The following is a 57,470-nucleotide window of genomic DNA, read 5'->3' on the forward strand; positions in this document are numbered from 1 at the left end:
GGCGCGGTGAAGCATCGGTTTGCTGGCCACCTGCGCGTAGGTCACCGCCACCCCGATGAAGCCCTGGCCGTGGCGGCCGTCGGCATTCCGGAAGTTGGGATCAATGGCCAGGCCGATCCTCGCGGCGGCATCAGCCCACTGCCGCTTCAGGTGGTCCGTCGGCGCGACGATGGTGATCCGGTTGATAGTGCCGCGCTCCACCAGCTCGGTGGCGACCCGCAGTGCGAAGGTGGTTTTACCTGCGCCCGGGGTGGCTACAGCGAGAAAGTCCTGGGGGCCGGTACTGAAGTATTTAGCGAGTGCCTGTTCTTGCCACTGGCGCAGCTTGGGGGCGGTGCCCCACGCTGCCCGTTCCGGGTAGGCCGGCGGCAGCGACGCACCTGTGGCAGGGGCAACGCCAAAGAGCATGTTATTACTCACGCTTAAGAAGAGACCTTTCCATGCCTACGGGTGTCTGGGTGCGGGTGCGCTTGGTTCATCGGTGGACCCCAGTGCCCCCCTCAAACCGGCAACTATACCGGCAACCGCGAAGAGGCACAGAGCCAGCCAAATCGCAACAAACACGCCCACCTGTCCTGGGTCGGACGGGTCACGCAGTAGGGCGAAAAGCCCGCCGGCGATAGTGGTTCCCACCACCCCGCCAAGCTGGTCGCTGAGCTGCAGCGACGACGAGTTCTTCCCCCGCTCCTGCGCGGGTGAGAGCTTCAGCACCAGCACCGAGGTGCTCGACAGGGTCATTCCCATCGCAAAGCCAGCCAGCGTCCAGACCAGCACCAGGACCCAGAAAGGCACTACCGGGTCCGAGGTGAGCGCCAGCAGGCCGATGCTCATCGAAAGCACCGACGCCCCGATCACCAGCAACCATTGCCTGCGGAACGTGACCCGTGCCTGCACAAAAGCCCCGGCGCTCCAGCCCAGCGCACCGGCGCTAAGGCTCAGCCCGGCGGTCGCCTCATCCATCCCCCGGGAGGTGACCAGCATCAGCGGCAGGAATGCCTCAGCACCGAAGAACGCGGCCGTCACCAGTCCGCGGGTTGCAATAATGCTGGGCAGCCCGGGAGCCAGGCGCACTGTCCCTTTCGGCAGGAGCCGGGGTAAGGTCACCGCAGCAACGATCACGCCAGCGACGGCGAGCGCCACCAGGAGAGCTGCCCCAGCGGCATCGGCCATTTCCTGCGCCGCGAGACGGTTGACAGCAAACTGGGCTGCCAGGACTCCCCCGGCAAGCCCCAACCCGGTAAGGGCGCGTCGTCGTCCGTCGTGCCGGTTCCCGGCGCCGGGCTCGGGTGGTGCGAGGGCAGCGGTTTTCGGCCAGACCAGGGCGAAGGCGGCGAGGACGATCGGTGCCACCCCGAGAAAGACCAGGCGCCAGCTGGCTTCTGCCGCCAGGTAACCGGCCACCGCCGGCCCGATCAGCGAGGGCAGCACCCAGGCTGCGGACAGCCAACCGAAGATCACCGGTTGGCGGTGCTGGGGATAGGCTCCCCCGATAATCACGTAGACAGCCACCACCATAAAGCCACCGCCCAGGCCCGAGACGGCCCGACCAGCGGTGACCATCCAGAACTCACCCGCAGCACCCGAGACCAGCAGCCCTGCGATCATGCCGAACATGCCCACGGCGAGTGCTGGACGTGCACCCACCCGGTCACACCAGGTACCGGCAATCACCGTGCCCAGCAGCGACGCCGTGAGGTACATCGAAAAGGCCAGGCCGTACCCGGAGACTCCATCGAGGTCCGCGACCACCGCAGGCATCGCCGTCGTCACCGCCATCGCCTCGAAGGCGGCACAGGTGATGATGGCGATGATCCCGATGGTCAGCGGGCGAAGGTTCGCTGCCTCGCCGTCGGCTTCAGAGCCCGTGACGGGGCGGGCGGGGTGATCTGTCATGAATCCTTAGTGAACCTACGACGACGGCGGGCAGGCGCGCACGCGGACCACCGCGGTCCCGGGACGAGTTCAAATCCGGGGACCGCTCCCATGAGGTGGTGCTATTTGTCCTTGTCGTCCTTGCCAGGGCGCATTCCGTTGTAGATGTCCTTGCACTCCGGGCAGACCGGGAACTTCTGCGGGTCGCGGCCCGGCGTCCACACCTTGCCGCACAGGGCGATCACTGGTTCGCCCGACAGAGCGGACTCCATGATCTTCTCTTTGCGGACGTAGTGGGCGAGGCGTTCGCGATCGCCTGGCTCCAGCTCTTCGCGGAGCTCCTCGCGCTCCAGCGTGGCGGTGGAGCCTGAACGCTGGGGATCAGTGCGGGGGTCGTTGCCGGGATCATTGTCAAAAGGGTCTGCAGGCGTACTCATGCGTCCATCCTATCCTTGCTTCCTGACCATCCTGCCGGGCGTATACCGGCCTAGATTCCCTGCCAGGGGGGTTTGTTGGCGTAAGTATGGCGATAATAATCGCCCAGTTTCAAGCCCGAGGCCGCCGCATCATCAATCAGGATGGTGGCGTGTGGGTGCATCTGCAGAATGGACGCCGCGCACACCGCCGCCACTGGGCCCTCGACGAAATCGTGGACGGCACGGGCCTTCTGGGCACCGGTCGCGATCAGTACCACATGCCGGGCGTCCATGATGGTCCCGAGGCCCTGGGTCACCACGTGATGGGGCACTTCGTCGATGCTGCCGAAGAACCTGGCGTTGTCCTTTCGGGTCTGCATGATCAGCGACTTGATCCGGGTCCGTGACACGAGAGAGCTGCCCGGTTCGTTGAAGCCAATGTGTCCATCGGTCCCCACCCCCAACAGCTGCAGGTCGACGCCGCCCGCCAGCCGGATGGCCTCCTCGTAAGCCGCGCAGGCTGCCGGTATGTCAGTCGCGGCACCGTCGGGGCTGTGGACGTTCCCCGGGCGGATGTCGATCCGGTCGGTAAACTCCCTGCGGATCACTTCCCGGTAGGACTCGGGATGCCCGGCGGGAAGCCCCACATACTCATCCAGCGCAAAGCCGTGGGCTGCCGCGAAGCTCAGGCCGTCCCGCTGGTGCCGGGTCGCCAGTTCGTCATACACACCGAGCGGAGATGACCCGGTGGCCAGCCCCAGGACAGCGTCAGGTTTGCGCCGCACCAGCGCCTCGATCGCATCCGCTGCGAGCGTGGCGATGGCCGCCTGGTCGGGCAGGATAACAACTTCCATCCACTGTCCTCTTGTTGTGGCCGGGTTCTTCAGGACCTGCCTACTTGTTGACCGAAACCGCCTGCAGCAGTTCCGGCGCCCTGCGGTCGTACCATTGTCCGCCCACCTTCAACCCGACGAGGAGCAGGACGGTTCCCAGCACGCATCCCACCAGCAGGGTGAGCCAGCCGAAGGCACTGTTTCCGGTGACCAGGTAGGCAATAGCGAGCCCCAGTTCCGGGATGACCAGCACCAGTAGGACCAGCCAGCCAATCATCTGGACGGCAAACATCGAGAACCCGGTACCAGGTGGAGTCTTCAGCGGGCTCTCCCCCGGCAACGGCACGTTGTAGGTATACCGAGCCGAGACCACGCTGGAGAACCCGATGCCGGTCAACAGGACGCCGATGGACAGTCCAAGCATCATGGGGAGGTCTTCGAGGCTACCGGAGATCCACAGCGGTGCGATGGTGAACACCAGCACCGCTGGCGCCGAAATCACCGCGACGGCCAAGGCGCGTCCGGCCCGGTCGGCCCGGCCGCTGACCCCCGTGGACAGGTGCAGCCAGAACGCAGTGTTGTCGTAGGAGATGTCGGCTGAAATGGACCAGGCGAGCAGGAAGGCGATGATCGGCCCCACGAAGTTCAGCAGCGTGTAGTCGCCCGACTGCGCCGCGAAGAACAACATCAGCAGCGGGACCAGCGGAACGATCACGATCGACCCTAGATAGCGCGGATCCCGTGCCCAGTAGGTCAACGCACGGGCCGCCACCGCCCCGGTGGGGGTGGCTGGGAAGCGGCCGAAGAACCCCAGGTTGCCGGCTCCCTTCCGGGTGACCGCATTGTAGGCGGGGGTGACCAGGGCCCTCGCCAGGTTCAGCTGCCAGAGCCAGGCCAGCAGGGCAAGCACGCCGACGCCGAGGACGAACCGCAGCGCAGCGGTGAGGTAGGCGCCGTCGGCAACGTCGGCGGGCACCGCCCAGAAAACCCCCAGCGGGGTCCACCCGAGGATCGCCGCGAGCTCGTTGGCAAAGCCCGGGGACTGCTCAAAACCTGTCGCGACACCGGCGATGATCGGCCCCACCAGAATCAGCGGCACCAGGATCACCATCGAGCTGACGTCCTTGAACCGGCGGGAGGAGGTGAGGGAAATGACGGCTGTGGTGGCCAGCCGGGAGGCGACCACGCAGAGCAGCACGGCGAACACCGCGCAGATCAGGGCTGCCACGGCGGCGGCCGGGTAGCGGATCCAGGTTCCCACCTGGGCCAGGGAGGCCAGCAGGGTGACGATCCCCGGAATTCCGATCACCGCCCCTAGCGCCAACCCGATAATCAGTTGCCTCATCGGCACCGCGAAGGTGACAAACCGGGCCGGGTCGAGGGTCATATCGATGCCGGAGGAGACCATCGGCACCACGATCCACCCGAGGACGACCACTGACCCGCCAATGACCAGCACGTTGCGGATCACCGTGGGGTCGGCGCTGCCGAGGAACACCAGACCAACAATGAGGAGGCCCAGCATCCCCAGACCGTACAGGCCGCCCAGGATGACACCGATCAGCGCCCAGGTGCTGCGTTTGAGGGAGTTCCGGAGGAGGGTGAGTTTGAGCCTTAGGAGGTGCGCAACCATGTGAGCCCCTCAGCAGTGTTCCGGCCACCCACCAGTTCCACGAACCGGTCCTCAAGACTCGATTCCCCGCGCACCTCGTCCACGGTGCCGGCCGCGAGCACGGTTCCCGCGGCGATGACAGCCACGTGGTCGCACATCCGCTGCACCAGGTCCATCACGTGACTGGAGACGATGACCGTCCCGCCGGAACCGACGTAACTGGCGAGGATGTCCCGGATGTTCGCGGCCGACACCGGATCCACCGACTCAAAGGGCTCATCGAGAACCAGGAGCGACGGCGCATGGATCAGCGAGGAGGCCAGCGCGATCTTCTTGGTCATACCTGCCGAATAGTCGACCACCAGGGTGCCGGCGTCATTGGTGAGGTCCAGGGCCCGGAGCAGGTCGGCAACCCGCTCGGCGACAGTGTCCCGGTCCATGCCGCGCAGCAGCCCCGCATAGGTGACCAGCTGCTCGCCGGTCAGCCGGTCGAAGAGCCGGACACCGTCGGGAAGGATTCCCATCAGCTTCTTGGCTTCGAGGGGATGCTCCCAGACGTCGACTCCGTGCACCCAGGCCTGACCGTGGTCCGGTCTGAGCAGTCCCGTCGCCATCGATAGCGTGGTGGTTTTGCCCGCGCCGTTGGGGCCCACCAGTCCGTAGAAGGACCCGGCCGGGACATCGAGGTCGACACCGTTGACGGCAATCTTCTCGCCGAAGCGCTTGGCGAGCCCGCGGATGACGAGCGCAGGGCTGTCCGGAACTGAAGATCCGCCGGCGGCATCGGGAGACAGGGGAAGGGTGGGTGAACTCATCCCCCAACGCTAACAACGCTGACGTCTTCTCCTCGTCATCCAAAGGGACGAATTACCGCCCTGGATTTTCCGCCCCCCGGATGACCTGTGTCCCTGAAGCGGGAACCGGATCTAGAACAGGGCGCGCGCGAGTGCACCGCGGGCTTTGGAGACCCGTGGATCAGCGATGCCGACGACGTCGAATAGTTCCAGCAGCCGCACACGTGCTGCTTCGCGCGGCTCCCCTGCGGTGCGGCCAATGAAGGCCACGATGCGGGAGAACGCGTCCTCGACGTGTCCCCCTGAGACATCCAGGTCCGCCACGGCCAGCTGGCTCTCAAGGGTGTCTGGTTCGTCGGCTGCGCGCTGGCGGACAGCTGCCGCATCAACGTCCTTGAGCCGCTGCATCAGCTCCACCTGGGCGAGTCCGGCCTTGGCTTCGGCGTCTGCGGGTTGTTCGGCCAAAGCCTGGCGGTAGGAAGCCGCCGCGGCGAGATAGTCCCCGGCCTCGATGGCGTCAAAGGCGGCCTGGTGGAGTGGTGGCAGCGGTGGCTCCTCGGCAACGGCCTCGGTACCCTCCGCGTCAGCACCCTCCCGGAGCGACCCGGCAACCCCATTGGCGCCCGCCACTTTCAGCAGTTCGTCGATGAAGGAACGGATCTGCTGTTCGGGGAGGGCACCCTCGAACAGGGGCACCGGCTGCCCCTTAAGAACGGCGACTACTGTCGGTACGGTCTGGGCCTGGAATGCCTGGGCGATCTGCGGCTGCGTCTCGACATCCACCTTCGCCAGCAGGACCTTGCCATCGTGTTCGACGACAATGGTTTCCAGCGCGGCGGTGACACGGGAGGATTCCTCGCTCCAGCCAGCCCGCAGGTCAACGATCACTGGGACCTGCGAGGACAGCTGCACCAGCTGGGGGAAGCTCTGCTCGGTGACCTCGACCACATAGGGGCTGCCGGCAGCCCCGGCACCGCCGGCGGGCGGGGCTGACGCCGGCTGGCCGTTGCCCGCCGCCGGTGCGCCGGCCTGGGGCGCCGTTCGCGCAGCTTCGGCGCGCGCCTTGAGCGCCGAAAGGTCAACGGCTCCGTGCAGGTTCATTGACGACGGCGGGAGAGGCCCGCGGTTGTTCGGAATGCTCATGGTTCCACCTTTATTCGTTGGAAGTCATTTACTCGTGGGTAGGAATGCGTGGGGCTCGCCCTGGACTAGCGCAGCTCGGCCGACAGCAGTTGCTGGGCAGCGCCGATGACCCGGACGCGTTCGCCGCTCTCTTCGGTGGGCACATACATCATGACCGCTTCGCCGTAGCGCACGTCAATGCCCTCGTCGGTGGAGGTCTCGCCGGTGAGCGACTCGTAGACAGTGCCATCAAGATCGATTGAATCACCGGATCCCCGGGGAACGCTGGAGTAGGTGTGGTTGAGGTATCCGAAGACCATCGCACCGCCGTCGCTGGTGGCGAGGGCATGCGTGTAATCGGGTTCCGACGCGTGGACAAAGGTGATCCTCGCCGAGTCGTTGTCTGGATCCGCCACAACCTCCGACTGGAAGGACGTGATGGCATCGGCGAAGGAGTTCTCGTCGAAGGTGTCGGCGTTGTCGCCGTCGGGCTCGGAGAGGAAATCCGCAATGGCGTTCATGGCCGTCTGCGGTGCGTAGGCAAGACCCGGTGCGTTATCGAGCGGGACCTGAGCCACGCCGCCCGCGCCCTCGGAGCTGGGGAAGGTTGTTCCGGGCAGCATCTGGATAGCCGCGCTGAGGTTGTAGTTGGACCGTGGGTCCTGCTGCACCAGCACCAGCGCCTGAGGCACTGGATTGTCCTCGGACTGCGTGAGGGCCACTACCGTGCGGGGCCAGCTGGGATCGGAGGAGATCATGGTGGTCAGGATCGGCTCGGCGGCGACCGGCGTGGGCTCCGGGATGTCGGAAGCCTCGGCGCGGACAGCATAGTTGGCGGTCCGCAGCGCCAGCGCTGCCTCGGCGGCGCGCGGTGCAAGCAGCTCGGCGTCGGCGGCCGCGTCACCCTCGGCGACGACGGTGGCGACCGACGCGAGGATTCGCTCCAGCTGGCTTTCGAGCAGGACCGGCGGCTGTTCCTCGGTCTCCTCCGCCGCGGGTGAGGGACTTGGCTCTGAGGAGGTGGCGTGGGCCGCGCCCAGTCCGGAGGCAGTGAGCCCCATGACGACAACTGCCACGCTGAAGGGCGCCGTGCCCTTCCGGCCCTGCTTGTTGCGGGCCTCGAGGGTGCGTGCGTGGGCCCGCGAACCCTCCACGGTGGGACGGCGGTCGCGCTTGGGCCTGACGAAGAACAGTGCGATCCCGAGGATGACGACGAGGGCACCGATGACGATGAGGGGAACCGCCCAGGAGGTGGTCTCCTCGTTGGGCCAGGTAATCGAGACGTCGGTCGGGGCGGCGTTTTCGCCGTCGGACGCGAGCAGGATGGACCACTCCCCGTCGGCCGGGTCGAGCCAGCGGTGCGTGACACTGCCGTCGGCGCTTTCCTCGCTGGTCCAGAGGTCGGATCCGCTGGGGTCCGGGACCGTCTGCTCGCCGTCGGTGAACGTGGTCTGGAGGCCGTCCTCGTCAATTCCAGTCACCCGAAGGTGGGCTGCGTCGCCCACCCAGGCGTCGACGTCGCTGGCCCGGCCCACCGCGAGGGTGAAGGTTCCCTCCGAGCGGACAGTGATGTCGACGTCGTCAGCTCCGGGATCCTTGGCGCCCGCGTCGATCACAGTCACCGGACCGCTCTCGGCCCCGGCCGGCACCGAAGCTGTCACTGTCTCGGAAGGGGACCAGAAGGTAAGCTGTGCGATGCCCACGAGCATCAACAGCACTCCGATCACCAGGGCTGGAACTGCAATCTTGAAACGCACTCAAATACCTATCGTTGCTCGCGCGCAGCACGGCCACGCTTCATGCGCCGACGGGTCTCCGGCGGCGCCATTGTCTGTGCAAAAGCTTGATCTCACCTTCCATCGTAACTAACTTCACCTGTACGGCAGGATTTTTGTGGAGGGCGTCACTATCGGTTGGAATCACCCTGGTCCCGTGCACGACGGCGGGCCGGTCACCGTGCAGGGCCCGTCCGGCTCGCCTGTTAGTGTTTCGCTAACGTGCAATGGCTCTGGACGACAGCCACCCCTCGCAGGCACTACTGGGAAAGCAGAACAAAAGCGTGAGCGATAATCAGGAAGTTCCGGTAGGCGAGCCGCTCCCCCGGCCCACTGCCCCACCCCGCGTGCCGAACGGGCACACGGCGGGCTCGCCCGACGAAGCCTCCCAGCCGGGCCTGCTCGCCGCGATCCTGCACCGGTTGCGCAGGCCCATTCCCGGGGCCCAGCCCCGGCTGAGGTTTGAGTTCCCTCCGGAGCGCACGCCCGATCCTGTGCCCTTCGACGATGACGTGACCCTCGCCGACGAGCGGTTGAAGTTCGGCAACTCCCAGCCCCGATCGATGCGCCACCACCCCATCCACTTCGGATTCATGGGCACCGTGGGTGTAGGCCTGGCTCTCCTCGCCTACTTCATGATCACCAACGTGGGCCAGTTGCTGCTCTGGATCGGCGCAGCCCTGTTCATTGCGCTCGGACTGGATCCCATCGTCCGCTGGCTGGAAAAGAAGCGGGTGCCGCGCCCGGCCGGTATCGCCGTCTCACTGTTGCTCCTTGCCAGTCTCATCGCCGGATTCTTCGCAACCCTGATCCCCACCATCGTGAACCAGACGAGCCAGTTTGTGGAGCGGGCCCCCGGGTTTGTCGATGACTTCCTGAACTCGGATTTCTTCCAGACGGTCGACGAGCAGTTCCAGGTGAGGGAACGGGTCACCGATGAGGTCAACAACTTCTTCGACAATTCGGAGGCCGTAGGCGGAATCTTCGGCGGCGTTCTCGGAGTGGGAACGGTCATCCTCAACAGCCTGTTCGGCACGCTGATCGTGTTGGTGCTGACCCTGTACTTCCTGGCCTCACTGCCCGCGATGAAGAAGTGGGCCTACCGCCTGGCCCCGCGCTCACGCCGCCCACGGGTCGAGTCGCTGGCCGAGGAGATCACCAGCAGCGTCGGCAACTATGTGATTGGCCAGGCGTGCGTCGCCCTGCTGAACGCCACCTTTGCCTTCATTTTCATGACCATCGCCCAGGTTCCGTTCTCGGTTCTGCTGGCCTTCGTCGTCGTTCTGCTGGCCTTCATTCCGCTGGTGGGGGCGCTGATCGCCGCTGTCATCGTCACGCTCGTTGCGTTGACCGCAGGGTGGCAGACCGCCTTGCTCTTCGCTGTGCTCTACATCGCCTACCTGCAGGTCGAGGCGTACTTCATCTCTCCCCGCATCATGCAGCGGGCGGTAGCGGTCCCCGGCTCGGTGGCGGTGATCGCCGTGATTGCCGGCGGCAGCCTGCTGGGCGTGCTCGGCGCACTCATCGCCATTCCGACCGCCGCCGCCGTGATGTTGCTGCTCAAGGAAGTGTTCATCGCCCGCCAGGACGGGCAGTAGCCCGGCCGACGATGCGGCCAGGCTACAGAATACGGCCAGCCTAGGAAGCGGTGGCGGCCGACCCGGTCCAGGTGGTCGGCAACGAATCAGAGCTGCCGGGCAGCACGGTATCGGCTATCTCGTCCAGAACCCGTGCAGCGTACTTCTCTCCCACCCACAGGTGCTTGGCTCCGTCCACACCGATGACCTCGGCCTGGGGCACCCGGGCAAACCGGGTCGCGGCTGCGGCTGGCTGAAGATAATCGTCGTGCTCGGGCACCAGAACCTTCAGGGGAAGACCGGACGCGGCCCACGCATCAAGATCCTCGTCCCCAGCCCGATGCAGCGGCGGGGACAACAGGATTGCCCCCTGAATTGCCGAGGCGATCGGCTCAGTGGCACCGTACTTCAGGCACAGCTCGGTGCCGAAGGACCAGCCAACCAGCCAGATGTTCTCCGGGTGGCGCTCGGCTGCCCAGGCGACTGCCGCCTCAATGTCCGCCTGCTCCGCGGCGCCGCCATCGAATTCGCCCTCGCTGCGGCCACGCGGCGAACTGGTGCCACGGGTGTTGAAGCGCAGCACTGCGATGTCGGCCAGCGCCGGCAGCCTGAAAGATGCCTTGCGGAACACGTGCGAGTCCATGAATCCGCCAGCGGTGGGCAGCGGATGCATGGTTACCAGGGTGGCCAGGGGCGGCCTGTCCACCGGTTCGGCGAACTCACCCACCAGCGTCAACCCGTCGGATGTCCGCAACTCGATGTCAGTGCGGGTCGCGGGGAGGACCGTTGATGCCCTGATGTCCATTGGGCCGTCGGAATCGGTGAAGTCATAGCTGGAAGGCGTCGAAGTCATCGTTTCAGTCTAGGGGAATCCGGGATGGCCACCCGGTGCGCGGTGCGACCCTGCACCGTCGTCGGCTCAGTACTTGTAACTACGGGTCCGCCAGCAGTTCACGTGCCAGTGGCGTCGTCCGGCCAAGCCGGCGGCAGCACCGAACAGTGAATCTTCCTGCCAGACGACAAGGTGGGCGAGGCCCGAGGGAATCACCCGGTGGCAGCCCGGACAGATGTAGTCCTTGGCAGCGTTGCGCTCGGTGATCCGACGTACTGACCACTCGCCGTCGGGCGCGCTTTCGTGGCTGGGAATGCCGGCACGCGCCCGCTCAAGATCGATCTCGGGCACCGGCCCGGCCTTGCGCCCGGGTTGAGCTGTTGGTCTCCCTGGGCGACGGGGACGATTGGAACGCGGCATGGATCAAGTCTGCCCGATGAATTAGATCGACGGAGACGCCCAAAAACATTGCACCATGTGGTTCAGTAAAATATACTGAACCACATGGTTCACTCTGAATTGCTCGACAGCACCTTTGCGGCCCTTGCCGACAGCACCCGCCGGGATGTCCTGGCCCGCCTTGGCGCTGGCCCCGCGACAGTCTCCGAACTCGCCGAACCCGCCGGAATCACAGTGACCGGCATGGCCAAGCATGTGAGGGTGCTGGAGGAGGTCGGGCTTGTGACCACGGAGAAAGTCGGCCGCACCCGGCAATGCCGTCTCGGCACTGAACGACTGGATGACGCAATGCTGTGGCTCAACTTCTATCAACGACTCTGGGACCGCCGCCTGGACGGCCTCGACGCGTACTTCACCCTCCAGAAAGGACAAGACCAATGACCGATACCACCACTCCCCTGACCCTCCGCATCGAGCGGATCCTTCCTGCAACCCCGGAAGAGGTGTTTGATGCGTACACCGACGCCGAAAAACAGAAGATCTGGTTCTCCATCCTTGATGAGCGGCCGGGCATCGTGGAGATCGAAGTGGACCTCCGGGTTGGAGGACAACAGACAGCGGTGTGGGGGCCCGATGCAGACACCCTGTTCAGGGAAACCCAGACCTTCCTCGAGATCGACCGCCCACACCGGCTGGTCACCGAGTCATCCGGCAGCAGCCCCGACGGCATGACGATGACCACCCGCATCGAGATCACCTTTGAGCCGTCCGGCGAGGGCGGCACCCTGATGGCCATTGAGCAGTCAGGCTTCCCTGTCCCAGAGGTCAGGGACTTCTTCGCTGCCGAGGTCTGGCAGGGCGCATTGGCACGGATCGAGGCATTCCTGCTGCGCGAACGGGAGCAGGGGTCATGACCCCCCTTCTGGTGAGCTCCACTCACCGTCCAGGGGCGGTTCTCCGCGCCGCTGCTCTAACTGCCATCGGAGCAGGAGCGGCCCTCGCCGTCGCTCACTTCCTGAACCCCTTTCTCGATCCCGGCTGGAGTGTCATCAGCCAGTACGCGCTTGGCGACCAGGGCTGGATTCTGCCCGTGGCGTTCGTGCTGCTTGCTGCCGCTTGCTCCTCTCTGGCGGTTGGCCTTCCGCCAGGACGCCTGCGCCGGGCCGGACGGATAGGTCGCATGCTCCTCTTCGTCGCGGCTGCCGGCCTGGTCATCGCCGCGGTCTTCGCCGTCGGGAGTCCCCTGCACGACGTCGGGTCTCTCCTGGGCAATGTTGGCCTCGCTGTCGGGGCGGTCCTGGTGGGGCGGGACCTGCGCCGGGGTCTTGATCAGCGGGAACGCTACTGGTCAGCAGCCGCAGCCCATGCGCCGTGGGTATGTGCTGTTCAGATGGGCGCCCTGATCTCGACTGGCACCTGGGGCGTGGGGCTGCTCAACCGTGCGGTGGTGCTTGCGTACATTGTCTGGATCGTGCTCGCGACCCGACAGGTAACAGCAACCGCAGGCCACTAAGTACCCTCCAGAACCCCTGACCTCCGTTTCGGGGGCAGGGGTTCCCTGTGCGCTGTGGGACGATTTAGGTACTCCCAAAACCACTCAGCGAATTGGATGGCAATACGTGCGTTTAGTTGTAGCCCAGTGCTCAGTCGATTACATCGGCCGCCTCCGGGCCCACCTTCCCCTGGCCACCCGGCTTCTGATGGTCAAGGCAGACGGGTCAGTATTGGTCCACTCCGACGGCGGCTCGTACAAGCCTCTCAACTGGATGAGTCCGCCAGCCACCCTGCGCATCGTCGCTCCCGATGAGGCGGACACCGAACTGGGTGTGACCGAGGTATGGAACGTACAGCATGCCAAGACCGACGACCGCCTGGTCATCAACATCCACGAGCTGATCCACGAGACCTCGCACGATCTGGGCGTGGATCCCGGCCTGGTCAAGGATGGCGTAGAGGCAGATCTACAGCGCCTGCTGGCTGAGCAGATCCACCTGGCTGGGGCCGGTTTCACGCTGATTCGTCGTGAGTACATGACCGCGATCGGCCCGGTAGACATCCTCGCCCGGGATGCCACGGGAGCCACCGTGGCGATCGAGCTGAAGCGCCGGGGTGACATCGACGGCGTCGAACAATTGACCCGGTACCTCGAACTCCTCAATCGTGATCCGCTGATGTCCCCGGTCAGGGGAATCTTTGCGGCGCAGCAGATCAAGCCGCAGGCTCGCGTCCTGGCTCTGGATCGGGGCATCGACTGCCTGACGCTGGATTACGACATGATGCGTGGCGTGGACGACGTCGAGTCGCGCCTCTTCTAGCCTGAGCCCCTGGCTCGGATGTCGGGTGCTCGGCGTCGCGGCGTCGGGAGCCGGGTGTCGAGTGCTGGGTGCACCGGGTGTCCCGGGTGTCGAGTGCTGGGCGTCGAGCGCTGGGTGCACCGGGTGCGCCGGTAGTTGGAGGTCGCGTCCCGGATATTGGACGTCGCGTGCCGGATGCGCCGGGTGTCGAGTGCCGGTCATCGGGCGCCGAGTGTCGGGAGCCGGGTACCGGACGTCGGGCGTCGGATATTGAACGTCGAATGCTGGCGCGCGCCGGGTGTCGCGTGCCGGGTCTTGGACGTCGGGTGTCGGGAGCCGGGTACCGGATGTCGAGTGCTGGTGTGCGCATAAAGCCGCGTGCGCAGCGCCCTGCTGTTGACAGCTGCATTGTGACCGGGTTTCACTCGAATATTTGTTCGAGAGATTTGTCCACATAGCCTGTAAATCCGCAGGAATGTCGGTGCGGTTTGGGACAATAGAGGTATGGAAGGCAGTCCAGCTCCATCACCGCAACGGAAGGGAATCCCCTCCCGGGTAACCGATCCGCGGGGCGGTTCTGGTCCGATAGGCGGGCCCGACGGCGGCGCCCCCACCTCTACCCCTGCATCTGTCCGGGCTGCTTCTCGGGCTGGCGCCGCTGCCTCGTCACCGGTCTCTGACTATGCGTCCTCGCCTGCCGGTACTGCTCTCTTGGGCACCCGGCCCGTTGGCCCCGGTCGCAGTCGCGGTGAATCTCCCCCAGCTACCCGGTCCTTCGGTCGCGGTCGCGGCGGCGGTGAATCTCCCGCAGCTACCTGGTCCTTCCGTCGCGGTGAATCTTCCGTTCGGGAGCTGGTCGAAGCCCTCCACTCCCTGCGGCCAGCGGCGGATGCGGCGGGGTTGATAGATCAGTTGCGGGAGTTGGAGGATCTGAAGTCCGCAATCGCAGGCGTCCAGGCCCGGATTACAGTGGCTGTCGATGTGGCCGAACGCCAGGCCCAGGCTCTGGCCGGGGTTCCCGCTGGGGAGCAGGGCAAGGGTGTGGGGGCGCAGATCGCGTTAGCCCGCCATGAGTCCCCGTCCCGCGGCAGCCGCCTCCTCGGCCTCGCACGGGCGCTGGTCACGGAGATGCCCCACACGTTGGCGGCCTTACATTGTGGCCAGTTGAATGAGTGGCGGGCCACCCTGTTGGTGAAGGAAACCGCGTGCCTGTCCGCTGAGGACCGGGCAGCGGTCGATGAGGAACTCGCCCCCGACACGGGCACGTTCGAGGGGTGTGGGGATCGGGCGATTATCGCCGTGGTGAAAGCAGCCTCCTATCGGAGGGATCCCCGGTCGGTGGTGAACCGTGCAGCCCGGGCGGTGACGGAACGGAGTGTGAGTATCCGTCCCGCACCGGACACCATGGCCTACCTCACCGCCCTCCTCCCCGTAAAAGAAGCAGTCTCCACCTACGCAGCCCTGTCCCGCCACGCCGACACCACTAGGGCCGCCGGAGACCCCAGATCTAGAGGCCAGGTGATGGCGGACACTCTGGTTGAACGTGTCACCGGGGTCCCCGGGGGTGTCAGCCGGGTCGAGCTGCAGCTCATCATGACCGACCGTGCCCTCCTCCAAGGAGACAGCGAACCCGCCCGCATCCCCGGCTACGGCATCATCGGCTCCCACTGGGCACGCACCCTCCTCACGATGGGACAGAAGACGAGCACCGGAACAACCGACCCGAACGATTCGGATACCTCCGGGGAGAAGCGGTCCGCTTTCGATGTGTGGTTACGTCGGCTCTACACTGCGCCGTCGACCGGGGAGTTGGTGGCGATGGATTCCACCGCCCGGCTCTTCACGAAAGCCCAACGCCGGTTCATCACCGCCCGCGACGACACCTGCCGCACCCCCTACTGTGACGCCCCGATCCGACACTTCGACCACATCATCCCCTGGCACCGCAGCGGACCCACCACCATCACCAACGGGGCAGGACTCTGCGAAGCGTGCAATCACACCAAAGAACAACCCGGCTGGACAACCCAAACAATCCCCGGACCAAGGCACAGGCTCAAAGTCACCACCCCCACCGGCCACACCTACCACTCCACAGCACCACCCCTACCAGGCACCGGCTCCGGCACGGGCACCGGCACCGGCACCGGAGCGACAATCGAACGGGCACAGGTCAAAGGCTTGAAGCAGGTCAGGTCGCGACCCTAAGTAACCTGGCAGGCAATCACCGAGCACGGCCCTCACCTTGGCCCGACCGGAAACACGCCGATCCGAAACACACCCACTCTCACCGAGCATTCCCCCAGTCCTGGAAGTCCCCAGCTCATTGACAACCTAGGCCAGGCGCCAGCTACAGTCCCCCACCATTCCCTACACAAGGGCGTTACAGCGACCCGATACGGGTACCCGAAAGCCCCCGCACAATGTAATCCGTGCGGCCAATCTGAGAGCTGCGCATAGAATCAGGGCTATGGTCAGCAACGAGGTTCCTGGACGCTCCACCGTGCGCTACATTCGTGGACGCCTTGTCACCGAGGCCGGAATCATCGATGACGGGGTACTGGCTGTTGATGGGGATCGCATTTCATTTGCCGGACAAGCCACAGCGTTCGATAGCGGATCCGCACCAGCAGATCGGGACTTCCCGCCAGGTAGCATCATCCTTCCCGGCCTCGTCGATACCCACTGTCACGGAGCAAACGGCGGCGACTTCGCCAATGCTGACGCAGATGCGGCACGCCGCGCGATCGACTTCCTCCACCGCAGCGGTACCACCACCCTCCTCGCAAGCACCATGACTGCACCACGGCAGGACCTACTGAATGCGCTTGCGGTCCTGGCTGACCTGGCAGAGGAAGGGGTCATCGCTGGCATCCACGCAGAAGGCCCGTTTGTCTCGGTCGCACGCTGCGGCGCCCAGAACCCCGACTACATCTCCGATCCTGAACCTGACTATGTGGCTGAGCTGATCGAAGCAGCACAGGGCCGGATGAAGACCATGACGTACGCGCCGGAACTGCCCGGAGCTGATGCGCTCGTCGATACCCTGACCACCCACGGAATCACCCCCTCACTCGGACACACCGACAGCGACACTGACACCGCCGCAGCGTCACTCGCACTCGCGTGGGAGGAAATGGAGTCAACCGGGTTCGACGGCTACAGTATGCGACCCACAGTCACCCACCTCTTCAATGGGATGCCGCCGCTGCACCACCGCTCCCCCGGCCCTGTAGCCGCCTGCCTCCGGGCAGCCAAGGCGGGCACTGCCGTGGTCGAACTGATCGCCGACAACGCACACCTGGATCCCCAGACGGTTCTGACGGTTTTTGACCTCGTGGGCTCCGAAAACATCACCCTGGTAACCGATTCAATGGCCGCAGCCGGTCTCCCTGACGGTAACTACCATCTGGGCTCCTCCGCCGTAACTGTTGCCGACGGTGTAGCTACCCTGGACCGCACGGGATCCCTCGCGGGCGGCACAGCTGTTCTGCTTGACGTAGTGCGACGCACCGTTGCAGCCGGTGTACTCCTTGAGGACGCGGTCGCCTCGGCGACTGTGGTCCCCGCCAATGTCCTGGGACTCGCCGACGAGCTCGGCAGCCTCCGGCTCGGCCTGCGCGCCGATGCCCTGGTAGTGACCGCCGATCTAGAGTTGCTGGCCGTGCTCAGGGAGGGCACGTGGCTGGAACCGCTCGAACGAGGTCACCACTAATTGCCTTTGCCAATTTCCCTAAGAATGCGCGCAATTTCCGTTGACCAGCACATGCCATTATGTGATGCTTAATTTAGTCTTTGTGTACGTGTTAAGCATGCTCGCAAGACGATGTTGCGAGCGTGTGACTTCCCAACGGAACCGAAGTACAAGAGGTGCCGATAGGTTGTTTCCGTGGAGTGACCCCGGGACTACACGCAGTGTGTAGGACTGAACATTTCATTATGGAGGAGAAACAAATGGCACAGGGCACTGTGAAATGGTTTAACGCTGAAAAGGGCTTCGGCTTCATTACCCCGGACGACTCCGACGGCGATGTTTTCGTTCACTACTCTGAGATCCAGACTGGCGGATTCAAGACTCTTGACGAGAACCAGCGCGTTCAGTTCGAAATCGGTCAGGGCGCCAAGGGCCCCCAGGCTACTGGCGTCACCGCCCTGTAGCAACCGACGGTCGTCCTCGCTGTCGACCAGTTCTCAAGAGTAGGGCCCCCACGAATGACCGTGGGGGCCCTATCTTTAAGAATTCAGCGCCAGGTGCCTATCCCGACAACCGGTCCCGCCTCCAGCCAGGAGGACAGTCCGGCGTAGACGTCGAATTTCATGGCCAGCAACACTTCCTGGCCCTCATAGTCCAGCGTGACCACTATGGCCCCGGGTTGGATACGGCGTTTCTCGGCCTCAGTCGGCTGACGCCATCCCCTCAGTTCCAGCGAACTGCGCAGGTACCGATACCGGGGGCGAGGGCTCAGCGACGCCATCTGCAGCCATTCAAGATGTCGGTCCGTATAACGACAAACCCCCATCTGCCATCCCTTGGGAGGGAAGCAGATGGAGGCGTCAAAAGTTCCGAGCGCTCCACGCAACTGAAGCCGGCGAAGACCGAAAGCCAAAATGGCAAGCACCAGCAGCAGGAAGACTGCTGCGAGCGTGATGAAGGCTATACCTAGACCGTCCATCACCGGTATTGTCAGCGAGTCTCCGCGGACACATTGCCGCCGATCTTCGCGTTGTCAGCGACAATGACTACCCGGTTGCTGTCGACGGAAAAGAACCCTCCATCAACCGATACCAAAAGCCGTTCACCGGAGACGGGCTCGATGGCCATCTCGCCTTCGGCCAGGATGGCGAGCATCGGAGCGTGCCCGGGCAGGATACCGATTTCGCCATCGCTGGTGCGGGCCCTGACCATGGTCGCCGCGCCGGACCAGACAAAATGGTCCGCCGCGACGATTTCTACTTCGAGTTCAGCCATGAACGTTACTTTCCGGTCTGCTCTTGGATCTTGGCCCACTGGCGCTCGACGTCGTCGAGTCCACCAATGTTGAAGAACGCCTGCTCAGCAATGTGGTCAAGGTCGCCGTTGGCGATGGCGTTGAAGCCCTCGATGGTGTCCTTGATGCTCACGGTGGAGCCTTCGACTCCGGTGAACTGCTTTGCCGTGTAGGTGTTCTGCGACAGGAACTGCTGGATGCGGCGAGCCCGCGAAACAACAATCTTGTCTTCTTCAGAGAGCTCATCGACACCGAGGATGGCGATGATGTCCTGCAGTTCCTTGTTCTTCTGAAGGATCTGCTTGACGCGCACTGCTGTGTTGTAGTGATCCTGACCGATGTACTGAGGATCGAGGATTCGCGACGTCGAAGTCAGCGGGTCGATCGCCGGGTACAGACCACGGGAAGCAATTTCACGTGACAGTTCGGTGGTTGCATCGAGGTGGGCGAAGGTCGCTGCCGGTGCCGGGTCGGTGTAGTCATCAGCAGGCACGTAAACGGCCTGCATCGACGTGATCGAGTGGCCCTTGGTCGAGGTGATGCGCTCTTGGAGGAGGCCCATCTCATCGGCCAGGTTTGGCTGGTAACCCACTGCCGAAGGCATCCGGCCGAGGAGGGTCGACACCTCGGAACCTGCCTGGGTGAAGCGGAAGATGTTGTCAACGAACAACAGCACGTCCTGCTTCTGGACATCCCTGAAGTACTCGGCCATGGTCAGCGCCGACAGAGCGACCCGGAGGCGCGTTCCTGGTGGCTCATCCATCTGGCCGAACACAAGCGCGGTGTCCTTAAGGACGCCCGCCTCTTCCATTTCAACCCAGAGGTCGTTTCCTTCACGGGTCCGCTCGCCAACGCCAGCGAATACGGAGGTACCACCGAAGTTACGGGCAACACGGGTGATCATTTCCTGGATCAGCACGGTCTTGCCAACACCTGCACCACCGAAGAGACCGATCTTTCCACCCTTGATGTACGGGGTGAGCAAGTCGATGCTCTTGATGCCGGTCTCCAGCATCTCGGTGGAGCCTTCAAGCTGGGCGAATGCCGGTGGCTTGCGGTGGATTGGCCACCGCTCAGTGATCTCCAACGAGGACTCTTCGACGTCGAGGGGCTTACCCAGGACGTTGAAGATGTGACCCTTGACGACGTCGCCGACAGGCACCGAAATGGCGCTCCCGGTGTCGTGGACAACGGTTCCGCGGACCAGGCCATCAGTGGCCTGGAGCGAGATTGCACGCACCAGGTTGTCACCGAGGTGCTGTGAGGTCTCGAAGGTGATGGTGTGCGTCTCACCATTGAGAGTGATCTCAGTGGTCAGCGCGTTATAGATTGCGGGAATGGCGTCAGCCGGGAACTCGACGTCGACAACCGGGCCAATGACACGGGCGATTCGACCTGTGCCGCCGGATGCAACTGAGTCACTACCGTGCTCAATAGTCTGGGCAGTCATCTCTCTCACTTCACTTACGTAGATGGCGTGGGGCTAAGTCTAACTAGGGTGGAGCAGGTTCAAGAACTTGAGGGAAGGCTAGGAAGCGCTGAGCGCGTCCGCACCTGCCACAATTTCCGAAAGTTCCTGGGTAATCTCCGCCTGGCGCGCAGTGTTGCGGAGCCGGGTGTACTTCTTGATGAGGTCCGATGCGTTGTCGCCTGCGGACTTCATTGCCCGCTGACGGGCAGCAAGCTCGCTGGCGGCCGCCTGCAACAGAGCCGCGAAGATCCGCGACTCGATGTAGCGGGGAAGCAGTGCGTCCAGAACCATTTCCGGCTCCGGTTCGTACTCATACAACGGCAGCAGATCCGATTCGGATGCTGCTTCCTCTTCGACGACCTCGAGTGGAAGCAGGCGGATTACCGTTGGTTCCTGCAACACCATTGACCTGAAGCGGGTGTAAACCACATGGATTTCGTCAACGCCGCCGTCTTCGAAATCCGTGTTGAACTCGGCCAGGAGTGCCTTGCCGATGTCACGTGCAGTTTCGAACTCCGGAGCGTCAGTTCCGCCGGTCCATACGTTCTCGAACGCACGGTTGCGGAAGTCGAAGTAGGCCTGGGCCTTCCGACCGACAAGGTAGGTTTTGACTTCCTTGCCCTCTTCTCGCAGCAGCTCAATCAGCGACTCGGCCTGCTTCAACACACTCGCTGAGTATGAACCTGCGAGGCCGCGGTCCGAGGTCATCACCAGAACCGCCGACCGGCGGATCTGTTCTGGCTCGGTGGTCAGCGGATGGTCGATTTCTGACTGCGATGCCACTGCTGAGACGGCACGGGTGATCGCATTGGCGTAAGGCAGCGACGACGATACTCGTGCCCTTGCCTTGCCGATGCGAGAAGTCGCGATCAGCTCCATCGCCTTGAAGATCTTCCTCATCGACGTCGTCGAAGTGATCTTCTGGCGGTAGACCCGGATCTGGGCTCCCATACTTGTCCTTTCCTTCGTAGTCCACCTGGGGATTACGGCTAAGGCCGGGATGGCACCGGGATGGCTTAGCCATCCCGGTACCTAATTCCCTAGCGCTTCTGCTTGACGATCTTCTCCTGGTCGACCTCGTCCTCGGAGAGGGCGCTGTACTCTTCGTGACCGGCAACCAGACCATCATGGCCTTCGCCGAAGAATCCCTGCTTGAAGTCGTCGATCTGCTTCTTCAGCTCGTCAACGGTGGAGTCCTCAAGGAGGTTGGTCTCGGCCAGAGTGGTGAGCACTGACGACTTGTGCCGCAGGTGCTCAAGGAACTGGCCTTCGAACTTCCGGATATCTTCGACCGGTACGTCATCCAGGTAGCCGTTGGTGCCGGCCCAGATGGAGACAACCTGCTCCTCGACGGGGAACGGCGCGTACTGACCCTGCTTGAGCAGTTCCATGAGCCGTGCACCACGGGTGAGCTGCTGGCGTGACGCGGCATCCAGGTCGGAGGCGAACATCGCGAAGGCCTGCATGTCGCGGTACTGTGCGAGGTCGAGCTTCAACGTGCCCGAAACCTTCTTCATCGACTTGACCTGCGCCGAACCACCCACGCGGGACACCGACACGCCGACGTCCACAGCTGGACGCTGGTTGGCGTTGAAGAGGTCCGACTGAAGGAAGATCTGGCCGTCAGTGATCGAGATGACGTTGGTCGGGATATAGGCCGATACGTCATTTGCCTTGGTCTCGACGATCGGAAGACCGGTCATCGAACCAGCACCCAGCTCGTCGGAGAGCTTGGCACAACGCTCAAGCAGACGGGAGTGCAAGTAGAAAACATCGCCCGGGTAGGCTTCACGTCCCGGCGGGCGCCGCAGCAGCAGCGATACCGCACGGTAGGCCTCGGCCTGCTTGGAGAGATCATCAAAGATCACCAAAACATGCTTGCCTGCGTACATCCAGTGCTGCCCGATGGCCGAACCGGCGTAGGGTGCCAGGTACTTGAAGCCCGCGGGGTCGGATGCAGGCGATGCAACGATCGTGGTGTACTCCAGGGCGCCCTTGTCCTCAAGGGTCTGGCGTACCGCAGCGATGGTCGAGGCCTTCTGTCCGATAGCGACGTAGATGCAGCGAACCTGCTTCTTCACATCGCCGGATTCCCAGTTGGCCTTCTGGTTGATGATGGTGTCGACGGCGATGGCCGTCTTGCCGGTCTGACGGTCACCAATGATCAGCTGGCGCTGGCCACGGCCGATCGGGATCATCGCGTCGATTGCCTTGAGCCCGGTCTGCATGGGCTCGTGGACCGACTTGCGTTCGGTAACGCCCGGTGCCTGAAGCTCCAGTGCGCGCCGCGCTTCTGCCTTGATCTCACCAAGGTCATCGATGGGCTGGCCCAGAGGGTCAACTACGCGGCCGAGGAAGGCGTCGCCCACTGGCACGGAGAGGATCTCTCCGGTGCGGTGGACTTCCTGGCCTTCTTCGATGCCGGTAAAGTCACCGAGCACGACGACGCCGATTTCACGGGTGTCGAGGTTCTGGGCGAGGCCCAGGGTGCCATCTTCAAAACGCAGCAATTCATTGGCCATCACCGAAGGCAATCCTTCTACCTTGGCGATGCCATCGCTGGCAGTGCTCACGCGGCCGACTTCAACGCGTTCTGCGTTGCCGGGCTCGTAGGATGCCGCAAACTCGTTCAACGCATTACGGACGTCTTCGGCGTTGATGGTCAATTCGGCCATCTGCAGTCCCTGCTCTCCTGTGTTGTGATCACCACTGCTTCGCGGCGACCGGTGTGTAATTCAGTCTGTTGTGTGTCTGGCTCCAGGACGGCGTACCGTCCTACACCGCAAGCTTTCGCCGCAGTTCAGACAGTTTGGCGATAACTGTGGAGTCAACCACTTCGTCGCCAACCTGGACGCGGACCCCGCCAATAAGTGACGGCTCCACGGTGACATCGGTTCTGAGCTCGCGTCCAAACAGGGAGTTGAGGCCCTGCTGCAACCGCTCGTACTGCTCATCAGTCAACGGACGGGTAACGCTGACGTTGGCAATCCAGCGGTCATGCCGTTTGGCCACGAGTTCAACGAACCGCTTCACCAAGTGAGTGGGCTTGATGCCGCGGGGTGCCTGTACTGCCTGACGCACCAACAGCTGCGCTTCTGGTCCGGCGTTGGGTACCAGCTTCAGCGCCAGGGCAACCCGGGCGTCGGTGCTGGCTTGCCGCTCGGACAGAGCGCGCTGCAATTCATGGCTCGAGTCAACGGTCCTGATGAAGTCGAAGAGATCGTTTTCAAGACTCTCCAGACTCGCTGCACCGTTGCCCCGATTTTCGGCCACCGCAATCGCTGCAGTGGCACCAAGGGTTTCCAGCGCGTCTCCAAGGTCACGGGCCGCGGCCCACCGCATGGAAACCAGTTCCCCGACCACAGTCGCTGTTTGATCCGAAACCTTGCCCGCGAGCAGGTTAGAGACCAGTGCGGCCTTGTCCTTGCCTTCACGGGAAGGATCGGTCAGTGCGCGGCGCAGGCCGGCGTTGCTGTCAATCATGTCGAGGACTCCAAAGAGCTCCTCGGCCAGGGACAGCGTTGCGCCGGGCAGACGGGTTTCTAGATCTTTCAGTGCCGTTGCCAGGGACTGGCTGGATACGCCTGCCATTACTTCGATGCACCTGCGCTCTGAGTTTCGAGGTCGGCCAGGAAGCGGTCAACCACTCGTGCGGACCGCTGGTCGTCGGAAAGGGACTCCCCGACAATCCGGCTGGCGAGATCAGTTGCGAGTGCGCCTACTTCAGCGCGCAACGAGACGACTGCAGCCTGACGTTCTGCTTCGATCTGGACGTGTGCCTGCTCGGTGATACGAGCGGCCTCGGATCCAGCCTTTTCCTTGAGCTCCGCGAGGATCTGGGCACCTTCGGCGCGTGCTTCCTCACGGATGCGGTTTGCCTCGGTGCGTGCGTCCACCAGCTGCTGCTTGTACTCGTCAAGCGCCGCGTTGGCTTCGGCCTGAGCGGCCTCCGCCTTGGCGATTCCGCCTTCGATGGCTTCAGTGCGCTCGGCAAACGTCTTCTCGAACGCCGGCATGACGAACTTCTTGACGATGAAAAACAGCAGTGCGAAGCCAGCGAGAGTAACAAAGAACTCCCACATGTTCGGGGCAAGGGGGCTATCGCTCCCCGCCGCCAAAATTACTGCGTTATCCATGTTTCACCCGTCTTTCTAAATACTTAGGACCAACACCTTGCGTTCTACTAGAGAACGAAGGCGAAGACCAGACCAAGGATGGCGAGTGCTTCGGTCAGAGCCAGACCCAGGAATGCGATGGGCTGGAGAACGCGCTGTGCCTCAGGCTGACGGGCGACGCCGTTGATGTACGCCGCGAAGACGAGTCCTACACCGATACCGCCGCCAATTGCGGAGAGACCGTAACCTACGAGGTTGAGATTGCCGTCCATTTTGTTCCTTTCAAGATGCCGCTTCCTGCGGCAGGTTGTTTGGGATCATCCCCAACGGGGAAGTCTTTATCTATGTGGTGAATTAGTGGGCGTCGGCGTTGAGAGCGCCTTCGATGTAGATGGCTGCCAGAAGCGTGAATACGTACGCCTGGAGCACCATGATGAGGATTTCAAGCATGTACATGGCCAGTGCGCCACCCAGGACGAGGACCGAAGTTCCTGCGAGCAGGATGCTTCCGCTCGTTGCCATGAACTCAATCGCGCTTCCAGCGAGCATCACGATCAGGTGACCGGCAAGCATGGTGGCGAAGAGTCGGAGGGAGTGGGTAACCGGGCGGACCAGGAAGTTCGAGATGATCTCGATGGGAACCACGATCGGCAGGATGTACCAGGGGACACCGGAAGGGACGACTGCGAGCTTGAAGTAGCGCAACCCGTGCTTCTGGATGCCGATTCCTACCCAGAGGATGTAGAAGATTGCCGCAATGGCATAGGCGCTACCCGGGTGGGAGAAGCTTGGGAGCTGCAGGCCCGGAATCGCTCCGAAGAGGTTGTTGACGATGATGAAGAAGAATGCAGTGAACAGCCACGGCACATACTTCATGAAGTCTTTGCCGCCGATAATGTCCTTGCCGACCGAGTTGCGGACGAAGCCATAGGACATTTCGCCCAGGAACTGCATCTTGCCGGGGACCATCTTGCCCTTGCGGGAAGCGATAAGGAAGAACGTCGAGATCAAGACCACCGAGAGGATGATCATCAGCATTTGCTTGCCGAAGCCAGCCTCGAACCAAATGCCGTATTCACCGCCCCAAGGGAGGATGTTCGGATAGTGGGTGTCGCTGATAGTAGGGGGTACGAAACCCTCGTCCGTCGTAGTGGCCGGGAGCGCAAGCGCGATCAACGCGTTTCCTCTCTGCAGTGTCCATCATTGGGCATATTCTGATCGGGCATAGAATCACTGCTCCGACTCGTTAAGTTTTCCGACATCACTTCGGGCTATCCCCAGCCTTCCCGCTGCTGTCCCTCGGCGTCGAACCGGGATCAGTTGTACCTTGGCGGGTGAGGTTATGCATGTGGGAGAGGTAGAAACCCCCGGCTGCACCCAAGAGACCTCCTGCGAGCACGATCCATTGCGTTCCCAGGAGGTTGTCCAGGCCCCAGCCTATCAAACTCCAGACGATGATCCCGCCAATTATGTAGCTGAAGACAGCTATTCCGGCGTTATAGCCGCCCTCGCCGTAGGGGCCGCGCACGTCGTCGTCGTTGGTCGATGAGGGATCCTGCTGGGGGCCGTTCACTGAATTTTCAGCCACGGTCGTCACCGGCAGACGGGCTGGTTGCTGGCTGGGTGGGAACCGGGTCGTTGTACAACTGGTGGCGCGCCTTCGAGAATGCGTAGACCTCAACCACCTGCCACAGGATCACCGTTCCGACGGCGGCACCAAAGAACCAGTTCCGGTCGAGCCACGGTGGGGTACCGAGGACGAACAGGGCGACGGCGAAGCCCACCACCTTGATCGCATAGGTGACAACGAACAGGCCCATAGCTCCCGAGGGGTTGCTGCGGCCGGCGAAGTGGCCGATCGCCAGGCTGATGCCAAAGAAGGCTACGACGAGCGCGTAACCGAAGACGGCACTGAACGCTGCGTTGGAGCCAGAAAAAATCGCGGCGACACCAGCGGCGAGCACGATGGCCCCTGTGGCGACGAGGGTGCACTTCTTCAATATCCCGAGCCAGAGTGACCCCGTTGGGTCGGCTGCGGGGTGGGCAGTGCCGCGAGGGGCTCCGACGCGCGGGGCATCAGATGTGCTCATAGGGAATCCGTCCGTAGATTCGATGTGAGGGAAGTCCCCGACTCAAGCCGCGCTTCATCTGCCGCGGACTGCGTATCAATTCTACAGTAAATAGAAATCGGGGTTCACCCCGCTTACCCAGGCAACCTACCGGAGGCCCGGACACGGCCGGCCAGCAGACGTGGTGAGTAGAGGTAAAGCACTACCACCCCGGCGGCCAGAAGGGAGAACGCGACGGCCATCAGTGGCGGAGAGGTCGCCGCAGCGAATCCGGCAGCACCGGTGAGCACCGAACAGCCGGTAACTACGAGGGCCGACTGGATGTGGGTCAGGCCGACCTCGGTCAGACGCTGGTACACGTGCTCCCGGTGGGAGGCGTACCAGCGATCCCCGGCGCGGAGACGACGCAGGAAGGTGGTGAAGGTGTCGGCGAGGTAGATCAGTACCGGCGAGAGTAGATACTCCAGATACACCCCCGCCAGCAGGCCGGTGACAGCTATCGCCGCGATCGAGGCGCCCAGCAGGTAACTGCCCACGTCGCCGAGGAACACGAACCCCCTGCCCAGGTTCCAGGGCAGGAACCCGGCAAAGGCGGCCGCCACCACCAGGCCGGCAACCACTAGCCAGAGCTGGTCGCTGAGCATCCCGGCGACCGCGTAGAAGGCGCCCACCGCTACTCCGTGTAGACCGGAGATGCCGTTGATGCCATCCATGAAGTTTGCCGCATTGATGTACGCGGCCACCGCCAGCGCGCCCACCGGAACCCACCAGAAGCTCTGGCCGATGGTCCACGCCAGCGCTGCGGTCCCCACCGCACCGATCATCAGTTGCAACACTGCCCGCACCTTGATCGAGATCCCCCGGTAGTCCTCGATCCAGCCGAGCAACGCGGCGGCGGAAAGCATCGCCAGGATGATCACGATCAGCGAGCGGTCCACGGCCACTAGCCCGACGGCGAGGGAGAGCGCCAGCCCCGCGGCAATACCGACCGCTACGGTGATCCCCACTCCGCGGATCACCACCGTTGTATGTGAGGACCGTTCATTGGGGATGTCCAGCACCCCGAGCTTCGCCAGGACTGGTTTGAGGACGAAGGGTAGGACGGCACTGAGGACCAGCGAAGCGCCGACCACCAGGGCCAGCTGCAACTCAAGCATCGAGGATCCCGCCCTTGCGTTTCCAGTCGAGCAGGTTCAGCTGTCCGGGGTCGAGAATCGATACGTTGGTGTGCGAGATCTTCGGATGCAGCGGACGGGAGCCGTCCTCCCCGAAACCGACCAGCTCCTCATGCATCTTCTCCCCCGGCCGCAGCCCGGTGAAGACTATTTCGATGTCCTTGCCCGACATCGCGATCATCCGCTGCGCGACGTCGAGGATCTTGACGGCCTCGCCCATATCCAGGATCAGTACCTCTCCTGGGCGGCCGATGGCTCCGGCCTGGATCACCAGCTGGCAGGCCTCGGGGATGGTCATGAAGTACCGGGTGACCTCGGGGTCGGTCACGGTGATGGGTCCGCCCACCCTGATCTGCTCGGTAAAGAGGGGAAGCATCGAGCCCCGGCTGCCGATCACGTTGCCGAACCGGACCGAGACGTAGCTGTTGGAGGTCTGGGTGGCTTGCCAGGCGGTGAGCTTCTCGGCAACCCGCTTCGAGTGTCCCAGCACGCTGGTGGGGTTCGCCGCCTTGTCGGTGGAGATGTTCACGAAATGGGTCACGCCAGCGGCCTTGGCCGCGTTGAGCACGTTCTGGGTGCCCAGAACGTTGGTCTTCCAGGCTTCCTCCGGGTACTGCTCAAGCAGCGACACATGCTTGAGGGCGGCCGCGTGGAACACCACCTCGGGTTTGCGTTCCTCGAAGATGGCCCGGAGCGTGTCGGCGTCGCGAATGTCTGCCAACACGGTGTCCTTGCCGGTCAACAGTCCGCGCCCCGTCATGGAGAGCTGGGTGGACTGCAGTCCGGTTTCGTCGCGGTCCAGCATGATGAGCTCGGCGGGGTTGAACTGCGCGAGCTGACGGCACAGCTCGGATCCGATCGATCCGCCGGCGCCGGTGACCAGCACCTTCTTGCCGGTGATGTACCCGGCGACCTCGTCGGCGTGGATATCCACGGGCCGGCGCCCGATGAGGTCCTCAACCGCTACCTCGCGAAAATCGGAGAACCCTGCCCCGGACCCTTCGGTCGCGAGCATGTCCCGCAAAGGCGGCAGGACCAGGACCCTGATGTTCATTCCGGCCACCAGATCGGACACTCGACGCACCTGGGAGGCTTCGACGTCGGCGAACGCGATCACCAGCACCGATGCCCGGGTGCGGGCGATGATGCTGGGGAGGTCCTCGATCCGGCCCAACACAGGGACCGTGGCAAGGCGGAGGTGCTTCTTGGCGGGATCGTCGTCGATCAGGCCCACCGGGAAATACGGCGAGTCACGGTCCTGGATCATCCGTCCCACCAGCGAACTGCCCAGGAACCCGGCTCCATAGATGAGGGTCCGTTGTGCATCCTCACCGGGTTTGGCCTTGCTCTCAACGAACATGCGTTTGAGATACCGGGTGGAGGCCATGAACATGCAGGCGAACGGGAAGGCAATAATGCCGATGCTGCGTGGAATTTCGATGATCGAGAAGAAGGCGACACTGACCAGGAGCAGAATCACCGAGACGATGACTGTGACGATCACCAGGAGTCGCGCCTCGTGGAAGCTGCCGAAGCTATACCGGCCGCGATAGAGGGCGAAGCTCAGACCAACTGCCAGCTGGGCAGCGAGGGCCACCGCACAGAACACCACCACCCCGGTGATGTTGATCTGGTTGATCAGCAGCTCGTACCGGAGTACCAGGGCCAGCAGGATCGCGACCACCCAGGCCACCGAATCGAAAATGTACTGCGACCAGAGCCAGAGCGTCGGCTTCTCCGACCGCGTCGTGCTGCGGTCATCCGGCCCTTCCCGGGCTGGATCCGCGCTGTCAGCGAGTTTCATGGTTCCTAACAACGGCTCGGCGGTCATGGCAATCGTGCAGAGGAGTCCTCACTGCAAGCGGTGAGTCCTCACGGCAAAATATCAGCTCGTGCTGGTGTAATAGACTCTCCCTACCCGAGAATACTAACCGCACTACCCGGCCCTGACCGCTTTTGAGGCGTGTTGTGAGTGGACCGGAAAGGACTGTTTTGCAGGATACCGTGGCCGTTGCGGCAGTAACATTTGACCGCCCCGACGACCTGCGTACCCTCTTGCTGGCACTGTCCCAACAGAGCGTGCCGCTCACCTCGGTGGCGCTGGTTGACTCGGGAACCAAGGATATCGAGTCCATCGCCATCGACTCCGACGCACCGGTGAACTACATCCGCTCCCTGAGTAACCTCGGCGGTGCTGGCGGGTTCTCCCTGGCCATCCTGTCCGCGATGGCCAGCGGCGCAGAGTGGGTCTGGATCATGGACGACGACGCCCACCCCGAGGACCCGGAAGCCCTCGCTACCCTGCTGGCAGCCGCGAAGGCGGAGGGCCTCGACGTCGTCGTACCCCTGATTGTCGCCCCCGGCGAGCCGACCCGGCTGTCCTTTCCCTTCCGGCTGGCGGGCCGTTCGGTCCACGACCGTGCAGAGGTCGAAAAGCTCGGGATCATCAGGGACGTGGGCCAGTTCTTCAACGGCGCCTTGATCCGCACCGAGGTGTTCTTCCGGGTGGGGCTTCCCGATCTGCGCCTGTTCATCCGCGGGGATGAGACGGATTTCATGCTGCGGCTGCGACAAGCCGGCATTCCGTTCGGTACGGTGACCACCGTTGCGCTAAGCCACCCTCCGGGGTGGGCGGAAACGCACCAGGTGCTCGGTGACCGGCTGCACGTGCTTGTCCCCGAGACGGCGTTCAAGCGTTTCTACTACTTCCGCAACCGCGGTTATCTGACGCGCCGGTATGGCCGGGTGAAGTCCCTGATCGCCGACGGCGTGGGCTACCCGCTGTACTTCCTGAAGCATCGCGATCCGCGCGGGTTCGCCGACTGGTTCAGGGCCTACGCCACCGGGGTACGCGGACGCGGTTTCGGGCCCCCATCGGACCAGGGATTCTGAGATGACAGTCCCAGAATCAGCAGTGACGGTGGTGGTCACCACCTTCAACCGCGCGGGCTATCTACGGGTCCTGCTCGAAACCATCGCGCAGATGGATCCAGCACCGGAGAACGTCATTGTGGTCAATAATGCGAGTACCGACGACACGGACGAGGTCATTGCCCAGGCGAACCTCCCGGTGCCGCTGATTCACCATCGGCTACAGAAGAACGTTGGAGGATCCGGCGGTTTCTCGGCTGGGGCGGAGCGGGCACTCGCCGAGGGTGCCGAATGGCTCTGGCTGATGGACGACGACGTCGAGGTGCTCCCCGGCGCACTCGCAGCATTCCAGCCGCAGATGGAGACCTACCGCTGCCTTCACGGGCGCCGATACGACCACCTGGGCAAGCCGTTCTTCTGGCAGCACCGGTTCAACGCCTTTCTCGGCGTGCACTTCCCGGTCCACGGCAACGTGTTCCGCCACAGCCGCGTGTTTCACACCAACGTGGGGTGCTTCGAAGGAATGCTGGTCCACGCCGATGTGGTGCGCCGCGTGGGTCTTCCCGATCCCCGGTTCTTCCTTAACGGTGATGACACCACCTACGGCTGGTTGATCGCCCAGTCAGAGCCGGTGGTGTACATCAACGAGTACGTGCTGAAAAAGGCACGGCCCCAGAAACAGATTGACCTCGGCGTCAGGCACCTTAATGACTCCAATGATCTGGGCCGCTACTGCGGCATGCGGAACCGGGGACACCTGGCGCGCTACCTCAGGGTCAACGGCAGGTTTAACCGGTGGGGGTTTGGTCTGGGCACCCTCCTGACCGACGCCAAGGAAGTGCTCCGGCTGGTGGCCGTCGAGCACTCTCTCACGGGGCTGGCACCGCTTTGGCGGGGATGGCGGGAGTCGCGGGACATCCTCACGGATCCGGCCTGGCAGCCTATGCCGCCACTGACACCCCTTGCCGGGCGCCCGGAGAGGTCCGAGCTGCTGAGGGAGAAGAACTGACGATGCAGTGGGTGATTGTCGGCGCCACCGGGTTTGTGGGCTCGGCCGTGCTCCGCGCCGCGCAGGATGCGGGGCTGGACGTGACGGCTCTCCCAGCGCCCCGCCTGACCAGCGATGCCATATCCGCCGTGCAGATCATCGATGAGGCAGCACGCCACCCGGCGGTAACCGATCTCGCCGCTGCGCTGGCTGGCGCGTCGGTAGTGGTCAATGCCGCCGGCGTCGCCGCTCCACGGGGTGCTGACACGGCTGAACTCCGCGGAGCCAACGCACTCCTCCCCGCCGTCCTTGCCTACGCCTGCTCGGAGGCTCGGGTGGAGCGGTTGATCCACCTCAGCAGTGCAGCGGTCCAGGGTCACCGGGAGATTCTCGACGAGTCCTCCGATCTGGCGCCGTTTTCGGCCTACTCCCGGAGCAAGGCGCTCGGCGAGGAAGCACTTCGTCTCACAGCTAGCCAGGGTAGGTCCGAAGGAATGCACCCGGTAGTGATCCGCGCCACCTCCGTGCAGGGCGCAGGCCGGCCGACGACCGCTGCACTCGCCAGGTTGGCGGCATCACCCTTGGCCTCGGTGGCCGCACCCGGAACCGCAAGCACCCCGGTCACGTCGGTGGAGTCCCTTGCCGACTATGTGGTTCAGGCGGGCACTTTTGCCGGACCACTTCCGGCGGTCATCCTCCAGCCCGGCGAAGGAATGACTGTCCGCTCTGTACTGGAGGCGGTGGGAGGCACCCCGATCGTATTGCCGCGGTCCCTGTGCCGTTTCGTCCTTCGGGTGGGCTACCGGGTCTCAGCGCTGCTCGGTGAACGGCTGCATGGCAGTCTGCGTCGGGTAGAGCTGATGTGGTTCGGTCAGGCGCAGGCCCCGGGGTGGGCCGAAGCCCACGACATCCGGGTGGAGCACCGGGTCAGCGGGGTGCTGGAGGCTGCTGGGTCCCGGCAACGTCAGAGCCGTCCGAGGAAGCGCCGGGACCGTCAGGCGCGCCAGGTTCCCTGACCCCCGGGACAACCTCCCGCAGCTGGGCAAGGCTGATGCTGCCGGAGCGCACCACCTGCAGGTCCTCTCCCGTTGCGTCGACGATTGTTGAAGCGGTACCACTCCGTGGCCCGCCCTCAAGGTACACCTCAACCGAGTCGGCCAACTGGGCATAGGCCTCCGCGCCGGTAGTTGCGGCCGCCGAGCCCGTCCGGTTGGCTGATGAAACCGCCAACGGCCCGGTCAGGGTCAATAGGTCAAGCGCCAACCGGTCATCAGGCATACGCAGGGCAACGGTGCCCATCGTGTCCCCAAGGTCCCAGGTCAGTGACGGCTGCGCACGGAAGATGAGGGTCAATCCCCCAGGCCAGAACGCCTCGGCGAGCTTCCGTGCGTCGGGGTGGACGTCGGTGGCCAAGCCGTCCATGGTCTGGATGCGGGGGATCAGAACAGGTGGCGGCATGCTCCGCCCCCGCCCCTTGGATGCCAGCAGGGTGGCCACGGCCTGGGGTGAGAACGCATCGGCGGCGATCCCGTACACCGTGTCGGTGGGGACCACCACGCACTGATTGGCAGCGACGGCGCGTTGGGCATGGGCCAACCCCTCGCTTCGCTGGGCTGGGTCGGAACAGTCGTAGCTGGTGGTCACTAATTTATTCTTTCACTGGTGCGCCAGGATTGGCGTATTCGGTGCGGAGGGCCGAGGTGGAGCGGTCCCGCCCGGTGAGGTCCTGATGGGTGAGGACTGTGTCCCAGCGGGGGTCGGCCCGCAACAGCGCCGCGATCGCCGGGGCCTGAACCTCAGCATGTTCCATCACGAAATAGCCACCGGGCACCAGCAGCCGTGCCGCGCTGAGCGCCGCAGCCCAGGGTAGTTCGAGCCCGTCCCTGCCACCGCCGTAAAGCGCGATATGCGGGTCGTGGTCAGCCACCTCAGGCTCCCGGGGCACTGCTTCGGAGGGAATGTAGGGCGGGTTGGACACGACGACGTCGAACGTCCCGTCCTCCTCCCCCAGAGCGTCCCGCAGGTCGCCAAGAATCAATGTCACTGACCGTGGGAGAAGATTTCGTTCGGCCCACGCGTGGGCCAGCGGGCTGTACTCGACCGCGTAGACGTCGGCGCCGGGCACCTCGTCGGCGATGGCTGCGGCGATGGCGCCGCTGCCGGTCCCCAGGTCAACCACCCGGGGTCGGCGCAGCGTGAGCGCGTGATCGATCGCCAACTGCGCCACTGACTCCGTCTCCGGGCGGGGAATGAAGGCCCCCGGGCCGACCGCCAGCTCCAGCCGCCGGAAGTAGGCAGTGCCGGTGATGTGCTGGAGCGGCACCCTCAGCGCACGCTCCGCCACCAGCTCAAAGTAGCCTGCCGGCGCTGGCGCACCGAGGAGCGCCATGGTCCTGACTCGCCCCACCGGCTCGCCCAACAGGTGTGCTGCCAGCAGATGGGCATCCACCCTCGGGCTGGGCACCCCTGCGTCGGCCAGTACGTCAGTGGCTCGCGCCAGTGCATCCTCTAGCGTCTCTTCGACGGAGGTCTGATCGGTCATGGGGCGGTGGGTGTTCAGTCGTCCTCGCCGATTGCGTCAAGCCGTGACTGTTCATCCATCTCGATGCCCGCCTGGATCACTGCTTCAAGGTCACCGTTCATGACTGCGTCAAGGTTGTAGGCCTTGTACCCGGTACGGTGATCGGCGATGCGGTTTTCGGGATAGTTGTAGGTACGGATCCGCTCGGAGCGGTCCATGGTACGGATCTGCGACTTCCGGATATCCGAGTTCGCCGCATCGATCTGTGCCTGCTGGTGTGCCAGGATCCGGGACCTGAGCACCCGCATGCCCGCCTCGCGGTTCTGCAGCTGGGATTTCTCGTTCTGCATCGCCACGACAATTCCGGTGGGAAGGTGGGTAATACGGACCGCGGAGTCGGTGGTGTTCACCGACTGGCCGCCCGGACCGGACGACCGGTAGACATCGATCTTGAGGTCGTTCTGGCTGATCTCCACTTCCTCAGGCTCATCCACCTCGGGCAGGATCAGCACGCCCGCAGCGGAGGTGTGGATTCGGCCCTGCGACTCCGTCACCGGGACGCGCTGCACGCGATGCACCCCGCCCTCGAACTTCAGGCGGGCGTAGACGCCCTCGCCCGGGTCGTTGGAGGATCCCTTGATGGCCATCTGGACGTCTTTGTAGCCGCCCAGGTCGGACTCGTTGGCCGAGATGATCTCGGTCTTCCAACCGCGGGTCTCCGCATACCGGGTGTACATGCGGAGCAGGTCGCCGGCGAACAGTGCCGCCTCGTCGCCGCCTTCGCCACCCTTGACCTCGATGATGACGTCCCGGCTGTCGTTGGGGTCGCGCGGGATGAGCAACCGGCGCAGCCGCTCCTGCGCGGCAGCGAGCTGTTCCTCAAGGACCGGAACCTCGGCAGCGAACTCCGGATCGTCGGCCATTTCCTGTGCTGCTTCGAGATCGTCCTTTAGCGCTTCCCACTTGGTGTGCGCGTCGACAATGCTGCTCAGCTCGGCGTACCTGCGGCCGAGCTTGCGGGCCAGCACCTGGTCAGAGTGCACTGCCGGGTCGGAGAGCCTGAGCTGCAGCTCGGCGTGCTCGTCGAGCAGGTTCTGGATCGACTCAAACATTTGGGAAATACCTCTTTCGAACAATTTCTATTTCAACAGCTATAACCGAAACCGGTCCGAAAACCTGTCACTTCTGTCGACTCGTTTGGTTAACCAGAGCCGCCCACGCTCCATCCGGCGGACCGGAGGAGCGTGGGCGACGGGTGGCTTGCTAGTCGTCGTCGTTCTTGGAACCCAAGGTGGTCTTCTGGACCTGCATCAGGAACTCGACGTTCGACTGGGTTTCCCGGATCTTGTTGGTCAGCAGTTCAAGTGACTGCTGTTCGCCCAGTCCGGAAAGGACACGGCGCAGCTTCCACATGATCTTGACCTCGTCCGGGGACAGCAGCTTCTCTTCACGACGGGTACCCGACGCGTTGACGTCGACGGCCGGGAAGATCCGCTTGTCAGCGAGGTTCCGGGACAGGCGCAGCTCCATGTTGCCGGTGCCCTTGAACTCTTCGAAGATGACCTCGTCCATCTTGGACCCGGTCTCGACGAGCGCGGTGGCGAGAATGGTGAGCGAGCCACCGTTCTCGATGTTGCGTGCCGCACCGAAGAAGCGCTTCGGCGGGTAGAGCGCTGCCGAGTCGACACCGCCGGAGAGGATGCGTCCGGATGCTGGGGCTGCGAGGTTATAGGCGCGGCCCAGTCGGGTCATCGAGTCGAGCAGGACCACCACATCCATCCCCATTTCCACGAGACGCTTGGCGCGCTCGATGGACAGTTCGGCGACAGTGGTGTGGTCATCAGCCGGACGGTCGAAGGTGGAGGCAATAACCTCACCCTTGACAGTGCGCTGCATGTCGGTGACTTCCTCGGGACGTTCGTCAACCAGCACCATCATGAGGTGAACCTCAGGATTGTTGATGGTGATCGCGTTGGCGATTGCCTGCAGGATGAGCGTCTTGCCAGCCTTGGGTGGCGAGACGATCAGGCCACGCTGGCCCTTGCCGATCGGCGCCACCAGGTCGATGACGCGAGGGCCAATTTTCTTGGCCTCCGTCTCAAGGCGCAGGCGCTCGGTTGGGTACAGCGGAACCAGCTTGGCGAACTCGACCCGGTCCTTGAGGTCCTCGGCTGGCTTGCCGTTCACCGAGGTGACGCGGATCAGCGCGTTGAACTTCTGGCGGGTGTTGTTCTGGTTCTCGCCGTCGCGGGGGGCACGGATGGCGCCCACCACTGCGTCGCCCTTGCGCAGGTTGTGCTTCTTGACCTGTGCCAGGGAAACGTAGACGTCGTTGGGGCCGGGAAGGTAGCCGGAAGTCCGCACGAACGCGTAGTTTTCCAGGACGTCCAGGATGCCCGCTACGGGCAGCAGGACGTCGTCGTCAGTGACCTCGACGTCGTCGACCTCGGGGTTCTGGTTGCGGTTCCGACGACGGTCATTCCGGTCGTTGCGGTCGCGGAACCGGCTGCTGCGGTCATTCCCACGGTCGTTGCCCCGGTCATTGCCCCGGTCATTGCCCCGGTCGTTGCCGCTTCCATTGTCGTCGCGGGAGTTGCGGTTGCGGCGGTTCCGGCCACGGCCACGGCTGTCGTCGTCCCGGTTGTCGTTGCCCCGGGTCTCGTTGCCGTTGCTCCGGGTGTCGTTGCCGTTGTTCCGGTTGTCGCTGGAATCAGTCCGGTTGTCGTTCCGGTTCCGTCCGCCACGGTCATTGCGGCCGTTCGCATCATTCTGCTCGGAGGTCTCGTTCGACTCGCCCGCGCCCTGATTGTTCCGGTCCGAGGTGTTCCGGTCGGCGTTGTTACGGTCCGAGCGCGACGAATCGTCCTGCGACGCCGTCTCCGAGGACTCGTTCGCTGAGTTGTCGGCACGCTCTTCGCCGCGGCGTCCGCGGCGGTTCTCGCGGGGAGCGCGGCCACGGCCACGTTCGCCGCCATTGTCCCGGCCAGTGTTCTCGCGGCCGTTCGTGTCGCTGCTGCCGTTCTGGGCATCATCGGCAGATGCTTCAGCAGCTTCCGGCTGGGGAGCCTCGGAGGTGGGCAGGCTGACGACACCATCGGATCCGGCGCGTCGGTTGCGGTTCCGGGTGCGTGATGGACGCTCGGTCTGCTCCTGTGCAGCACCGTCGCTGTCCTGGCTCTCGATGTCGGTGCTCGCGGTCCTGGTGGATGCACGGCGCGACGAGCGGGTCGAGCCATTTGACTGGCTGGCCTCCGACTCGGATGCGCTGGCATCGCTGGGAGCTGCGTCCTTGGGGCGGTCTGCGACCGCGGAGCCACGCTGATGATCGGAGATAGCCGAGACCAGGTCGCCCTTGCGCATCCTGGAACCGCCAGTGATGCCCAACTGGCCGGCAAGCGCCTGGAGCTGGGCGAGCTTCAGCCCGGCAAGGCCGGAGCTTTTGGAAGCGGGAGCGTCGGCTGCGCCGGCGTTTGATGTGTCCACACCTGATATCAGGTCAGTGGTTTCAGTCACGAAGGATCCTTCCCCCTCGTCGGGCGGTCCAACTCTGATGTGGACCGCGTTTGGTTAGCCCTGCCACCGTTAGAAGAACTGGCGGATCGGGTTCGGTCCTGCCGGTAGAGTCCGGCCTGGCCGTGCGTGCTAGGAACCTTCGGAAGTAAGTAGGCTTTCGGTTTAAGTTCAAACCGGTGATGCTCATACGTTCCTGGGAGGTTACACCGGAGGTGATGCGACTGCTGAAAACCATGCAGTTTTGCGGCGGTCAAAAGAAAATGACGGCCAGATCAGCAGAAGCACTCAGTTGAACAGCGAACCAATAGGTCACGATTCATTCCGTTGGTGCACCACCAGTTTAGCACCCTCAGGGGCAACGGTCAGCCTAAGGACGCGCCATTGGGCGCCTGAATCTGCATTGTCTGGGTCCGCCGTCAGTGACCTGATCGCCTGCTCGGCGGCCGTCGCTTGCGCCTCGCCGACGGCGAGAGTCATCACCGTTGGCCCGGCACCGGAAATGACTGCCGGGAATCCTTGGGCCCTGAGCTGGCGCATCAGGGTGGCGCTGGGAAGCATCGCCTGCGCCCGGTAGTCCTGGTGCAGTTCGTCCTGGGTGGCATCCAGGATGAACTCAGGCTCACGGGACAGCGCGTCAATCAGGAGCGCCGCACGGCCGGCATTGGCTGCGGCACTGGCGTGGGACACCGAGGTCGGCAGCAACGCCCTCGCGCTTTCCGTCGACAGGCTGGTCGACGGGACCGCAGCTATCGGAATGATTGACGGATGCACGGGGACGCGGGTGCTGTGAAAGACCCTCCCGGTTTCCCAGGAGATGGCGAGTGCACCCACCAGTGCCGGCGCTACGTTGTCGGGGTGACCCTCCAGGGTGGAACACAGCTGGAGGAGGGCAGGTGGTGCCATCCGTGCGGCGTCCGGGAGCAGGAAGTTGGCTCCCAGCACGGCGGTGACGATCGCTGCCGCCGAGGAGCCCAGCCCCCGTCCGTGAGGGATCAGGTTTTCGGTTTCCAGCTCAAGACCCGGGCAGCCGTATCCTGCGCGATCGAGGGTTTCCAGCAGGGTCCGCGCCACCAGGTGGTTGCCATCGGTGGGGAGGCTGTCCGCCCCCTCGCCGGTAACCCTGACCGACACGATGCCGCTGGTGTTGGTTCGCACCCTGACCGTGTCAAAAAGCGATACGGCCAGTCCCAGCGTGTCGAACCCGGGGCCGAGGTTTGCGCTGGTCGCTGGCACCCGGATGGTCACGTCCTGACCAGCAGCAACGAGGCGGGCGGGCACCGGCGAGGGGTCGATCTCGGTGGAGTACACGGGAACCCGGTCACTCACCCGCTGTGCCCTCGAGTCCCAGAGCGGTTGCGACGCTGACGACGTCGAAATCCACCTTCGTGGGCTCGACGTCGGATCCGTCGGCGGCTTTCAGCGCCCACTGGGGGTCCTTGAGGCCGTGGCCGGTCACGGTGATGACAATGGTCTTGCCGACGGGCGCCTCTCCCGCGGCATGCTTTTTGAGCAGCCCGGCGACTCCGGCCGCGGAGGCTGGTTCCACGAAGACACCTTCGCGTGCGGACAGCCAGCGGTGTGCGTCGAGGATTTCCTGGTCGGTGACTGCTTCGATCAAGCCACCGGATTCGTCCCGGGCGGCAATCGCCTGGTCCCAGGAGGCGGGGTTGCCGATCCTGATGGCCGTGGCGATGGTGTCGGGTTCGGTCACCGGGTGTCCCTTGACCAGGGGCGAGGCGCCCTCGGCCTGGAAGCCCCACATGATGGGCCGTTTGGTGGAGACGGGTGGGAGCACAGTGCTGTCGCCGATGAGGTGGGGGTTGGAGTAGGGCTCCGCGTATTCCTTGTAGCCCTTCCAGTACGCAGTGATATTGCCGGCGTTGCCGACCGGAAGCAGGTGATAGTCGGGGGCATCACCCAGGACATCCACCACCTCGAAGGCTCCAGTCTTCTGGCCTTCGATCCGCGCTGGATTGACTGAGTTGACCAGGAACACCGGGTACGCCTCGGCGAGTTTGCGGGCGACGTCGAGGCAGTTGTCGAAGTTGCCGTTCACCTGAAGCAGTTCTGCTCCATGAGCGATGGCCTGACTCAGCTTGCCCATCGAGATCTTGCCGTCCGGCACCAGAACAGCGCAGGTGATGCCCGCCTGGGTGGCATAGGCCGCCGCTGAGGCAGAGGTGTTCCCAGTCGAGGCGCACACCACTGCCTTGGCCCCGGCCTCGATCGCTGCGGTGATCGCCATCGTCATCCCCCGGTCCTTGAAGGACCCGGTCGGATTCATCCCCTCAACCTTGAGGAAGACCTGGGAACCGGTCAGTTCGGAGAGTGCCTTGGCTGGAACCAGGGGGGTCCCGCCTTCACCCAGGGTGATGACCTCGGTGGACTCGGTGACTGGCAGACGGTCGGCGTACTCGCGGATAACGCCGCGCCATTGGTGAGCCACTTAGGCTCCTTCCACTCGAAGGACGCTCGTTACCGAATTGATCACGGCGAGGTCCTGGATATGTTGAACAGTAGTGGCCAGTGCGGCCTCGGTGGCGCGGTGGGTCACGATGCGCAGTTCAGCGGTGGCGTCCCCCGGCGTGCCGGCTGGATGAATATTCTGCCGCATGGTCTCGATCGAGACGCCCTGCTCGGCGAACAGCTGGGCGATCCGTGCCAGCACACCTGGCTGGTCCGCCACCTCGAGGCCGATCGAGTAGCTGGTTTTGACTGAGTCGATACTCATCGAGGGCACGTGCCCGGTCGTGGTTTCAGTGCGCCCGGGGCCCCCGAGCACCATCCGGCGTGCCGCGCTGACGACGTCGCCCAGCACGGCCGAGGCGGTGGGGGTGCCTCCGGCGCCCTGGCCGTAGAACATCAGTTCGCCGGCGTTCTCAGCTTCGATGAAGACCGCGTTGAACGCACCGTGGACAGCTGCCAGCGGGTGGTCACGGGGCAGCAGGGTGGGGTGCACCCGGACGCTGACGCCCTGGGAACCGGCGCCGTCAACGTCGTCGCGGGGCAGGAGTTCGGCAATGGCCAGCAACTTGATGACAAACCCGGCATCCTTGGCTGCGGCAATATCGTCGGCTGTCACCTTGGTAATGCCCTCGCAGTAGACATCCTCCAGGGCAAACCGGGTGTGGAAGGACAGGGACGCCAGGATGGCGCCCTTCGCCGCGGCGTCGTGCCCCTCCACGTCCGCAGTAGGGTCGGCTTCGGCGTAACCGAGGCGCTGGGCTTCGGCCAGGGCGTCGTCGAACTGTGCGCCGGTGGTGTCCATCTGGTCGAGAATGAAGTTGGTGGTGCCGTTGACGATTCCGAGCACCCGGGTGATGCGGTCGCCGGAGAGGCTGTCCCGGATGGGGCGCAGGATCGGGATAGCGCCGGCCACCGCTGCCTCATAGGACAGCTGGACCCTGGCGGCGTCGGCCTTCTCGTAGAGGGTGGGCCCGTCGAGCGCCAGTAGCGCCTTGTTGCCGCTGACCACCGTGGCGCCGTGGTCAATGGAGCGCAGGATCAATGACCGCGCGGGCTCGATGCCGCCCATCAGTTCGATCACAATGTCGGCGCCCTCCACCAGCGACTCGGCGTCGGTGGTGAAGAGTTCGCGCGGCAGGTCGACGTCACGCGGGGCGTCGAGGTTCCGGACCGCAATACCGGTCAGTTCCAGCCGTGCACCGGTCCGCGCGGCCAGCGCGTCGGCATCTTCGAGGAGGATCCGCGCCACCTGCGAGCCGACGTTGCCGCAGCCCAGCAGGGCGATCTTCAGCGTCGAAAGGGCTGGTGAGAACAAGTCTGTATCAGGTGAAATTGTGTCGCTCCTGCAATCAGTTGGTGGTGCGAGTGATATCCCGGGCCAGGATGTCATCCTCGGTTTCGCCGCGCACGATCAGCCGTGCCTGCCCATCCCGGACCGCCACGACGGGAGGCCTGCCGACCCAGTTGTAGTTACTCGACAGCGCCCAGCAGTAGGCGCCCGTCCCGGGGACCGCCAGCAGGTCGCCCGCACCGGTGTCCTCAGGCAGATAGACGTCCCGGACCACGATGTCGCCGCTTTCGCAGTGCATCCCGACCACGCGTGACAGCACGGGGTCCGCGACGGATGTCCGCGACGCGAGGGCCGCCGAGTAGTTGGCGTCGTAGAGGACTGGGCGGGGGTTATCGCTCATCCCTCCATCCACCGATACGTAACGCCGTGGCTGGGTGTCGCCGTCGACGTCGACCCTGACCGTTTTGGTAATACCGGCCGTGTACAGGGTGAAAGTGGTTGACCCGACGATGGCCCGGCCCGGTTCGATCGAGATCCGGGGCACGGCCAGACCGAGTTCCGCGCAGGTGGCGCGTACGACGTCGGCCATCGCCGTCGCGATCTCGGCTGGCGGGCGGGGGGCGTCGACCTCGGTATAGGCGATGCCGTAGCCGCCGCCCAGGTCCAGTTCGGGCAGTTCCCGCCCATGGAGGTCTCGGACCTGGCCAAGGAAGGCAAGCAGCCTGCGGGCGGCGAGCTCGAAGCCCTCGGGCTCGAAGATCTGCGAGCCGATGTGACAGTGGACGCCCAGCAGGTTGATCGACTCGTGCCCCAGCGCCGCCGCGACTGCCTGCGCTGCCGGAGAGGTGGCCGCCTCGTCTGTGCCCTGTCCAGCGGGTCCACCGGCGAGTGACAAACCGAACTTCTGGTCCTCGTGGGCGGTGGCAATGAACTCGTGGGTGGAAGCGTGCACGCCCGGGGTGAGCCGGAGCATCACGTTCGCTGTGGTGTTGAGGGAGGCGGCGAGGGCGGCGACCTGCTCCAGCTCGGGCAGGCTGTCCACGACGATGCGGCCCAGGTTCAGGTCCAGCGCGCGGCGGAGGGCGGCATCGGACTTGTTGTTCCCATGCAGGCTCAGGTGCTCACCGGGGATGCCGGCCCGCATGGCGATCGCCAGTTCCCCGGCCGAGCAGGTATCCAGCCGCAGGCCTTCCTCCGCCACCCAGTGCGCAATCTCGGTGCAGAGGAACGACTTGCCGGCGTAGTAGACGTCCACTCCCCCGCCGAGGTCAGCGAAGGCGGCGTCGAACGTGTCCTTGAAACTGCGGGCCCTCGTCCGGAAATCATCCTCGGACACGACGAACAGCGGGGTGCCGAACTCGGCGGCGAGCGCGCTGACCGTGATCCCCCCGATGGAGAGTTCCTCACCGGTTCGGCTCACGTCCTTCGCCCAGAGGGCAGGGTCGAGCCGGTTGACGTCGTCGGGATAACTCAGCCAGGCGGGGGCCAGCGGCGAGGGTGTGGACAGGCGGACCGCCTCGGTTCCCATGCTCACATCCGCTCCGGCGCGGAGACGCCGAGCAGCCCCAGGCCGTTGGCGAGAACCTGCTGCGTGGCGTTGTTCAGCCAGAGCCGGGTGCGGTGCAGATCGGTGACCGGTTCGTCGCCCAGCGGCGCGATCCGGCACGCGTCGTACCAGCGGTGGTAGGTGCCGGCGATGACCTCGATGTGGCGGGCCACCCGGTGCGGTTCCCGGAACGCCGCCGCCTGCGCCACCATGCCAGGGAACTGGCCGAGCGCCGCGAGCAGTTCACCCTCGGTGGGGTGGCTGAGTTCGGAAGCGTCGAACGCGCTCGTGTCCACCCCGGCGGCTACGGCATTGCGCTCCACCGCGTGGGTCCGGGCATGGGCGTACTGCACGTAGAACACCGGGTTGTCGTTGGTCCGCCGGGTGAGCAGGTCAAGGTCGATATCGATGTTCGAGTCCGCGGAGAAGCGCGCCAGGGTGTACCGGGCGGCGTCCACGCCGACGGCGTCGACCAGGTCCTCAAGGGTGACCACGGTGCCGTTCCGCTTGGACATCCGGACCGGGGCACCGTCCTTCATCAAGTTGACCATCTGGCCGATCAGCACCTCGACAGTGTCGGGGTCATCGCCGAGCGCGGCCGCTGCGGCCTTGAGCCGGGCCACATAGCCGTGGTGGTCGGCGCCGAGCATGATGATGTTCAGGTCGAAGCCCCGCTGGCGCTTGTTGACGAAGTAGCCGATGTCGCCAGCGATGTAAGCGGGTGCGCCGTCGGACTTGATGACCACGCGGTCCTTGTCGTCGCCGAACTCGGTGGACCGCAGCCACCACGCGCCGTCTTCGAGGTACAAGTTCCCCGAGGTCTTCAGCTTCTCCAGCAGCCCCTCGACGAACCCGTCCTGGAAGAGCGAGTGCTCGTGGAAGTACACGTCGAAGTCGACGCCGAAGTCATGCAAGGACTTCTTGATGTCAGAGAACATCAGATCCACACCCAGTTCGCGGAACCGCTCGACCGATTCGTCCTGCGGCAGGTCCAGGATGGCAGGGTCGAGGACCAGGACGCGGGCGGCGATGTCGTCAATGTAGGCTCCGCCGTAGCCGTCCTCCGGGGACGGCTCGCCCTTGGCACTGGCCCACAGCGAGCGGGCGAACCGCTCCACCTGCGCGCCGTGGTCATTGAAGTAGTACTCCCGGGTCACTGCCGCGCCCTGGGACTGGAACAGCCGGGCCAGTGCGTCGCCGACGGCGGCCCACCGGGTGCCGCCCAGGTGGATGGGGCCTGTGGGGTTCGCCGAGACAAATTCCAGGTTGATCTTGGTGCCCGCCATCAACCCGCTGTTGCCGTAAGTGGCGCCCGCTTCGACAATGGACCGGGCAAGTTCGCCAGCGGCTGCGGCGTCGAGGGTGATGTTGAGGAAGCCGGGACCGGCGATCGCGACGGTCTTGACGCCGTCGATCTGCTCCAGGCGACTGCTGAGGATCTGGGCGAACTCCCGGGGGTTCATTCCCGCCTGCTTGGACAGCTGGAGGGCGATGTTGGTGGCCCAGTCCCCGTGCTCCCGGCTCCGGGGTCGCTCCACCCGCACCTCAGAGGGAAGCTCGACGTCGAATTCGCCAGCGGCGACGGCGTCTTTGAGGCATGAGGAGATGGCAGCAGATAGTTCTTCAGGAGTCACCCGTCCAGCATAACGGGGCTCACCGCTGGGGCCATTTCTGTGACGCCTCCCCGGCCCGGTCCCCCTCACCCGGGGGGACCGGGAACAGAGGGTTTTCGTCAGGGGGTGCTTCCCTGCTAAGCTCAATGAGTCCCAATTACGGGGCCGGTATGACCGGTTCCACGCCTTCGTAGCTCAGGGGATAGAGCGTCTGCCTCCGGCGCAGAAGGTCGTAGGTTCGAATCCTATCGAGGGCACAGAACAACCCCCGGATCTCACTGAAATCCGGGGGTTGACTGCTTTAAGGGGGCCGCGTACAGATCCCTCAGCAGGGCAATCTCCGCCAGGTGGTGGATCATTTCACGGTTGATGTGGAGGACGAGCGACCCCATCGGCCAGGCGGCGAACTCGTGTTCAGCTGGTCCCACCGGCCGGTCGATTCCGGCTGCGTCGAGCTGCGATACCCCGGCTATCCACTGCTCATAGAGGCTGTCCAGCTGCTCCAGCGCCTGCTGAGCGGATCCCGGGTAGTCGAAGGACGGGTAGTCGATGGGCTCCCCGCCGAAGTGCGAGGCTACCCGTGACCCCAGCACCCCCACCATCAGATGCCCCATCCGCCAGGCAATCGTGGTGACCGGCGCTGGGCTTGGTTCGGGAATCTCGAAATCAATGGTGAACGCACCACTTCCCACCTGGAGGGCGGCTGTCCCCGTCCCCCGGGGCCGCACACTCCAGCAGCCGTCCACCGGCTCCCAGAAGTACTCCTCATCGCTCAAACCGTCCAGCCGGGGGCGGGCCTGGTGCTCCCAATGCCACCGCAGCTGGTCTGTCAGTTCCTTAGTGATGTCCATGGACTCAGGGTAGGAGCGATTGAGGACAGCTTCTGACCTGGTTGGAGAGTATTTTGGGTACATGTTGGAAACCTCGGCCCGGCTGCTGCAATTACTGTCGCTGCTTCAGCTGCGCCGTGAATGGACCGGCTCCGCCCTGGCCGACAGGATGGATGTCACTGAGCGCACGGTGCGCCGCGACATCGGCAAGCTCCGCACTCTGGGCTACCCCATCCACGCTTCCCCGGGGATCGCTGGCGGGTACCAGCTCGGGGCAGGCGCCCAGCTGCCCCCGCTGCTACTCGACGACGACGAAGCCCTCGCTGTCGCGCTCGGCCTCAGCGCCGTCACGGCGAGCCCCGTGGCGGGCATCGGAGAGGCCTCCGTACGGGCGCTCACCAAACTGGAACAGGTCCTGCCGGGCCGGCTACGCCCCCGGTTTGCCGGCCTGCGCAACGCCGTCACCCGGATGGCGGCGGTCAGCACACCGGTGCGGCCCGAAATTCTCACGGCGCTCTCCGCAGCGATCACCGAGCGTCGCACAGTCGTCTTCAGGTATGCCCGTCAAGACGGTGAATCATCACGCCGGATCGTCGAGCCTTACCGGCTGGTCGACACCGGTCGCCGCTGGTACCTGGTGGCGTGGGATGCCACCCGCGAGGACTGGCGGACGTTCCGGGTGGACCGCTGCCAGTCAGTACCCGCCCAGCGGGACCGCTTCACTCCCCGGCCGCTGCCTGCCCGGGACCTCGCCCTGTACGTCCAGCAGTCAATTACCCGGTCCCCCTACAAGTACGACGTCGTGGTCCGGCTCACTGGGAACATCGCCGATGTCTCGCAAAAGATTTCACCGGATACGGCTGAGCTCCAGAGCGACGGCGACGGCCACACGATCATGCGCGCCGGGTTCGATTCGCTCGATTGGCCCCTGATGCACCTGGTGGCGCTGGAACTGGACTTCGAGATCCTGGACCCGCCGCAGATGCGTGAGCGTGCCCGGCTGGCGGCGGCCCGCCTGAGCGGGGCAGCCGGGGACTGATCCGGTTCTCCCAAGGCCTAGAATTGGTACCAACCATGGCACTGACTATCTCCTATCCCCCCGAACTCCCGGTTTCCGAGCGCCGCGCCGACATCATGGCCGCTATCGCTGCCAACCAGGTGACGATCATCGCTGGCGAGACCGGCTCCGGCAAGACCACCCAGATCCCCAAGATGTGCGTGGAACTGGGGCTCGCGGAGCATGGATTGATTGGCCACACCCAGCCCCGCCGGCTGGCGGCCCGCACCGTCGCCGAACGGATCGCCGAGGAACTGGATGTCAAGGTGGGAGCCGAGGTCGGTTTCCAGGTGCGGTTCACCGGCGAGGTCAGCCGCAGCACAAAGATCAAGCTGATGACTGACGGCATCCTGCTCGCGGAGATCCAGCACGACCGGCTGCTGAAGAAATACAGCACCATCATCATCGATGAGGCCCACGAGCGGAGCCTCAACATCGACTTCATCCTCGGGTATCTGAAGCGGATCCTCCCCCAGCGCCCCGATCTGAAGCTCATCATCACCTCCGCCACCATCGATCCGGAACGCTTCGCCGCGCACTTCGCCGCCGATGAAGCCGTAAGCGTCAAGCAGCCGGCACCGATCATCGAGGTCTCCGGCCGCACCTACCCGGTGGAGATCAGGTACCGTCCGCTCAGCCAGCCGGCGGGCGCGGCTGATGACAGCGCCGATCCCGGGGACCAGGAGGAGGACCGCGACCCGCTCGACGCGGTGTGTGACGCCGTCGACGAACTCGCCACCGAAGCTCCCGGGGACATCCTGGTGTTCTTCTCCGGCGAGCGCGAGATTCGCGACGCTGCCGACGCCCTCCGCGCCCGGGTGCAGGTCAACCCCCGGCTCAAGGGCACTGACATCCTGCCGTTGTTCGCCAGGTTGTCGCTGCAGGAACAGCATCGGGTCTTCCGCCCCTCAGGCCCGGGCCGCCGCATCATCCTGGCCACGAACGTCGCGGAGACCTCGCTGACCGTCCCCGGCATCAAGTATGTGATCGACACCGGTACCGCCCGGATCTCCCGGTATTCACACCGCACCAAGGTGCAGCGGCTCCCAATCGAGCGCGTCTCGCAGGCCTCCGCGAACCAGCGCTCCGGGCGCTGCGGCCGGGTGTCGGATGGCATCGCCATCCGGTTGTACTCCCAGGAGGACTTCGACGCCCGCCGTCCATTCACCGACCCCGAGATCCTGCGCACCAACCTGGCGGCGGTCATCCTGCAGATGAGCGCGATGGGCGTCACCCGCGGCCCCAAGGACGTCGCTGACTTCCCCTTCGTCGAACCACCTGATTCCAAGGCCATCAACGATGGCGTCACCCTGCTCAAGGAGCTCGGCGCCCTCGACCCGTCGGGCAGCATTTCGAAGGTCGGCCGGAAGCTCGCACAGCTTCCCGTGGATCCGCGCCTGGGCCGGATGATCGTTGAGGCCGGCGAGCGGGGATGCGCCAAGGAAGTGATGGTGCTCGCGGCGGCCCTGACCATCCAGGACCCGCGGGAGCGCCCGCAGGCAGACCAGGGCGCGAAACTGCAGACCGCCACGGCGATGCACAAGCGGTTCCTGGATGAGAACTCCGACTTCACCGGCTACCTGAACCTCTGGCGGTACCTGCAGGAGCAGCAGAAGGAACTTTCCTCGACCCAGTTCCGCAAGCTGTGCCGCAACGAGTTCATCAACTACCTGCGGGTGCGCGAGTGGCAGGACCTGTTTGCCCAGCTCCGGCAGCTGGCTAAACCGCTGGGCATCACGCTGTCCCCTGACCCAGTGGACCCGGTGGGCAACGACACCCCGATTCACATCAGCCTGCTCTCCGGGCTGCTCAGCCACATCGGGCTTTATGACCAGCGCAAACGGGAGTACGCCGGTGCGCGGGGGACCCGGTTCGTGATCTTCCCCGGCAGCGCACTCTTCAAGAAATCGCCGGACTGGGTGATGGCCGCCGAACTGGTCGAAACCTCCCGGCTCTGGGCACGGGTCGTTGCGAAGTTCGACCCGCTGTGGGCGGAAGAGGTGGCGCCGCACCTGGTCAAACGCAGCTACAGCGAACCCCACTGGTCCCGCAAGATGGGCGCGGTGATGGCCCATGAAAAGGTCACCCTGTACGGCGTTCCGATCGTCCCGCAGCGCCGCGTCAACTACGGGCGGATCGACCGCGAAGTTGCCCGCGAAATGTTCATCAGGCATGCCCTCGTGGAGGGTGATTGGAAGACCCACCACAAGTTCTTCCACCGCAACAAGGCACGCCTCGCGGAAATCGAGGAGCTGGAGAACAGGCTGCGCCGTCGTGACCTGATGGTCGACGACGAGACCCTGTTCGAGTTCTACGACTCCCGGGTGGGACCCGACGTGGTCTCCGAACGGCACTTCGACTCCTGGTGGAAGGACACCCGCCATCGTCAGCCGGAACTCCTGGACTTCCTGCCCGGCGATGTGCTCGCCGACGATGACCTCGACGAGTCCGCCTTCCCCAAGACCTGGCATCAGGGCGGGTTCGACCTGCCGCTGAGCTACGAGTTCTCCCCCGGCGTGCAGGGCGCCTCGGACGGCGTCACGGTCCAGATCCCCGTGGTGCTCCTGAACCAGCTCGAGGCGCGGCCGTTCCACTGGCAGATCCCTGGACTGCGGGTGGAACTGGTCACCGCGCTGATCAAGTCCCTGCCAAAACAGGTGCGCAAGAACTTCATTCCCGCCCCCGATGTGGCCAGGAGCGCCGTTGCTGCCCTGAACACCGACTTCGATCCCGACCGGGACGACCTGGAGCAGTCGCTGGAACTGGCGTTGCGGCGGTTGAAGGGGCACATCATCGCGCCCGGTTCCTGGAACCGCGCCGTCCTGCCTGAACACCTCCTGATGACCTTCCAGGTGGTGGACGGCCAGGGCAAGATCCTCGACGAGGGCACCGACCTGGCCGCCCTGCAGGAGCGGTTGGCGCCGCAGACACGCCGCGCGATCGCCGAGTCCCTGGGTGCCACCCCGGCGACCACCCGGCCGGCCAAAGCTCCCGCGAGGGTGCAGTCGCGGGCCGCCGCGGCCGGCTCACCGACAGACATTGGGATCACCGAGCGGTCCGGACTCACCGCCTGGACCCTCGGTGACCTGCCCCGGCAGGTCACCCGGTTGGTGAATGGCCACACCGTGACCGGGTATCCGGCTCTGACCGACGAGGGCACCGCCGTCGGGCTGGCGGTCTTCCCCAACACCGCCGAGCAGGAAGCGTCAATGCGCGACGGCGTCATCCGCCTCCTCGCGGTCCGCGTGCCGAGCCCTGCCAAGTACGTGCTGGAGCATCTCAGCAATGCGGAAAAGCTCACGTTTACGCAGAACCCCCACGGCAGCGTGGCGGGACTGATCCAGGACTGCACCCTGGCGGCAGTCGACAAGCTCACCCCGGAGGTCCTGCCCTGGACCGAGGCCGAATTCACTGCCCTTTACGAGACCGTCAGGGCCGAGCTCATCGACACCGTGTTCACCGTGACGGCCACAGTGGAGAAGATCCTCTCCAGCACCCGGCGGATCGAGAAGCAGCTCAAGGGGACCACCAGCCTCGCCCTGATCACAGCGCTGAACGACGTGCGGAGCCAGCTGGAGCAGCTGGTGTACCCGGGCTTTGTCGCGAAAACCGGCTACACCCAGCTCAGCCAGCTACCCCGGTATTTGACCGGCATCGAGACGCGGATCGCCAAGCTGGCGGGCAACGTCCAGCGCGATTCCCTCGGAACGGCGGTGGTCCAGCGGCTGGAAGACGAGTACGACGACGCCGTCGCCGCCCTCGTTCCGGGCGGACGGAAGACTCCGCCCGCCCTGTTGCGGGTGCGCTGGATGCTCGAGGAACTGAGGATCAGCCTGTTCGCTCAGGAACTCGGCACCGCCTACACCGTCTCAGAGAAACGGATCCGCGCTGCGATCGGCGAGGCGATGGCAGCGCAGCGGACCGGGGTAGGGTCCGCCGGGTAAGCGCCCGGTGGGCGGCCAGCCGCTAGCTGGCCTCGGGCACGCGCGAGCCGTGACCAGCGTCCCGGAGCGCAGCCCGCAGGGCCGCCGCGTTGGCGTCAAGCCTCTCCGGGTCCGGGTTGTGGTCCACCGCATGAACGTCGAAGTCCTTGGAGCTCTGCGTCGGCCAGACGTGGACGTGCAGGTGCGGCACCTCGAACCCCTCCACGAGTACGCCTACCCGCTTCGGGGCGAAAGCGGCCGCCTGTGCCTTGCCGATGGTCTGCGCCACGGCCATCACCTTGCCCAGGAGCTCGGGTTCAGCATCCACCCAGTGCGCCACCTCCTGCCGGGGCAGCACCAGGGTGTGCCCGTCGGTCAGGGGCGCGATCGTGAGGAAAGCGACGACGTCGTCGTCCTTCCAGACGAAGCGCCCCGGAATCTCGCCGTCGATGATCTTGGTGAACAGGGTACTCATGCGAAACTCCTCAGCTTCAAGGTAGGGATGGGTGGGTGTCCGTCTAGGCTCCGGTTGCCACCGGCAACTCGGACCGCGACGACCATTGGGACCAGGATCCCGGATACAGCGCGGCACGGTAGCCGGCAATCTCCAGGGCGGCGATCTGATGGGCGGCGGTAATCCCCGACCCGCAGTACACGGCGACGTCGACCGTGTCGCTGACCCCGAGGGCCTCGAATCGTTCCCTGAGGTCCTGCGGCGTCTTGAACCGCAGGTCGGCGGCGAGGTTCTCGGTGGTGGGTGCACTGATCGCCCCGGGAATGTGGCCTGCCTTCGGATCCAGTGGTTCCACTTCGCCGCGGAACCGTTCACCGGCGCGGGCGTCCAGCAGGACTCCATCCCGGGCGAGGTCAGCTACGGCATCGAGGCCGGTCACCGGCATGGCCCCCTGCGTCAGGTCGACCTCGCCGAGACAGTGCTGCTCCTCGCCGCCCTCGGTCTCGAAGCCGGCTGCTGTCCAGGCGGTGAGCCCGCCGTCGAGCAGGTGCACCGTCTCGAGTCCGGCCCAGCGCAGCAGCCACCAGAGCCGTGCAGCCGAGGTGTTACCCGAGTTGTCGTAGGCGACGACGACGTCGCCGTCGTTGATCCCCCACTGCCGGGCGGCTTCCTGCAAGCGGTCAAGGCTCGGGAGTGGGTGCCTGCCCTCGCGGGCTGACGGTTCGGCGCTGAGCGTGGACTCCAGGTCAACGTAGACGGCGCCGGGGATGTGGGCTGATTGGTAATGGCCGTGGCCGTGGGGATCGCCCAGCGTCCAGCGGACATCCAGCAGAACCGTCTGCAGACCGGAGGTCATCCGGTCCCGCAGGGCCTGCACGTCCATCAGAGTCTTCATCAAGATCTCCTTTTGAATGTGACCGGCAACACTGCCGGGCCTATGTGCACCAGTCCACCACAGCCGGTGCTGGTTTTGTAATCCGGCACCTCAGACTCATCTGTGGGCTGGGAAGTGGCCGGTAGGCTGAACCCGTGACTATCCTGACGCCCCTCTCCGAACGGTCCTGGGCGGCGGAGGCGATCCGCCGCATCGAAGCCGAGAACAACCGGTCGGCCGATACGCACCTGTATGCGGTTCCATTGCCGGAGCACTGGGGTGTCGACCTGTTCCTCAAGGACGAGTCGACGCACCGCACCGGCAGCCTCAAGCATCGGTTGGCGCGGTCCCTGTTCCTCTTCGGCCTGGTCAACGGCTGGATCACCGAGAACACCACCATCGTGGAGGCATCCAGTGGTTCGACGGCGGTCTCGGAGGCCTATTTCGCTCAACTCCTCGACCTGCCGTTCATTGCCGTGATGACCCGGACCACCAGCAAGGAAAAGATCGACCTGATCGAACAGTACGGCGGAGCCTGCCACTTCGTGGAGCACGCTTCCGACGTGTATGACGCTGCCGCCGAGCTCGCTGCCACCGCCGGTGGCCACTACATGGACCAGTTCACGTACGCGGAGCGGGCCACCGACTGGCGCGGCAACAACAACATTGCAGAATCGATCTTCGGCCAGCTCGCCCTGGAACAGCACCCCATCCCCGACTGGATCGTGGTGGGCGCCGGAACCGGGGGCACCAGCGCCACCATCGGCCGGTATATCAGGTACCAGCGTCACCCAACCCGGCTGGCCGTCGTCGACCCGGAGAACTCGGCGTTCTACCCGGCCTGGCTCAACCGCGGCACCTCTGCGGCGGGCAGCCCCTCCCGCATCGAGGGCATCGGACGGCCCCGGCTGGAACCCAGTTTTGTGCCGGGAGTGATCGACCACATGATCCAGGTGCCCGATGCCGCCTCCGTCGCCGCTATGCGGCACCTGAGGGACCTCACCGGCCTTCATGCCGGGCCGTCCACCGGGACCAATCTGTGGGGCGTCTGGCGCCTGATCGCCGGAATGATCGCCGAGGGACGGAGGGGCAGCGTGGTCTCGTTGATGTGTGACGCCGGCACCCGGTACGCCGGGTCGTACGACGACGACGCCTGGCTGGCCGCCCGCGGCTTGGATCCGGCACCCGCGGCGGCCCAGCTGGAGCGGTTCTTCTCCACTGGAACGTGGCACGACTGAGCGACCCCAGATAGCGGCGGCCGCGTGAACCGGGTAGAACTGAGGCATGACTGATTCCCTGGTGCTTGGCCCCATGATGCGGTATGTCGACCTCACGTCGGCAAGCATCTGGGTGGAAACCCGCCGCGCGGCGCTGGTGACGGTCACTGCCGGGCAGCGTTCCTGGACTGCCCGGACCTTCGGCGTCCATGGCCACCACTACGCCCTCGTCGAAGTCGATGGCCTGGAACCCGGTTCCGTCTCCGAATACACGGTGTCGATCGACGGGGAACTGGTGTGGCCGGAAGAAGGGTCCCAGTATCCGCCATCGAAGATCGGCACCCTGGCCCCCGGCAAGCCCATCAAGATGGCTTTCGGCTCCTGCCGGACCAGTGTCCCCCACAACGAGGCCGGCAACGGCAAGCACGGCGTCGATTCAATGCGGGCCTATGCCCTCAACATGGCGAACGGCGTCGACGACGTGGCGTGGCCAGACCTGGTGGTCTTCCTTGGCGACCAGGTGTACGCGGACGTGACTTCCGACGCGATGCAGGAGTTCATCAAGGCCCGGAGGGACATCAGCGAGGAACCCGGCGAGGAACTGAAGGACTACGAGGAGTACGCGCACCTGTACAACCTTGCATGGTCGGACGACGCCAACCGGTGGCTGCTCTCCACCCTGCCCAGCGCCATGATTTTCGACGACCACGACATCCGGGACGACTGGAACACGTCCCTTAAGTGGAAACAGTCAATGGAAGAGACATCCTGGTGGCAGGGACGCATCGTCTCGGGACTTGGGTCCTACTGGGTCCACCAGCATCTGGGCAACCTCTCCCCCGAGCACCGGGCCGGGGACGAAATCTGGCAGGTCATTGCCGGCCATCAGGGCGAGGACGAGTTGGATATCAGCGACGTGCTGGACCGGTTCGCCGACCGGGCGAATCAGCAACCCTCCACCTACCGCTGGAGCTATGCCCGGGAAATCGGCGACGTGCGCCTGGTGGTCGTCGACTCGCGCGCGGGAAGGGTTCTCGACCCCGCCAGGCGCTCGATCCTCGATGAGCAGGAGATGGACTGGCTGGACGGCCAGATGCAGGGCGGCTTCCGTCATCTGCTGATCGCCACTTCGCTGCCCTTCCTGCTCCCCGCCGGCCTGCACCACATCGAGGCCTGGAACGAGGCGCTGGCCGACGGCGCCTGGGGAAAGGTTGGCGCGAAAATCGGCGAGAAAATGCGGCGCACCGTTGATCTGGAACACTGGGGGGCGTTCCAGCGGAGCTTCAGGACTGTCGCACGGATGGCGGTCGAGGTGGCCGACGGGCTGCGAGGCGCGGCGCCGGAGACGGTCACCTTCCTGTCCGGAGACGTGCACTTTTCCTACGTTTCCGAGGTGGAGCGCACCTCGGGCAGCCGGATTATCCAGGCGGTGTGCTCGCCGATCCGCAACCCGCTCCCTCGCGCCATGCGGTTTGCGACGGCAATCCTGTCCTATGGCGTCGCGAGCCCGGTGGGCGCACTGGTGGCCCGATCCGCCAAGGTCCCGAACCCGCCGTTCCGATGGTCAGGCCTCAAGGGGCCCTGGTTCGACAACAACCTCGCGGGCCTCCAGGACGGCCCGGACGGGCTCCGGTTCTGGTGGGAGCGCGGCGTCGTTGTCGACGGAGACCACCTCTCACCCCAGCTTGAGCAGGTGTCGACAGTGACCGTCTCCCCCAGGACCTCACCCGCCGTTACGGGGTCCTCCCAGCACTAGATGGTCACGCTGTCACCCGGGGCCAGATGGCGGAACTCGGTACCGTACAGTCCGCCGAGCCGGGCAACGTGGCCCTCGACCATCTGCAGTCCCGTGTCATTGAGCAGTGCATCGTGGATCTGATAGGCCCGCGGCGCGCGCACCGAAGTGACAAAGTCGATGACCTCAGCGATCTTTGACCACGGGGCATGCACCGGGACCAGCAGCGTGGTGATGTCGATACCGTGGGGAACGATGAAAGAATCTCCCGGATGGTAGAGGTTGCCGTCAATCACGTATCCGATATTCGCGACCACCGGGATCTGCGGGTGGATCATCGCGTGCTGGCCACCGAACGTCTGCACCTCGAAACCGGCAACGCTGTAGCGCTGCTCCGGCCCCGCTGTGCGGACTCTTCCGGAGGCGTCCTCGTCGAGCCGTTCGGCCAGCACACCCGCCACCACCTCCGGCGCGTACACCACCAGGGACGGGTCGTCCTGGAGCGCGGCCACCACCCGGTCCTCGTCGATGTGGTCGGGATGCTGGTGGGTAATGAGGAGGGCGTGCGCACCGGCGAGGGCGGTCTCCACCTCGGAGAACGATCCCGGATCGATGACCAGCACCGCACCCTCTTTTTCCAGCCGGACACAGGAGTGGGTGAATTTGGTGAGCTTCATCGCGTCAGCCTACCGTCAGGGCCCTGCCCGCCAACAGGGCGACCCGCGCAGCGCTGGTAATCTTGTTCGCGGGGTCAGTAATGTCCGAGCCGTCAGGAGGCGATTCACAGTGCCACCAACAGCAGAACCGGCAGCCCGTAAAGGGACTGAACAGCGGGTCACCAAGCAGCGACTGGCAGTGAGCGCAGCGCTCGATGACCTGGACGATTTTGTCAGTACCCAGGAGCTGCACCGGCTGTTGCACGAGGCGGGTCATGCGGTGTCCCTCGCCACCACGTACCGCATTCTGCAGTCGATGTCCGAGGACGGTCTGGTCGATGTGCTGAGGAACGGCGAAAACGAAGCCGTCTACCGCAGGTGCGCAGCCCCCCATCATCATCACCATCTGCTGTGCCGCAACTGCGGCAGAGCGGTGGAAATCGAAGCGCCGGCCGTCGAGAAGTGGGCCGCCAGGATTGCCGACGAGCACGGCTACACCGAGGTGGCGCACACCGTGGAGATCTACGGCCTGTGCCCGCTGTGCTCGACCGGTCAGGCGCCGGGCTAGGCGGAGCGCACCTGCGCGGGCTGGCGGGTACTGGAGCTGGTCCGCCGGCCCCGCTGCCAGCTGATGGTGCGGCAGATCAAATAGATGACAAAGGAAATGGTCGTCACGTAGGGGCTGATCGGAATCCGCCCACCGAGCGCCAGCAGGATGCCGCCGACCACCGAGAGGCAGGCGAACACCACGCTGAGCAGCACCACCAGCCGTGGCGATGAGGTCACCTTCAGCGCTGCCGCCGCCGGTGTGATGAGCAGGGCGAGCACCAGCAGGGCCCCCACCACCTGGATGGACAGGGCCACCGAGACGCCGAGCAGGAACATGAACATGATCGACAGTCCGCGCACGGGTACCCCCCGCGCCTCGGCGAGGTCGGCGTCGGCGCTGGCGAAGGTCAGCGGACGCCAGATCGCCAGCAGCGCCACCATCACGGCAAGGGCGCAGCCGACCAGAAGGGACAGCTGCACGTCGTCCACCGAGACGATCTGACCGGTCAGCAGACCGAACTTGTTGGCCGCACGGCCCTCGTAGAGTGCCAGGAAGAGGATGCCGAGGCCGAGGCCGAACGGCATGATCACGCCAATGATCGAGTTGCGGTCCCGGGCCCTGATGCCCATCACCCCGAGCAACACGGCAGCCATCACCGAACCGACGAGTGAGCCGTAGATGACGTTGGCGCCGATGAGCAGGGCGAACGCGGCGCCGGCAAAGGACAGTTCAGCGATGCCGTGTACGGCAAACGCCAAGTCCCTCATCATCACGAAGGTGCCGATCAGTCCACCCAGCAGCCCGAGTACTGCCCCCGCCCACAGCGAATTCTGCACCAGGGGCAACAGGTCGGCGTAGTTCTCAAAATTGAAGATGGCGGTGAAGATCTCCTGCAGGTCCACTGTCAGTGTCCTTCCGCATGGTGATGGGTGGTGTCATCGGGGAGCCCGACGACGATGATCCGCCCCTTGCTATGCAGGACCTCGACGTTGCTGTTGTAGAGCTCCGAGAGCACCTCGCTGGTCATCACCTCGTGCGGCGGTCCCACCCTGAACTGTCCGCCCGCCAGGTAAAGCACCCGGTCCACATAGTCGATGATGGGGTTGATCTCATGGGTGACGAAGACGACCGCTGAGTCGTTGTCCCGGCACTGGGAATTGATCAGGCCGCTGACTGCCTGCTGGTGGTGCAGGTCCAGTGACAGGAGCGGCTCGTCGCAGAGCAACACCTGGGGATTGCTGGCCAGTGCCTGCGCCGCGCGGAGCCGCTGCTGCTCGCCGCCGGACAGCCGACCGACCGGGGCGTCGGCGTAGTCCGAGGCCCCCACCTTGTCCAACAGCGCCTCGACTGTCGCGTTGTACTCCTTGCCCCGCCAGCGCAGTCCCCAGCGGTGCCCATCCACGCCCAGGCCCACCAGGTCCCGTGCCCGCAACGGGGTCTCGGGAGGGAACGATTTCTGCTGTGGGATATACCCGATGTCCCGGCTTCCCCGCCGCACCCCGGACCCGTTCACCGTGGCTGATCCGGAGTCGAGTTGCTGCAGACCCAGGAGGACCTTCAGGAGGCTGGTCTTGCCTGACCCGTTCGGCCCGAGGACGGCGAAAAACTCACCGGGGTGGATGTCGAGATCGAGGTCCCGCCAGAGCACGCGGTCGCCAAACGACAGGGACGCCGACCGCAGTTGAACCATCGGTTCAGCTGTGCGGTGATCAGTCGTTCGGTGTTCATGGGTCAAGGCCAGTGGGGTTCAGCTCCAGCAGAAGGTAGGTGGCACCAGATCAGGGGGCGAGGATGCTTTCGATGCCGTCCACGTTGGCGGTCATCCAGCTCAGGAAGTCCTCCCCGTCAGGCACCGTTTCGGTGAAGTTCACAATAGGCACCCCTGCCGCGTCCGCCGCGTCGCGGACGGTCTGGGTCTGGGGGCTTTCCGTCTGCTCATTATAGGCAAGGAAGGCCAGCGACTCGTCCTCCATCAGGTTCATCATGTCGTTCAGGACGGCCACTGACACATCGGAGCCTTC

55 protein-coding genes and 1 tRNA gene (2 of these 56 only partly in view) are annotated in these 57,470 nt (G+C 64.6%); 17 read left to right on the plus strand and 39 right to left on the minus strand.

Annotated features, from left to right (window positions below):
• The 8 genes from HMI58_RS02495 to HMI58_RS02530 all read right to left on the minus strand — a co-directional run.
• Window positions 1-408 carry the beginning of a DEAD/DEAH box helicase gene (locus HMI58_RS02495; protein ID WP_171584331.1) on the minus strand. 1,374 nt of this gene lie to the left of the window's left edge, so the window shows 408 of its 1,782 coding nt (coding positions 1-408); it begins with the start codon at window positions 406-408; its stop codon lies off the left edge, out of view.
• A 36-nt stretch (window positions 409-444) separates the two neighbouring features.
• Window positions 445-1,893, minus strand: a complete 1,449-nt coding sequence (locus HMI58_RS02500) for an MFS transporter (RefSeq protein WP_171618047.1) — start codon at window positions 1,891-1,893, stop codon at window positions 445-447.
• Window positions 1,894-1,994: 101 nt separating this feature from the next.
• On the minus strand, window positions 1,995-2,309 hold the full coding sequence (locus HMI58_RS02505; RefSeq protein WP_171584226.1) for a DUF3039 domain-containing protein: 315 nt from the start codon (window positions 2,307-2,309) through the stop codon (window positions 1,995-1,997).
• A gap of 50 nt (window positions 2,310-2,359) precedes the next feature.
• Window positions 2,360-3,142: a glucosamine-6-phosphate deaminase gene (gene nagB / locus HMI58_RS02510; protein ID WP_171618048.1), complete on the minus strand. Its 783-nt coding sequence runs from the start codon at window positions 3,140-3,142 to the stop codon at window positions 2,360-2,362.
• Window positions 3,143-3,182: 40 nt separating this feature from the next.
• Window positions 3,183-4,754 (minus strand): transporter, encoded by a 1,572-nt coding sequence (locus tag HMI58_RS02515; RefSeq protein WP_171618049.1) that lies wholly within the window; start codon window positions 4,752-4,754, stop codon window positions 3,183-3,185.
• Window positions 4,736-5,548: an ABC transporter ATP-binding protein gene (locus HMI58_RS02520; protein WP_225668083.1), complete on the minus strand. Its 813-nt coding sequence runs from the start codon at window positions 5,546-5,548 to the stop codon at window positions 4,736-4,738. Before HMI58_RS02520 ends, HMI58_RS02515 begins: the two co-directional genes overlap by 19 nt.
• A 111-nt stretch (window positions 5,549-5,659) precedes the next feature.
• Window positions 5,660-6,670 carry a tetratricopeptide repeat protein gene (locus HMI58_RS02525; protein WP_171618050.1) on the minus strand — a complete coding sequence of 337 codons (1,011 nt, stop codon included), beginning with the start codon at window positions 6,668-6,670 and terminating at the stop codon, window positions 5,660-5,662.
• A 65-nt stretch (window positions 6,671-6,735) separates the two neighbouring features.
• Window positions 6,736-8,406, minus strand: coding sequence for a hypothetical protein (locus tag HMI58_RS02530; protein WP_171618051.1), 1,671 nt, complete (start codon window positions 8,404-8,406; stop codon window positions 6,736-6,738).
• A 302-nt stretch (window positions 8,407-8,708) separates the two neighbouring features.
• Between HMI58_RS02530 and HMI58_RS02535 the strand changes: the two genes are divergently transcribed.
• The gene (locus HMI58_RS02535; protein WP_318779211.1) at window positions 8,709-10,022 is read left to right on the plus strand and encodes an AI-2E family transporter; all 1,314 of its coding nucleotides are present in this window, start codon (window positions 8,709-8,711) and stop codon (window positions 10,020-10,022) included.
• A gap of 40 nt (window positions 10,023-10,062) precedes the next feature.
• On the opposite strand, the gene HMI58_RS02540 is transcribed toward HMI58_RS02535, so the two are convergent.
• Both HMI58_RS02540 and HMI58_RS02545 read right to left on the minus strand, forming a co-directional pair.
• Window positions 10,063-10,854 carry an alpha/beta fold hydrolase gene (locus tag HMI58_RS02540; protein ID WP_171618053.1) on the minus strand — a complete coding sequence of 264 codons (792 nt, stop codon included), beginning with the start codon at window positions 10,852-10,854 and terminating at the stop codon, window positions 10,063-10,065.
• Between the two features lie 66 nt (window positions 10,855-10,920).
• Window positions 10,921-11,253: a hypothetical protein gene (locus HMI58_RS02545; RefSeq protein WP_171584219.1), complete on the minus strand. Its 333-nt coding sequence runs from the start codon at window positions 11,251-11,253 to the stop codon at window positions 10,921-10,923.
• An 84-nt stretch (window positions 11,254-11,337) separates the two neighbouring features.
• Between HMI58_RS02545 and HMI58_RS02550 the strand changes: the two genes are divergently transcribed.
• The 7 genes from HMI58_RS02550 (at window position 11,338) to HMI58_RS02580 (ending at window position 17,684) form a co-directional block, all read left to right on the plus strand.
• Window positions 11,338-11,673: a metalloregulator ArsR/SmtB family transcription factor gene (locus tag HMI58_RS02550; protein WP_171584218.1), complete on the plus strand. Its 336-nt coding sequence runs from the start codon at window positions 11,338-11,340 to the stop codon at window positions 11,671-11,673.
• Window positions 11,670-12,146: an SRPBCC domain-containing protein gene (locus HMI58_RS02555; RefSeq protein ID WP_171618054.1), complete on the plus strand. Its 477-nt coding sequence runs from the start codon at window positions 11,670-11,672 to the stop codon at window positions 12,144-12,146. The genes HMI58_RS02550 and HMI58_RS02555 overlap by 4 nt, the downstream gene beginning before the upstream one ends.
• Complete coding sequence (locus HMI58_RS02560) at window positions 12,143-12,745, plus strand: DUF998 domain-containing protein (protein WP_171618055.1); 603 nt, start codon at window positions 12,143-12,145, stop codon at window positions 12,743-12,745. Before HMI58_RS02555 ends, HMI58_RS02560 begins: the two co-directional genes overlap by 4 nt.
• Before the next feature lie 106 nt (window positions 12,746-12,851).
• Window positions 12,852-13,547, plus strand: a complete 696-nt coding sequence (nucS, locus tag HMI58_RS02565; RefSeq protein ID WP_171584215.1) for an endonuclease NucS — start codon at window positions 12,852-12,854, stop codon at window positions 13,545-13,547.
• Window positions 13,548-14,378: 831 nt separating this feature from the next.
• Complete coding sequence (locus tag HMI58_RS02570) at window positions 14,379-15,734, plus strand: HNH endonuclease signature motif containing protein (RefSeq protein WP_225667860.1); 1,356 nt, start codon at window positions 14,379-14,381, stop codon at window positions 15,732-15,734.
• 262 nt (window positions 15,735-15,996) lie between these two features.
• Window positions 15,997-17,241, plus strand: coding sequence for an amidohydrolase family protein (locus HMI58_RS02575; protein WP_171584213.1), 1,245 nt, complete (start codon window positions 15,997-15,999; stop codon window positions 17,239-17,241).
• 239 nt (window positions 17,242-17,480) lie between these two features.
• The gene (locus HMI58_RS02580; RefSeq protein ID WP_019481284.1) at window positions 17,481-17,684 is read left to right on the plus strand and encodes a cold-shock protein; all 204 of its coding nucleotides are present in this window, start codon (window positions 17,481-17,483) and stop codon (window positions 17,682-17,684) included.
• 83 nt (window positions 17,685-17,767) lie between these two features.
• On the opposite strand, the gene HMI58_RS02585 is transcribed toward HMI58_RS02580, so the two are convergent.
• The 13 genes from HMI58_RS02585 to HMI58_RS02645 form a co-directional block, all read right to left on the minus strand.
• Window positions 17,768-18,199, minus strand: a complete 432-nt coding sequence (locus HMI58_RS02585) for a DUF2550 domain-containing protein (protein WP_171584212.1) — start codon at window positions 18,197-18,199, stop codon at window positions 17,768-17,770.
• An 11-nt stretch (window positions 18,200-18,210) separates the two neighbouring features.
• Window positions 18,211-18,495: a F0F1 ATP synthase subunit epsilon gene (locus HMI58_RS02590; protein ID WP_171584211.1), complete on the minus strand. Its 285-nt coding sequence runs from the start codon at window positions 18,493-18,495 to the stop codon at window positions 18,211-18,213.
• Window positions 18,496-18,500: 5 nt separating this feature from the next.
• Window positions 18,501-19,964, minus strand: a complete 1,464-nt coding sequence (atpD, locus tag HMI58_RS02595; RefSeq protein WP_171584210.1) for a F0F1 ATP synthase subunit beta — start codon at window positions 19,962-19,964, stop codon at window positions 18,501-18,503.
• A gap of 78 nt (window positions 19,965-20,042) precedes the next feature.
• Complete coding sequence (locus HMI58_RS02600) at window positions 20,043-20,936, minus strand: F0F1 ATP synthase subunit gamma (RefSeq protein WP_171584209.1); 894 nt, start codon at window positions 20,934-20,936, stop codon at window positions 20,043-20,045.
• A gap of 89 nt (window positions 20,937-21,025) precedes the next feature.
• Window positions 21,026-22,660: a F0F1 ATP synthase subunit alpha gene (gene atpA, locus HMI58_RS02605; RefSeq protein ID WP_171584208.1), complete on the minus strand. Its 1,635-nt coding sequence runs from the start codon at window positions 22,658-22,660 to the stop codon at window positions 21,026-21,028.
• A gap of 100 nt (window positions 22,661-22,760) precedes the next feature.
• Entirely contained in the window at window positions 22,761-23,576 is an 816-nt protein-coding gene (locus HMI58_RS02610) for a F0F1 ATP synthase subunit delta (protein WP_171584207.1), read from the minus strand.
• Window positions 23,576-24,121 (minus strand): F0F1 ATP synthase subunit B, encoded by a 546-nt coding sequence (locus tag HMI58_RS02615; RefSeq protein WP_171584206.1) that lies wholly within the window; start codon window positions 24,119-24,121, stop codon window positions 23,576-23,578. Before HMI58_RS02615 ends, HMI58_RS02610 begins: the two co-directional genes overlap by 1 nt.
• A gap of 47 nt (window positions 24,122-24,168) precedes the next feature.
• Window positions 24,169-24,372 carry an ATP synthase F0 subunit C gene (gene atpE, locus HMI58_RS02620; protein WP_056548095.1) on the minus strand — a complete coding sequence of 68 codons (204 nt, stop codon included), beginning with the start codon at window positions 24,370-24,372 and terminating at the stop codon, window positions 24,169-24,171.
• Between the two features lie 82 nt (window positions 24,373-24,454).
• On the minus strand, window positions 24,455-25,276 hold the full coding sequence (atpB, locus tag HMI58_RS02625) for a F0F1 ATP synthase subunit A (RefSeq protein ID WP_171584205.1): 822 nt from the start codon (window positions 25,274-25,276) through the stop codon (window positions 24,455-24,457).
• An 85-nt stretch (window positions 25,277-25,361) separates the two neighbouring features.
• On the minus strand, window positions 25,362-25,628 hold the full coding sequence (locus HMI58_RS02630) for a hypothetical protein (RefSeq protein ID WP_171584329.1): 267 nt from the start codon (window positions 25,626-25,628) through the stop codon (window positions 25,362-25,364).
• Between the two features lie 52 nt (window positions 25,629-25,680).
• Window positions 25,681-26,190 carry a hypothetical protein gene (locus HMI58_RS02635; protein ID WP_171618057.1) on the minus strand — a complete coding sequence of 170 codons (510 nt, stop codon included), beginning with the start codon at window positions 26,188-26,190 and terminating at the stop codon, window positions 25,681-25,683.
• A gap of 113 nt (window positions 26,191-26,303) precedes the next feature.
• Window positions 26,304-27,326 (minus strand): UDP-phosphate glycosyltransferase, encoded by a 1,023-nt coding sequence (locus tag HMI58_RS02640; protein ID WP_225667854.1) that lies wholly within the window; start codon window positions 27,324-27,326, stop codon window positions 26,304-26,306.
• Complete coding sequence (locus tag HMI58_RS02645) at window positions 27,319-29,148, minus strand: nucleoside-diphosphate sugar epimerase/dehydratase (RefSeq protein WP_171584202.1); 1,830 nt, start codon at window positions 29,146-29,148, stop codon at window positions 27,319-27,321. Before HMI58_RS02645 ends, HMI58_RS02640 begins: the two co-directional genes overlap by 8 nt.
• Window positions 29,149-29,336: 188 nt before the next feature.
• On the opposite strand from HMI58_RS02645, the gene HMI58_RS02650 reads away from it, so the two are divergent.
• Genes HMI58_RS02650 through HMI58_RS02660 form a run of 3 tightly spaced genes read left to right on the plus strand, consistent with a single transcriptional unit; the run spans window position 29,337 to window position 32,219 of the window.
• Window positions 29,337-30,236, plus strand: a complete 900-nt coding sequence (locus tag HMI58_RS02650; protein ID WP_171618058.1) for a glycosyltransferase — start codon at window positions 29,337-29,339, stop codon at window positions 30,234-30,236.
• Between the two features lies 1 nt (window position 30,237).
• On the plus strand, window positions 30,238-31,224 hold the full coding sequence (locus HMI58_RS02655) for a glycosyltransferase (protein WP_171618059.1): 987 nt from the start codon (window positions 30,238-30,240) through the stop codon (window positions 31,222-31,224).
• A 2-nt stretch (window positions 31,225-31,226) separates the two neighbouring features.
• Entirely contained in the window at window positions 31,227-32,219 is a 993-nt protein-coding gene (locus HMI58_RS02660; protein ID WP_171618060.1) for an NAD-dependent epimerase/dehydratase family protein, read from the plus strand.
• Here HMI58_RS02660 and HMI58_RS02665 read toward each other — a convergent pair.
• The 9 genes from HMI58_RS02665 to argS all read right to left on the minus strand — a co-directional run bounded on the left by HMI58_RS02665 (window position 32,131) and on the right by argS (window position 44,174).
• Window positions 32,131-32,847, minus strand: a complete 717-nt coding sequence (locus HMI58_RS02665; RefSeq protein ID WP_171618061.1) for an L-threonylcarbamoyladenylate synthase — start codon at window positions 32,845-32,847, stop codon at window positions 32,131-32,133. The genes HMI58_RS02660 and HMI58_RS02665 overlap by 89 nt on opposite strands.
• A 4-nt stretch (window positions 32,848-32,851) precedes the next feature.
• Window positions 32,852-33,745: a peptide chain release factor N(5)-glutamine methyltransferase gene (prmC, locus tag HMI58_RS02670; protein ID WP_171618062.1), complete on the minus strand. Its 894-nt coding sequence runs from the start codon at window positions 33,743-33,745 to the stop codon at window positions 32,852-32,854.
• A gap of 14 nt (window positions 33,746-33,759) precedes the next feature.
• Window positions 33,760-34,836, minus strand: coding sequence for a peptide chain release factor 1 (gene prfA / locus HMI58_RS02675; protein WP_171584196.1), 1,077 nt, complete (start codon window positions 34,834-34,836; stop codon window positions 33,760-33,762).
• A gap of 151 nt (window positions 34,837-34,987) precedes the next feature.
• Window positions 34,988-37,237, minus strand: coding sequence for a transcription termination factor Rho (gene rho / locus HMI58_RS02680; protein ID WP_171618063.1), 2,250 nt, complete (start codon window positions 37,235-37,237; stop codon window positions 34,988-34,990).
• 309 nt (window positions 37,238-37,546) lie between these two features.
• A complete protein-coding gene (gene thrB, locus HMI58_RS02685; RefSeq protein WP_318779113.1) occupies window positions 37,547-38,563 on the minus strand; it encodes a homoserine kinase in 1,017 nt (338 codons plus the stop codon).
• Window positions 38,556-39,683 carry a threonine synthase gene (gene thrC / locus HMI58_RS02690; protein WP_171618064.1) on the minus strand — a complete coding sequence of 376 codons (1,128 nt, stop codon included), beginning with the start codon at window positions 39,681-39,683 and terminating at the stop codon, window positions 38,556-38,558. Before thrC ends, thrB begins: the two co-directional genes overlap by 8 nt.
• Window positions 39,684-41,018, minus strand: a complete 1,335-nt coding sequence (locus HMI58_RS02695) for a homoserine dehydrogenase (RefSeq protein WP_171584193.1) — start codon at window positions 41,016-41,018, stop codon at window positions 39,684-39,686.
• Between the two features lie 34 nt (window positions 41,019-41,052).
• Window positions 41,053-42,522 (minus strand): diaminopimelate decarboxylase, encoded by a 1,470-nt coding sequence (lysA, locus tag HMI58_RS02700; RefSeq protein ID WP_171618162.1) that lies wholly within the window; start codon window positions 42,520-42,522, stop codon window positions 41,053-41,055.
• Window positions 42,523-42,524: 2 nt separating this feature from the next.
• Window positions 42,525-44,174, minus strand: a complete 1,650-nt coding sequence (gene argS / locus HMI58_RS02705) for an arginine--tRNA ligase (protein ID WP_171618065.1) — start codon at window positions 44,172-44,174, stop codon at window positions 42,525-42,527.
• Window positions 44,175-44,337: 163 nt separating this feature from the next.
• Here argS and HMI58_RS02710 point away from each other — a divergent pair.
• Window positions 44,338-44,410, plus strand: a tRNA-Arg gene (locus HMI58_RS02710).
• Window positions 44,411-44,428: 18 nt separating this feature from the next.
• On the opposite strand, the gene HMI58_RS02715 is transcribed toward HMI58_RS02710, so the two are convergent.
• On the minus strand, window positions 44,429-45,004 hold the full coding sequence (locus HMI58_RS02715) for a DinB family protein (protein ID WP_171584190.1): 576 nt from the start codon (window positions 45,002-45,004) through the stop codon (window positions 44,429-44,431).
• A gap of 61 nt (window positions 45,005-45,065) precedes the next feature.
• Here HMI58_RS02715 and HMI58_RS02720 point away from each other — a divergent pair, with 61 nt between their 5' ends.
• Both HMI58_RS02720 and hrpA read left to right on the plus strand, forming a co-directional pair.
• Entirely contained in the window at window positions 45,066-46,022 is a 957-nt protein-coding gene (locus HMI58_RS02720) for a YafY family protein (protein ID WP_171584189.1), read from the plus strand.
• A 35-nt stretch (window positions 46,023-46,057) separates the two neighbouring features.
• Entirely contained in the window at window positions 46,058-49,984 is a 3,927-nt protein-coding gene (hrpA, locus tag HMI58_RS02725; RefSeq protein WP_171618066.1) for an ATP-dependent RNA helicase HrpA, read from the plus strand.
• 22 nt (window positions 49,985-50,006) lie between these two features.
• Here hrpA and HMI58_RS02730 read toward each other — a convergent pair whose 3' ends face one another.
• On the minus strand, window positions 50,007-50,438 hold the full coding sequence (locus HMI58_RS02730) for an HIT family protein (protein ID WP_171584187.1): 432 nt from the start codon (window positions 50,436-50,438) through the stop codon (window positions 50,007-50,009).
• A 43-nt stretch (window positions 50,439-50,481) separates the two neighbouring features.
• Window positions 50,482-51,312 (minus strand): sulfurtransferase, encoded by an 831-nt coding sequence (locus tag HMI58_RS02735; RefSeq protein ID WP_171584186.1) that lies wholly within the window; start codon window positions 51,310-51,312, stop codon window positions 50,482-50,484.
• A 134-nt stretch (window positions 51,313-51,446) separates the two neighbouring features.
• Here HMI58_RS02735 and HMI58_RS02740 point away from each other — a divergent pair, with 134 nt between their 5' ends.
• Both HMI58_RS02740 and HMI58_RS02745 read left to right on the plus strand, forming a co-directional pair.
• Window positions 51,447-52,529 (plus strand): PLP-dependent cysteine synthase family protein, encoded by a 1,083-nt coding sequence (locus tag HMI58_RS02740; RefSeq protein ID WP_171584185.1) that lies wholly within the window; start codon window positions 51,447-51,449, stop codon window positions 52,527-52,529.
• Between the two features lie 46 nt (window positions 52,530-52,575).
• Complete coding sequence (locus HMI58_RS02745; RefSeq protein WP_171618067.1) at window positions 52,576-54,264, plus strand: alkaline phosphatase D family protein; 1,689 nt, start codon at window positions 52,576-52,578, stop codon at window positions 54,262-54,264.
• Here the strand turns inward: HMI58_RS02745 and HMI58_RS02750 are convergent.
• Complete coding sequence (locus tag HMI58_RS02750) at window positions 54,261-54,920, minus strand: MBL fold metallo-hydrolase (protein ID WP_171618068.1); 660 nt, start codon at window positions 54,918-54,920, stop codon at window positions 54,261-54,263. The genes HMI58_RS02745 and HMI58_RS02750 overlap by 4 nt on opposite strands.
• 109 nt (window positions 54,921-55,029) lie before the next feature.
• On the opposite strand from HMI58_RS02750, the gene HMI58_RS02755 reads away from it, so the two are divergent.
• Window positions 55,030-55,467, plus strand: a complete 438-nt coding sequence (locus tag HMI58_RS02755; protein ID WP_171618069.1) for a Fur family transcriptional regulator — start codon at window positions 55,030-55,032, stop codon at window positions 55,465-55,467.
• Here the strand turns inward: HMI58_RS02755 and HMI58_RS02760 are convergent.
• The 3 genes from HMI58_RS02760 to HMI58_RS02770 form a co-directional block, all read right to left on the minus strand.
• Window positions 55,464-56,351: a metal ABC transporter permease gene (locus HMI58_RS02760; protein ID WP_171618070.1), complete on the minus strand. Its 888-nt coding sequence runs from the start codon at window positions 56,349-56,351 to the stop codon at window positions 55,464-55,466. The genes HMI58_RS02755 and HMI58_RS02760 overlap by 4 nt on opposite strands.
• Before the next feature lie 2 nt (window positions 56,352-56,353).
• A complete protein-coding gene (locus HMI58_RS02765) occupies window positions 56,354-57,139 on the minus strand; it encodes an ABC transporter ATP-binding protein (RefSeq protein WP_171584180.1) in 786 nt (261 codons plus the stop codon).
• 88 nt (window positions 57,140-57,227) lie between these two features.
• Window positions 57,228-57,470 carry the 3' portion of a zinc ABC transporter substrate-binding protein gene (locus HMI58_RS02770; RefSeq protein WP_171584179.1) on the minus strand. It continues 744 nt past the right edge of the window, so only the last 243 of its 987 coding nucleotides appear in the window; its start codon lies off the right edge, out of view; its stop codon occupies window positions 57,228-57,230.

This window comes from Arthrobacter sp. 147(2020), assembly GCF_013116715.1.
In the GTDB taxonomy this organism is placed as follows: Bacteria; Actinomycetota; Actinomycetes; order Actinomycetales; family Micrococcaceae; genus Arthrobacter_D.

Coding starts and splice junctions, on each gene's coding strand:
- HMI58_RS02585 (WP_171584212.1), bottom strand. CDS start 18,199: ATGGACGGTCTAGGTATAGCCTTCATCACGCTCGCAGCAGTCTTCCTG.
- HMI58_RS02645 (WP_171584202.1), bottom strand. CDS start 29,148: ATGAAACTCGCTGACAGCGCGGATCCAGCCCGGGAAGGGCCGGATGAC.
- atpD (WP_171584210.1), bottom strand. CDS start 19,964: ATGACTGCCCAGACTATTGAGCACGGTAGTGACTCAGTTGCATCCGGC.
- HMI58_RS02735 (WP_171584186.1), bottom strand. CDS start 51,312: ATGAAGACTCTGATGGACGTGCAGGCCCTGCGGGACCGGATGACCTCC.
- HMI58_RS02600 (WP_171584209.1), bottom strand. CDS start 20,936: ATGGGAGCCCAGATCCGGGTCTACCGCCAGAAGATCACTTCGACGACG.
- prfA (WP_171584196.1), bottom strand. CDS start 34,836: ATGTTTGAGTCGATCCAGAACCTGCTCGACGAGCACGCCGAGCTGCAG.
- HMI58_RS02720 (WP_171584189.1), top strand. CDS start 45,066: ATGTTGGAAACCTCGGCCCGGCTGCTGCAATTACTGTCGCTGCTTCAG.
- HMI58_RS02750 (WP_171618068.1), bottom strand. CDS start 54,920: ATGAAGCTCACCAAATTCACCCACTCCTGTGTCCGGCTGGAAAAAGAG.
- HMI58_RS02555 (WP_171618054.1), top strand. CDS start 11,670: ATGACCGATACCACCACTCCCCTGACCCTCCGCATCGAGCGGATCCTT.
- HMI58_RS02610 (WP_171584207.1), bottom strand. CDS start 23,576: ATGGCAGGCGTATCCAGCCAGTCCCTGGCAACGGCACTGAAAGATCTA.
- HMI58_RS02525 (WP_171618050.1), bottom strand. CDS start 6,670: ATGAGCATTCCGAACAACCGCGGGCCTCTCCCGCCGTCGTCAATGAAC.
- lysA (WP_171618162.1), bottom strand. CDS start 42,522: ATGGGAACCGAGGCGGTCCGCCTGTCCACACCCTCGCCGCTGGCCCCC.
- hrpA (WP_171618066.1), top strand. CDS start 46,058: ATGGCACTGACTATCTCCTATCCCCCCGAACTCCCGGTTTCCGAGCGC.
- HMI58_RS02505 (WP_171584226.1), bottom strand. CDS start 2,309: ATGAGTACGCCTGCAGACCCTTTTGACAATGATCCCGGCAACGACCCC.
- HMI58_RS02615 (WP_171584206.1), bottom strand. CDS start 24,121: ATGGATAACGCAGTAATTTTGGCGGCGGGGAGCGATAGCCCCCTTGCC.
- HMI58_RS02660 (WP_171618060.1), top strand. CDS start 31,227: ATGCAGTGGGTGATTGTCGGCGCCACCGGGTTTGTGGGCTCGGCCGTG.
- prmC (WP_171618062.1), bottom strand. CDS start 33,745: ATGACCGATCAGACCTCCGTCGAAGAGACGCTAGAGGATGCACTGGCG.
- HMI58_RS02655 (WP_171618059.1), top strand. CDS start 30,238: ATGACAGTCCCAGAATCAGCAGTGACGGTGGTGGTCACCACCTTCAAC.
- HMI58_RS02575 (WP_171584213.1), top strand. CDS start 15,997: ATGGTCAGCAACGAGGTTCCTGGACGCTCCACCGTGCGCTACATTCGT.
- HMI58_RS02715 (WP_171584190.1), bottom strand. CDS start 45,004: ATGGACATCACTAAGGAACTGACAGACCAGCTGCGGTGGCATTGGGAG.
- HMI58_RS02765 (WP_171584180.1), bottom strand. CDS start 57,139: ATGGTTCAACTGCGGTCGGCGTCCCTGTCGTTTGGCGACCGCGTGCTC.
- HMI58_RS02580 (WP_019481284.1), top strand. CDS start 17,481: ATGGCACAGGGCACTGTGAAATGGTTTAACGCTGAAAAGGGCTTCGGC.
- HMI58_RS02640 (WP_225667854.1), bottom strand. CDS start 27,326: ATGCTTGAGTTGCAGCTGGCCCTGGTGGTCGGCGCTTCGCTGGTCCTC.
- HMI58_RS02730 (WP_171584187.1), bottom strand. CDS start 50,438: ATGAGTACCCTGTTCACCAAGATCATCGACGGCGAGATTCCGGGGCGC.
- HMI58_RS02745 (WP_171618067.1), top strand. CDS start 52,576: ATGACTGATTCCCTGGTGCTTGGCCCCATGATGCGGTATGTCGACCTC.
- atpE (WP_056548095.1), bottom strand. CDS start 24,372: ATGGACGGCAATCTCAACCTCGTAGGTTACGGTCTCTCCGCAATTGGC.
- HMI58_RS02590 (WP_171584211.1), bottom strand. CDS start 18,495: ATGGCTGAACTCGAAGTAGAAATCGTCGCGGCGGACCATTTTGTCTGG.
- HMI58_RS02500 (WP_171618047.1), bottom strand. CDS start 1,893: ATGACAGATCACCCCGCCCGCCCCGTCACGGGCTCTGAAGCCGACGGC.
- HMI58_RS02635 (WP_171618057.1), bottom strand. CDS start 26,190: ATGAGCACATCTGATGCCCCGCGCGTCGGAGCCCCTCGCGGCACTGCC.
- HMI58_RS02545 (WP_171584219.1), bottom strand. CDS start 11,253: ATGCCGCGTTCCAATCGTCCCCGTCGCCCAGGGAGACCAACAGCTCAA.
- HMI58_RS02550 (WP_171584218.1), top strand. CDS start 11,338: ATGGTTCACTCTGAATTGCTCGACAGCACCTTTGCGGCCCTTGCCGAC.
- HMI58_RS02515 (WP_171618049.1), bottom strand. CDS start 4,754: ATGGTTGCGCACCTCCTAAGGCTCAAACTCACCCTCCTCCGGAACTCC.
- HMI58_RS02560 (WP_171618055.1), top strand. CDS start 12,143: ATGACCCCCCTTCTGGTGAGCTCCACTCACCGTCCAGGGGCGGTTCTC.
- nagB (WP_171618048.1), bottom strand. CDS start 3,142: ATGGAAGTTGTTATCCTGCCCGACCAGGCGGCCATCGCCACGCTCGCA.
- HMI58_RS02540 (WP_171618053.1), bottom strand. CDS start 10,854: ATGACTTCGACGCCTTCCAGCTATGACTTCACCGATTCCGACGGCCCA.
- HMI58_RS02520 (WP_225668083.1), bottom strand. CDS start 5,548: ATGAGTTCACCCACCCTTCCCCTGTCTCCCGATGCCGCCGGCGGATCT.
- atpA (WP_171584208.1), bottom strand. CDS start 22,660: ATGGCCGAATTGACCATCAACGCCGAAGACGTCCGTAATGCGTTGAAC.